39 protein-coding genes and 3 tRNA genes (1 of these 42 only partly in view) are annotated in these 54869 nt (G+C 64.7%); 11 read left to right on the forward strand and 31 right to left on the reverse strand.

The window, feature by feature from the left end; translation table 11 throughout:
- On the forward strand, nt 1-800 hold the end of the coding sequence (locus AB4Y67_RS14775) for a glycosyltransferase (protein WP_441406522.1). Its footprint begins 1210 nt before the window's first position; 800 of the gene's 2010 nt are visible here — the last part of the coding sequence; its start codon lies beyond the left edge, outside the window; its stop codon occupies nt 798-800.
- A gap of 1566 nt (nt 801-2366) precedes the next feature.
- On the opposite strand, the gene AB4Y67_RS14780 is transcribed toward AB4Y67_RS14775, so the two are convergent.
- The 6 genes from AB4Y67_RS14780 to AB4Y67_RS14805 all read right to left on the reverse strand — a co-directional run bounded on the left by AB4Y67_RS14780 (nt 2367) and on the right by AB4Y67_RS14805 (nt 11141).
- A complete protein-coding gene (locus AB4Y67_RS14780; RefSeq protein WP_441406523.1) occupies nt 2367-4370 on the reverse strand; it encodes a DUF6270 domain-containing protein in 2004 nt (667 codons plus the stop codon).
- Nucleotides 4371-4449: 79 nt separating this feature from the next.
- Complete coding sequence (wecC, locus tag AB4Y67_RS14785; protein WP_441406524.1) at nt 4450-5703, reverse strand: UDP-N-acetyl-D-mannosamine dehydrogenase; 1254 nt, start codon at nt 5701-5703, stop codon at nt 4450-4452.
- Nucleotides 5704-5712: 9 nt separating this feature from the next.
- Nucleotides 5713-7620 carry a glycosyltransferase family protein gene (locus AB4Y67_RS14790; protein WP_441406525.1) on the reverse strand — a complete coding sequence of 636 codons (1908 nt, stop codon included), beginning with the start codon at nt 7618-7620 and terminating at the stop codon, nt 5713-5715.
- Nucleotides 7617-8513, reverse strand: a complete 897-nt coding sequence (locus AB4Y67_RS14795; RefSeq protein ID WP_441406526.1) for an ABC transporter ATP-binding protein — start codon at nt 8511-8513, stop codon at nt 7617-7619. The genes AB4Y67_RS14790 and AB4Y67_RS14795 overlap by 4 nt, the downstream gene beginning before the upstream one ends.
- Nucleotides 8500-9387, reverse strand: a complete 888-nt coding sequence (locus AB4Y67_RS14800; protein WP_441406527.1) for an ABC transporter permease — start codon at nt 9385-9387, stop codon at nt 8500-8502. The genes AB4Y67_RS14795 and AB4Y67_RS14800 overlap by 14 nt, the downstream gene beginning before the upstream one ends.
- Nucleotides 9387-11141, reverse strand: a complete 1755-nt coding sequence (locus AB4Y67_RS14805) for a glycosyltransferase family 4 protein (RefSeq protein ID WP_441406528.1) — start codon at nt 11139-11141, stop codon at nt 9387-9389. Before AB4Y67_RS14805 ends, AB4Y67_RS14800 begins: the two co-directional genes overlap by 1 nt.
- A 952-nt stretch (nt 11142-12093) precedes the next feature.
- Here AB4Y67_RS14805 and AB4Y67_RS14810 point away from each other — a divergent pair.
- Complete coding sequence (locus tag AB4Y67_RS14810; RefSeq protein ID WP_441406529.1) at nt 12094-12597, forward strand: DUF3515 family protein; 504 nt, start codon at nt 12094-12096, stop codon at nt 12595-12597.
- A gap of 4 nt (nt 12598-12601) precedes the next feature.
- Here the strand turns inward: AB4Y67_RS14810 and AB4Y67_RS14815 are convergent, their stop codons facing one another.
- The 6 genes from AB4Y67_RS14815 to leuC form a co-directional block, all read right to left on the reverse strand.
- Nucleotides 12602-13741 (reverse strand): D-alanine--D-alanine ligase family protein, encoded by a 1140-nt coding sequence (locus tag AB4Y67_RS14815; RefSeq protein ID WP_441406530.1) that lies wholly within the window; start codon nt 13739-13741, stop codon nt 12602-12604.
- 2 nt (nt 13742-13743) lie between these two features.
- Nucleotides 13744-14796: an NAD(P)H-dependent glycerol-3-phosphate dehydrogenase gene (locus tag AB4Y67_RS14820; RefSeq protein ID WP_441406531.1), complete on the reverse strand. Its 1053-nt coding sequence runs from the start codon at nt 14794-14796 to the stop codon at nt 13744-13746.
- On the reverse strand, nt 14793-15614 hold the full coding sequence (locus AB4Y67_RS14825; protein WP_441406532.1) for a lysophospholipid acyltransferase family protein: 822 nt from the start codon (nt 15612-15614) through the stop codon (nt 14793-14795). Before AB4Y67_RS14825 ends, AB4Y67_RS14820 begins: the two co-directional genes overlap by 4 nt.
- A 10-nt stretch (nt 15615-15624) precedes the next feature.
- On the reverse strand, nt 15625-16950 hold the full coding sequence (murA, locus tag AB4Y67_RS14830) for a UDP-N-acetylglucosamine 1-carboxyvinyltransferase (protein ID WP_441406533.1): 1326 nt from the start codon (nt 16948-16950) through the stop codon (nt 15625-15627).
- Between the two features lie 218 nt (nt 16951-17168).
- Complete coding sequence (leuD, locus tag AB4Y67_RS14835; RefSeq protein WP_441406534.1) at nt 17169-17771, reverse strand: 3-isopropylmalate dehydratase small subunit; 603 nt, start codon at nt 17769-17771, stop codon at nt 17169-17171.
- A gap of 57 nt (nt 17772-17828) precedes the next feature.
- Nucleotides 17829-19283 carry a 3-isopropylmalate dehydratase large subunit gene (gene leuC, locus AB4Y67_RS14840; protein WP_441406535.1) on the reverse strand — a complete coding sequence of 485 codons (1455 nt, stop codon included), beginning with the start codon at nt 19281-19283 and terminating at the stop codon, nt 17829-17831.
- A 124-nt stretch (nt 19284-19407) separates the two neighbouring features.
- On the opposite strand from leuC, the gene AB4Y67_RS14845 reads away from it, so the two are divergent.
- From AB4Y67_RS14845 to AB4Y67_RS14860, 4 genes are all read left to right on the forward strand, one after another.
- Nucleotides 19408-20127: an IclR family transcriptional regulator gene (locus tag AB4Y67_RS14845; RefSeq protein ID WP_056426387.1), complete on the forward strand. Its 720-nt coding sequence runs from the start codon at nt 19408-19410 to the stop codon at nt 20125-20127.
- Between the two features lie 17 nt (nt 20128-20144).
- Complete coding sequence (locus tag AB4Y67_RS14850) at nt 20145-20681, forward strand: DUF1697 domain-containing protein (protein ID WP_441406536.1); 537 nt, start codon at nt 20145-20147, stop codon at nt 20679-20681.
- Nucleotides 20682-20840: 159 nt separating this feature from the next.
- A complete protein-coding gene (locus tag AB4Y67_RS14855) occupies nt 20841-21707 on the forward strand; it encodes an SGNH/GDSL hydrolase family protein (protein ID WP_441406537.1) in 867 nt (288 codons plus the stop codon).
- A gap of 701 nt (nt 21708-22408) precedes the next feature.
- Nucleotides 22409-23965, forward strand: a complete 1557-nt coding sequence (locus AB4Y67_RS14860; RefSeq protein ID WP_441406538.1) for a hypothetical protein — start codon at nt 22409-22411, stop codon at nt 23963-23965.
- An 88-nt stretch (nt 23966-24053) separates the two neighbouring features.
- On the opposite strand, the gene AB4Y67_RS14865 is transcribed toward AB4Y67_RS14860, so the two are convergent.
- The 4 genes from AB4Y67_RS14865 to AB4Y67_RS14880 form a co-directional block, all read right to left on the reverse strand.
- A complete protein-coding gene (locus tag AB4Y67_RS14865) occupies nt 24054-25667 on the reverse strand; it encodes a GTPase (RefSeq protein ID WP_441406539.1) in 1614 nt (537 codons plus the stop codon).
- Nucleotides 25664-27409, reverse strand: a complete 1746-nt coding sequence (locus AB4Y67_RS14870; RefSeq protein ID WP_441406540.1) for a dynamin family protein — start codon at nt 27407-27409, stop codon at nt 25664-25666. Before AB4Y67_RS14870 ends, AB4Y67_RS14865 begins: the two co-directional genes overlap by 4 nt.
- Before the next feature lie 99 nt (nt 27410-27508).
- Nucleotides 27509-27581 (reverse strand) — tRNA-Glu (locus tag AB4Y67_RS14875).
- Between the two features lie 130 nt (nt 27582-27711).
- Nucleotides 27712-27783 (reverse strand) — tRNA-Gln (locus tag AB4Y67_RS14880).
- 332 nt (nt 27784-28115) lie between these two features.
- On the opposite strand from AB4Y67_RS14880, the gene AB4Y67_RS14885 reads away from it, so the two are divergent.
- Nucleotides 28116-29522 carry a hypothetical protein gene (locus tag AB4Y67_RS14885; protein WP_441406541.1) on the forward strand — a complete coding sequence of 469 codons (1407 nt, stop codon included), beginning with the start codon at nt 28116-28118 and terminating at the stop codon, nt 29520-29522.
- Here the strand turns inward: AB4Y67_RS14885 and AB4Y67_RS14890 are convergent.
- From AB4Y67_RS14890 to AB4Y67_RS14960, 15 genes are all read right to left on the reverse strand, one after another.
- Complete coding sequence (locus AB4Y67_RS14890) at nt 29519-30265, reverse strand: HAD family hydrolase (RefSeq protein WP_441406559.1); 747 nt, start codon at nt 30263-30265, stop codon at nt 29519-29521. The genes AB4Y67_RS14885 and AB4Y67_RS14890 overlap by 4 nt on opposite strands.
- Before the next feature lie 2 nt (nt 30266-30267).
- Nucleotides 30268-31800 carry a glutamate--tRNA ligase gene (gene gltX, locus AB4Y67_RS14895; RefSeq protein ID WP_441406542.1) on the reverse strand — a complete coding sequence of 511 codons (1533 nt, stop codon included), beginning with the start codon at nt 31798-31800 and terminating at the stop codon, nt 30268-30270.
- A 117-nt stretch (nt 31801-31917) separates the two neighbouring features.
- Nucleotides 31918-32694 (reverse strand): fumarylacetoacetate hydrolase family protein, encoded by a 777-nt coding sequence (locus AB4Y67_RS14900; RefSeq protein WP_441406543.1) that lies wholly within the window; start codon nt 32692-32694, stop codon nt 31918-31920.
- 127 nt (nt 32695-32821) lie between these two features.
- Nucleotides 32822-33589: an MBL fold metallo-hydrolase gene (locus AB4Y67_RS14905; RefSeq protein ID WP_441406560.1), complete on the reverse strand. Its 768-nt coding sequence runs from the start codon at nt 33587-33589 to the stop codon at nt 32822-32824.
- 168 nt (nt 33590-33757) lie between these two features.
- Nucleotides 33758-34870 (reverse strand): branched-chain amino acid aminotransferase, encoded by a 1113-nt coding sequence (locus AB4Y67_RS14910; RefSeq protein ID WP_441406544.1) that lies wholly within the window; start codon nt 34868-34870, stop codon nt 33758-33760.
- 135 nt (nt 34871-35005) lie between these two features.
- Nucleotides 35006-36058, reverse strand: a complete 1053-nt coding sequence (locus AB4Y67_RS14915) for a 3-isopropylmalate dehydrogenase (RefSeq protein ID WP_441406545.1) — start codon at nt 36056-36058, stop codon at nt 35006-35008.
- Nucleotides 36059-36211: 153 nt separating this feature from the next.
- Nucleotides 36212-37771, reverse strand: a complete 1560-nt coding sequence (metG, locus tag AB4Y67_RS14920; RefSeq protein WP_441406546.1) for a methionine--tRNA ligase — start codon at nt 37769-37771, stop codon at nt 36212-36214.
- Nucleotides 37772-37780: 9 nt separating this feature from the next.
- Nucleotides 37781-38548, reverse strand: a complete 768-nt coding sequence (locus AB4Y67_RS14925) for an ABC transporter ATP-binding protein (RefSeq protein WP_441406547.1) — start codon at nt 38546-38548, stop codon at nt 37781-37783.
- Nucleotides 38545-41334 carry an FtsX-like permease family protein gene (locus AB4Y67_RS14930; protein WP_441406548.1) on the reverse strand — a complete coding sequence of 930 codons (2790 nt, stop codon included), beginning with the start codon at nt 41332-41334 and terminating at the stop codon, nt 38545-38547. Before AB4Y67_RS14930 ends, AB4Y67_RS14925 begins: the two co-directional genes overlap by 4 nt.
- 205 nt (nt 41335-41539) lie before the next feature.
- Entirely contained in the window at nt 41540-43135 is a 1596-nt protein-coding gene (serA, locus tag AB4Y67_RS14935) for a phosphoglycerate dehydrogenase (RefSeq protein ID WP_441406549.1), read from the reverse strand.
- Nucleotides 43136-43256: 121 nt separating this feature from the next.
- Nucleotides 43257-44282: a ketol-acid reductoisomerase gene (gene ilvC / locus AB4Y67_RS14940; protein ID WP_441406550.1), complete on the reverse strand. Its 1026-nt coding sequence runs from the start codon at nt 44280-44282 to the stop codon at nt 43257-43259.
- Nucleotides 44283-44404: 122 nt separating this feature from the next.
- Nucleotides 44405-44917 carry an acetolactate synthase small subunit gene (gene ilvN, locus AB4Y67_RS14945; RefSeq protein ID WP_069952167.1) on the reverse strand — a complete coding sequence of 171 codons (513 nt, stop codon included), beginning with the start codon at nt 44915-44917 and terminating at the stop codon, nt 44405-44407.
- 2 nt (nt 44918-44919) lie between these two features.
- Nucleotides 44920-46818, reverse strand: coding sequence for an acetolactate synthase large subunit (locus AB4Y67_RS14950; protein WP_441406551.1), 1899 nt, complete (start codon nt 46816-46818; stop codon nt 44920-44922).
- 354 nt (nt 46819-47172) lie between these two features.
- On the reverse strand, nt 47173-48894 hold the full coding sequence (gene ilvD, locus AB4Y67_RS14955) for a dihydroxy-acid dehydratase (protein WP_441406552.1): 1722 nt from the start codon (nt 48892-48894) through the stop codon (nt 47173-47175).
- A 128-nt stretch (nt 48895-49022) separates the two neighbouring features.
- Nucleotides 49023-49961 (reverse strand): LysR family transcriptional regulator, encoded by a 939-nt coding sequence (locus AB4Y67_RS14960; protein ID WP_441406553.1) that lies wholly within the window; start codon nt 49959-49961, stop codon nt 49023-49025.
- 104 nt (nt 49962-50065) lie between these two features.
- Between AB4Y67_RS14960 and AB4Y67_RS14965 the strand changes: the two genes are divergently transcribed.
- The 4 genes from AB4Y67_RS14965 (at nt 50066) to AB4Y67_RS14980 (ending at nt 54492) form a co-directional block, all read left to right on the forward strand.
- On the forward strand, nt 50066-51208 hold the full coding sequence (locus AB4Y67_RS14965) for a sunset domain-containing protein (RefSeq protein WP_441406554.1): 1143 nt from the start codon (nt 50066-50068) through the stop codon (nt 51206-51208).
- A gap of 96 nt (nt 51209-51304) precedes the next feature.
- Complete coding sequence (locus tag AB4Y67_RS14970) at nt 51305-52480, forward strand: PQQ-dependent sugar dehydrogenase (protein ID WP_441406561.1); 1176 nt, start codon at nt 51305-51307, stop codon at nt 52478-52480.
- A 117-nt stretch (nt 52481-52597) separates the two neighbouring features.
- Nucleotides 52598-52673: transfer RNA gene (locus AB4Y67_RS14975), tRNA-Lys, on the forward strand.
- Nucleotides 52674-52806: 133 nt separating this feature from the next.
- Nucleotides 52807-54492, forward strand: a complete 1686-nt coding sequence (locus AB4Y67_RS14980) for a family 16 glycosylhydrolase (RefSeq protein WP_441406555.1) — start codon at nt 52807-52809, stop codon at nt 54490-54492.
- Nucleotides 54493-54869 lie beyond the last annotated feature (377 nt).

The following is a 54869-nucleotide window of genomic DNA, read 5'->3' on the forward strand; positions in this document are numbered from 1 at the left end:
GCAACGCCGTCTGGTATGCCGCGCATAAGAAACCACACCAGAAGCTCATTGTGCGGTTGCACCTCTTTGAGTTGACCCGCGATTTTGGTCTCAGGATCAATCAGTCTGCTGTTGATTGCTTCTTTTCGGTAAGTGCGCACACCGCTGAGGACATGATTCGAACTTTCGATGTGGACCGCACCAAGGTACGCGTCATCCCCAATTTCATAGTAGAAGAAAACTATGCTGCCGGTGCCGGTGAAGAACGACTCTTTCGACTGGGTCTAGTGGGCCCAGTTCCCAAGCGCAAGGGATTACTGAAGTCACTCCAATTGCTCCATAGCCTACGTCTTCAGGACCTCCGGTACTCGCTCACAATCTACGGTAAGCGTCCGGAGGAGCTGCCCTGGGTAATCAAGGACGATGACGAGCGACGCTACTACGAAGAGTGCGACAGGTTCATCGTCGACAACCATTTGGCCGATGCTGTCTCCTACGCCGGGTGGGTTGACACCACCGTCGAACTAGCGAACCTCGGTTTTGTTCTTTCAATGAGCGATTTTGAGAGTTTCCACGTGGCTCCAGCCGAAGCCTTTGCGGCTGGGAATCAAGCACTGTTCCTGCCCTGGCGCGGTGTTGAGTTCCTCTATCCTCAGAAATACATCCACTCTGATATCTACAGCATGAGAGATTACATTCTGGCTAATCGCGACGAAATCGCATTCAGCGCCAGCGGCGCTCACGGCCAGGAATACGTTCGACGGAACTATTCCTTGGGTGCATTCACGAAAAATATGACCGATCTGATCGGTTCGATCTAGGGAATCCGAAGAAGCGGACCTGAGCAGCGGGTGCCTGGGTTCGGGCGATCGTTGAAAAAAAGTAAGAGATCTGGGAATTGCAACGACCGTGTCGTCTTTGGCGAAGAAGTGTCCGACAGGAGCAACTACCTGCCCTAGCAGAAAGGTAGTTCTTGGAAGTTCTCCACCCCCTTGCCTCCTCCAGGACGGTCTCGGTGCCCCGATGCGCGCCGTGACCCCGTTCCGCGGCGCCGGTGGTCGAAGGCGAACTCCTCCGGCAACTTGACGGACGGAACTACCCCGAATTTCGTTCATTCTCGGGGTTTAGCGTCGCTAACCGGCTTTGAGGCCGCTATAGATCTTCTCAAACTCGACCGGCCCTAGCCGTCCGACGAGCCGCTGACGGAGTTCCGATGCTATGTTTTCTCGGTCCACGTCACAATGGCCACGCGCAGTTCCGCCCTGGCGGACCATCTGGCCACGTTGTACTACAGGAGCGAGAAGAACGGTTCCATGGCGGCATTGTCGACACATGCGCCGCCCCGGCTCATCGATCCCGCGAGCCCGTTGCCTTTCAAGGCCCCCACTAAGGCATTCCGAACGGAACTGGGAACCGAGGTCACTGTGCACCACCGTTCCTTCCAGACTGCGAAGCCATATCGCGTCATGGAGGGTCGAGACGGCCAAGGGCCCCGATGTCCGGGAATGGCTGGGGTGGCCCTCGATCCGGTTGGAGTAGACGACTTTGATGGCGCACAGGTAGAGGTTGCCCTCGTCGTCAGTCCAGTGCCGTCGCGGTGAAGTCCCTCCTGTCATGGTCAACGTGTTCCGGCGAGCCGGCCTTGAGCGTCGGACCCCGCCTCTTGGCGAAATCCGACCAGACCCGCTGGGTGCTGCACAGCCGCGCCACGAGGTTCCTTGGCGCTGAAACCCTTGGTCTGCAGGCTCGTTCGTGATGAACCAACCCAAACGCCGGGTCGTCTCGATGGACTCCACGACCGCGTTGTCGGCTGAGCTTCGGACCGGTCACGCTCCATAACTGGCGCGGCCAGATATGCACGGTAGCTCCGGGGTTATCCCGAAGTCCATGGCGATCCGTGAAATCGTCGCTTCGTGTTGCGTGCCAAAGCGACCACGTCACGGCGGAACTCAGCGGGGAGGGGCTTCGGCATATGAATATGCCTTGCTGCAAAGAACGAATCCTCACAACTCAGGAGTCAAGCAAAACCGGGGCAGTCCCGGCTCGTCGAGCAGCGACCACATCCCGACTGAAGGATCAAAGGTCTTGCGTGTCGGCTGCCTTCTGGTATAAGTCAATCCATCATCGAAGACTTGCTCGCCTTCCTATGCGCCGGCGGCAGCGTCTCATGCGGGAACCACAAATCGCCCTGCCGCGCCTGGCCTGGTTGATGGACCAGCTGGTATACCGGGTCCTCTGATAAATACTCAAGGGTGCCCCGGACCTTTTTCGTGGAGCAACAACTTGTAGCTCGTCAACATTGGTCAGCTCAGTAGGGGCCGCCTCACGCCTCTAAAAGCCGCTCTGCCATCGCCGGGCAAAGATTCTCTCGTAAATGTGTGCGGATTTTAGTTCCTCTCGAGAGTCAGTTTCAGTTCTCGAAGGAAATGAGCATTAAAAGCTGGCACATAGTGGTACGGCTGCCGTCCCCAACGATGTTCTGGATCGGCTAGGAGCAATCGCTCCGGATAATCGATGAAGCGAACTCCTGGCACCGCTTCGAAAACGGCATAAAGCTCGCGAAGGAAGGCATTGTTCTTTGCAATCCACGCAGCCTGGGCAAATTCCAGCCCCGCATTATCCTTTGTCGCCCAGTATGCCCGGTTCACAATAATGCGTGAAGGGGCGACAACCTCTAGGAGTGCAGCAATACCGGCCTTACGCAAACGCCAGCCGTCATCTGTCCACGGTTCACGCTTCCGATCAGGATCAGCTACGAATCCCGTGGCCTCCAATTCCGGCGAGTCGGTCACCACAGAGCCGCCAACTTCAACCGTACTCATCCGCTCGTCAATGAAATCCAGAACAAGCGCGTCGAAGTCTGCTTCCCGGAGGTCCTCCGCCAGGGTTTTCGCGACATCCGCAGCGACCATCCTTCGCTGAAAAGGACTCGTGACTGAGGCGATGTTGATCTGGGCCTCCCAGTCCGCGGGGCGGGCCGCGAACGCGCTTCCCAACGATGACCGCGATCTGTAGTCAACGAGTTGCATCTCCGTTTCCAGTTCGAACGGGTCTCGCGAGATGCAGCTTCCATACACGAACACCCGCGCTCCCGTGGCTGACTTTGAGCTCGTTCCGGAGGCGCCGAACACGTCCAAACGTAGGCTATCAATGCTCAGCGCAGGATTGTTCCAACGTCTCAGTAGAATAGAAACACAACGTACGCCGGGGGGTAGGTTGATGGACACGGAGTAATCCAGGGTTCCCGCGCGGGTGTTCAAGTATCGAAAATGACCTATTCCTGGAACGCTTGAAAATGTCAGTCCTTGCGCCCTTAGTTCCTGCGCCATGGTGTCGCCTGTAATCGGTGTACCCGCGAGGTCCACTAGTTCAAGCCCTAGAAGTGCGTTGCCAGGGACAGTGCCCACAGCGCTGTCGAGCGCCAGTTCAACCTGGAGGAGTCCGGCCACAGAACCAGTGGCTACTCTGAAACCCTTCTCGTCCAGCGCGGTTTTCGATGGTGCGCTTCCAAGGAGGCACATGCCTGGGCTGGGAGAGACATTGAACTTCCCAGCAAGGACGGGAAAGGCCGTCTCCACGGCCTCCAAGGAATCCACACGCGGGAATCGTGCCATGTCCTGCAAAGTACGGGCTACAACGGCATCACGATCTGATTCTTCACCTGCAAGGGTCGTATCTTGGCCCACATGCCGCAGCCATAGGTAGCTAATACGACGCGAGTCCAATATCACGGGATTGAAACGGTCAGAACGGTTGTGGGAGGCTTCCACCGGACGCTGCAGTGCCCCGTTTCCGTCATACCGGCAGATATTCAAGAGTCCAATAGCCAAGAGAGGGTGGTGAGCTGACCGCGGGTTGTATATGTCACCGTCTTCAAAGAGGGCTGTCACCCCAGTCCCAAAACTAACCTGCATCCCGACGTTCGCGTCAGAGATGTAACCATCCATCTGTCGAAAAAAGTCGACAGACAACAAATCGTCGTCATCCAATCGAAACCAGCCGAACGGCTTTGCCGCGAGATCCGGATGACCACCCGGCCCGAACATTTCATTGGCAACATGGAATAGCGGGCGACTTCCACCCTTCGAAGAGTGACAATCGAGAATCAGAAATTCGTAGTCCCTGGCTGCCTGCTCCAGCTTACTTTGATATGCCAGCGGTAAATCCGCAGAGTATGACACGACGTGCTTATAGTCATACCCCTCCGACGCCTGCTTCAATTGCGGTAAAGAAGCCTCGAGAAAGATCTGGCACCGGACATCTAATCTTTCTGATGAATAGAGATGCTCGCGGTAGTCTTCCGCCGTCTTAAATCTGCTGCCGTTCGAGGCCAGCCAGGCGGGTGAGTCCGGATTCAAGAGGCTGAACCGTGTGTGTCCAATAAATCCCATGCTAAAAGTCCCTAAGAGTTTTCGTCACCACGGAGCAGGCAAGTGGTGTAGTTGCCTCGGCGGAGTGCCTCGGCGCTGATCAGACAGAGATAATTCCACGCGTATCAATGACTTGTTTGCCGTATAATTCGGCCATGTCGATCGTTTTGAAGTCATCATGATCCACCAGAACCAGAACTATTCCCGAAGTTCTCACCGCCTCAGAAAGACCCATCAGTCTTACGTTCTCCACGAACTGGAGTTGCTGTGGAAGCTCTCGAACATGAGGTTCAACGACGTTCAGTCTAGTCCCGGCCGCGGCCGAAGAAATCAATCTCGTGATTTCGATCGCGGGCGACTCCCGCAGATCATCGATGTTCGCTTTGAAGGCAAGGCCTAATACAGCCACCTCGGTGTCGGCCGGTGCCGCCTTCAGTGCGTCCAACACCTTGTCGACGACCCACAAGGGCTTTGCGTCGTTCACCATGCGGGCTGTCCTGATCAGCTTGGCATCCTCGGGCGCTTCGGCAACGATGAACCATGGATCGACCGCGATGCAATGCCCGCCGACTCCAGGACCAGGCTGAAGGATGTTGACGCGAGGGTGGTGGTTGGCCAGACTAATCAGTTCCCAAACGTCGATGCCCAGACCATCACTGATGACAGAGAGCTCATTGGCAAAGGCGATATTCACGTCGCGGTACGAGTTCTCAACAAGCTTCGCCATCTCGGCCGTTACGTCGTCGGTCAGGTGGATGTTACCTTGGCAAAAGGTCGCGTAGAGGCCCTTTGCAAGCTCCGCCGCCTCAGGTGTTACGCCGCCAACAATTCTGTCGTTGGTGACCAGCTCGATCATTACTCGCCCCGGTAAGACACGCTCGGGGCAGTGTGCTAGCAGAATACTTGGCTTCCCATCCGCGCCATCGAGTGAGAGGTCCGGACGGAGACCAAGGATATATTCGCCGAGGTGCCGTGTCGCTCGGGGCGGAGACGTCGACTCAAGAATGATTAGCTCCCCACCTTCGAGTTGGGGTGCTATACCCCGCGCAGCTGCTTCGATGTAGCTCAGATCGGCCGATCGATCCTGCTTGAAGGGGGTCGGTACTGCCACAATGAAGGCATCAGCCTTGGGCGTCGTGATGGTGGCGCGCAACTTGCCTTGGCTGACTGCACCGGCCACGTGGATGCCGAGATCCGGCTCTACAAATGGAACTTCACCGCGATTAACAGAGTCGACAGTCTGTTGGTTGACGTCCACTCCGATAACTTGCAGGCCGTTTGTGGCCAGGATTGCTGCTGTGGGTAGGCCAATATAGCCCAAACCCACTACGGCCACAGTCTTGATGTTATTCACTAAAGTCCCCTAGACGATGATGTTTTCAGTTGGATTGCCAAAAAACTTAATTGGTCCGGATGCAAGAAGTTCTTCGTCGGCTACGTCCCAGGTATGACCCGCGCCCCGTCGCATCTGGCAGTAATTGAAACGATCTGTCGAATAGATCGCGCCTCCACTTTGGGCTACAGATTCCAAAAACCGAGTATCTTCTCCTCGGTTCCTTGCCTCAAATGGATGAGCCTCGAACACAGAACGCGCTGCCGTAATGGTGGGACCGGCAACCAGGCGACTGTGGCGATGTTCCTTGTGCGCGGAGCGTAGGATTGTTGCCTCATTAGCTTGAAAATGCATGTAATGAGCCTGCTTGCCAACCACTGCAGCCTTCGAATAACCAAGCGCGTTGAGCATATCGACCATGTAATCCGGACCGTAGAAGTCGTCGTCGTCGACCTTCGACAATATCGCCCCTGTTGATGCTGCCACGCAGAGGTTGAGGCACTCGCCAAGCGTCACATCCCGTGTGGCCGAGAGGTATCTGTACTTTTCCACGCCGTAGCGCAGGGCGAGTTCAGTTAGCTCGTCCTCATCGACGACGAATCCGTGCGTCAGCAAGACCAGTTCAAGGTCCACCCCTCGTTGGGAACCAGCCGTCTCAAAGACATGCCCCAACTGTTGTGGTCTAAAGGTGCTGACTAGCGCGCTGACTGTGGGAATGGAGGGCCGATTCACTCGGCCCGGAAGGACTGACCCAACAACTTCTTCGGCTCTGTGGGCATACATGTGCTCAGCCCAAATTCTGCGCTGGGCCAGGTGCACGACCCTTTCCCTGTAGTCAGGGTTTGCTACCAAGGCTCGAATTTGGGCAGCTGATTCAACTCGTGACGTCGCAACAAGAACTTCAGTCGGCGGGAAAAAACTCGCAATGGCGTCGGACGCCGAGCTCACAACAGGGGTGCCGCTCGCGGTAATTTCAAAAATCCTTCGTGCGCACATGCTGGGTGAATCGACAACCGAATTGACGTTGAGAAAAACCTTGTATGCACGGTATGCGGTAAGCATCTGTGGGTAGCTCAAGCTCCCGACGACACTTTTGCTGAAGGGCTCCGGGAACTGGTAGTTGAGGTCGCCGCCCAACTGCCTCGAAAAGATCTCAAGTTCGAATCCTTCTTTGTCAGCAGCATCGGCGGCGCCGTTGAGGAGCATTTCCAACTGTTCCCTACGCTCCGGATACTTGTGGGAAAAGTACATGCCCGCGAAGGCTACGCCGCGGGAGTGGACGCCATGTCCGAATCGAATCGGGTTGTGCAGTGCGGGCTGCGCGGCGAAAGGCAAGACAGCAACTCGGTCATGGCCCAACTCTGCCAGGTAATCAGGAATCCTATTCGCGTCACTCGTAAAGACTGCGTCGAACATCCGGGCGGCCGGCAAGAAATCGTCGTAATGGGGCGGATCTTCCTTGTTCCAGAAGACTGTCGGAATGTCGTTCTCCCTGCACCATTCCATCAGCGCGAGAAAGTCGGACTTGGGGCCAGACGTCCCGGTCAACTGATGCTGCCATTCGCCTCCGTTGCCGTTCCAGGCAGACTCGATGAAAACGAAGTCGACTGGTGACGACGCGAGTTGTTCCCTCCACCCGGCCCTTAGCAACGGCACCGTGTTCCATTCGAAGCCAAACGCGGCCCGGGAAAAATCGTCCAATATGACGCCGACTCGTAAGTCCTCACGGCGGGGGATCGTGGTAGGCGACTCGAAGGGAACGAAGCTGAGCCGCCGCCGGTTGCCCCGACCTCTCCATCCGCCCTCAGCACCCTTGATATTTGCTGGAATATGATGACCTGCCTCGGCCAAGTGCCGGAGATACCACTGGTGCAACTGCCTGAGGCCACCCTGGCGAAAGTGCCACAAGGCTGATCTGGCCTGGCTCAGCGAAATCACGAAGCCGTCCCTACTCGCCGGCCTTGCACTCGAGGGCGAATTTCAGTGATCGTGAGATTTGAGCGCGCCTCATCCTTGATTTTTGCAGCCGATGTGTTGTTGCCCTTCGCCAGGTGATCCGTGAAGTCTTTGTATGCCCCGGTCGTTTCCTTTGGCTTCCCGTCCATGATCAGATCGCCCTGATCAAGCCAAAGGACCCTAGTGCACATGTCGTCAATGGTGGAAAGGCTGTGGCTCACCAGAAATACGCAACCGGCGTTTCGTCGAAGCTCGTCCATTCGTTTTCGACTCCTGTCCACGAACTGCGCGTCCCCGGTATTCAGAGCCTCATCCACGAGCAATACCTCGGGATCAACGGCGGCCGCGATCGCGAATCTGAGTCGGGAGCCCATGCCGGAGGAGTACGATTTCATGGGCAAATGTATGGATTTCTCCAATCCCGAAAGTTCGACAATACTGTCAAACTTCTCATCAATAACGGATCGTTCCATTCCCATAGCCAAACATCCAAGAATTACATTCTGATCCCCAGACAAATCAGGCACCAGGGCAGCATTAACGCCCAGCATTATCGGCGTACTCGATGCATAAACCGACCCGGCGGTTGCCCGTTCTTGGCCGCTAATCAATCTCATCATCGTGCTCTTGCCGGAACCATTTCGGCCAATAATGCCAACAGATTCTCCTCGCTCGACGACGAGGGATATTTCATTGAGAGCATCGACGCGCACGTTGCTCTGGCGAGACACAATCGTGTTAAGAATCCTCCGTCGCAGCGGTACGTCAACTGACATCCCGGCTGCAGACGAGGGAACCGTATAAGTCATCCGAACGGAGTCGAGGACCACGCAAGGGTTCCCTTCGACAAAAACTGTGTCCTCAGTCGCGGCCATAGTTTTCTTCCCCCTTCCAGAAGAATACTAGTCCGACCATTAGCGAACCCAAGGCAAAGACAGCAAGGCTTGCCCAGGACTGCCACTCAGGAAGCCTGTTGTACAAAACGCAGTCCCTGACGATATTGATAACATTGTAGAGCGGGTTCAGTTTTACGAGTTCGACCAATACCGGATCCTTGATGAAACGGTCGTAAGAGTAGAAGATTGCTGACCCATACATCCAAAGACGAATAGCGAACGGCAAGAGATGCGACACATCGTGCACTCGAGAAATGACTCGTGCAAGAATTAGTCCAATTCCAAGGTTGAAGATCGAAGTCAGAATTAGCGCAGGAATGATTAGTAACCACAGGGGACCAATAAGCTCCACGGGGGGCAATACCACGACGATGAGAAGCATGGCCAGAATGAGCGGCACCCCAGACAGTTCTTCTCGGAGATTCGCTCCGATCGGAAGAGCGGCGCGTGGAAAATTAAACGCCTGGATCACTGTTTTGTTGCTTCGGATGGATCGAGCGACTGATGTTATTGCGCCAGCGGAGAACTGAAAAACAAAAATTCCCGTGACAAGGTAGCCAATGTAGTTGTCAATGCCACCACTGGTCTGCAGTAGGATTCCAAAAATGAAGTAGTAGGTCAGTCCGTTGAATACGGGATTGAGCAGCAGCCAAGCGCTTCCCAACCGATCCCGCCGGGTGCCACTGCGTACCCTGGCTCGTGCATCATAAAAGATGAATTGCCGAAAACTCCAGAGCTGCACCAAGTAGTCGAGGAAGGTTGGCCTTGACCCCACTCGGGTCAACCTTCGCAGGTCAACTGACAGTGGCTTCACCGCCGCGGGAGCGGGCATCGATGCCGTTTCTGCAGACACTACTTAGTTCTCCTTCTTGTCTCGTGGCGCAGTAAAGCGTAGCTAGCCGCGAGGGCCTGTGCGTTCGCCGCCCACGTTCTGCTGGCCAGAACCGCGGCGCGGCCTGCCCGGCCCATTTCGGCCCGGCCGCTCGCATCGGAAAGCAGCGCAGAGATTCCCTTGGCCAGTTCAGCGGGCGATCCTGCGGGGACAACCAGCCCGTTGACGCCGTCGAGGACGATCTCCCGGAGCGCCGGCAAATCGCTGGAGATTACAGGCCGGGCGCACGCCAACGCCTCCACCGGTTTAAGCGGCGTCACCGAACGTGTGACCTCAAAGTCCTTGCGCGGAACAACAAAGATGTCCAGCGCCTGATGGTAGCGGACTGCTTCGTTCCTCGACACGCGCCCTGTGAATATGACGCGGTCCCCACAACCGCACTGCTTGGCCTGCTCCCTCAACGCCGGGAGGGAGACGCCGTCGCCCACGATCAGCAACCGCAGGTCCGGGTGGAGACCGGCCAACTGCGCGAATGCGGCTATGAGGTCATCAATGCCCTCATAGGCTACCAAGCTACTGACGGTTCCGATGTATTGCCCGTCCTCGTCGAGACCAAGCTCACGGCGGGCCATGGAAGGTTCTAACGGCTCTAGCAAGAAAGGCCCACCGACGGCGTTTGGCGCAATCAGAATCTTCTCGGCAGGGATTCCGGCGGCAACTATGGTGGCCTTCATGGCCTGCCCCAGCGTCACCACCAGGTCCGCCGCTGCCATGATCTCCGCCTCGCGCTGCTGGAACAGCTGATACTTTTCGCTGCTACGGGCTACCGGTCCTCGGGTGGACGCCCAGGTATCGGCCAGTTGGCCCCGGACCTCGTAGACCCAAGGGATGTCCAGTGCCTCCGCCACCGCCCGGACCACCATGCCGTTCACGAAGTGTGTGGTGGTATGGAGCACACTTGGCCTGAACTCCAGAGCTACGCGCAGCAATTCCTCGGCCTGCTGCTGAAGACGCGCATCTTGGGTCGCCTCCAGCCGAGCGGGGAGGAGCCGCCGGTAGCGGATCCCGTCAACAACGTCGCTGGAGTGTGCGCTCAGTTTTCCTACTTGCACGGGATAGCCAAGCCGTGTCACTGCGAGGACGTCCCAGCCCTCCTGCTGCTGGGCGAGCATGATGGAGTGGGACCGCTGGGCGTAGCCACTGGCCGTGTGAGGCAGGGAATTTGTCAGCAGATGGAGGACCCTGCCGGGAACCGGGATGTATTCGCGTCGGACCAGCGCTGGCGCCGCCCCCTGGAGTACACCCAGTTCACCTGCCAGGCGTGCCTGCTGGCGCCGTCCGGAGGCACCGGAACCCTCGAGGACAGACACGGCATCGCTCACGGCCCCGGCATGCCAGAGGCTGCGCGCTTGTGCAGACTTGAGCCCCCGGGAATTCCGCGCACCGGCCAGGAGAACGTCCGACACCTCCGGCAGGTTGGCGGCGGTCGCGATGTCAGCGAGCTTCCTGGCGTGTTCCCCCGAAACGCGCCGGTCTGCGGCCTGCTGGAGACGGCGGCTGACGTCGGCGTCGTCGCCCCGTGTAAGCGATGCGAGTACCACGGGAACGGCTAGCGAGTCCTTCGGTGCGATTGCGCACACGAGGCTTGCCACCGGGTGGACGACTGACACGGGAAGACGCCGGGTCACCTGAAGGAACAGCAACATCGGATCGTCTGTGAGGTGCTGCAATGCGGTGTGGGCGGCGAGCCGCACGTTCGACATGAACTGCATCATCGAGTGGCTCCAGAACTCAGACGGTCAGGACCCAACCGGCTGGCCCGTGCCGCGCATCTGGATACTCCATGCACCGCGATCAGTTACTTCCCCGCCTTGGCGGCCACGCCGTGGCTTCTTCCGCCAAGAAACCGGAAGTACGCAAGGCCAAGTCCCAGCAAGATGAGTACTGTGACGATCTGAATCGACAGCGGACTTCCGGTCGCGGTAGCCACTGCCGCCTGGATTTCAGCCGTGACGATCGTAGGAGGCCCGGCCGGGGCGGCCACGGCGGCAGGTGCCGTGGTAGCGGTGGTTTCCGGCGTCGGGGATGGTGACGCCTCGGCTGTGGCACTAGCCTCTTGGGAGGGCACCACTGCCGGTGGAACGAACACGGGAGCAATCTTGGCTGGCGGTACAACCAAGGCGGGTGCCTCGGCCGGAGTGGGCGCGGGCGCCGGGACGGCCCCCGGGTCGTTCCCAGTGCCGGCCCCGGGAGCAATTCCAGGATCAGTGCCCACGCCAGGATCAGTCGCGGGATCAGTGGCCGCCCCAGGATCAGTGCCCACCCCGGGATCAATGCTGTCACTAGGAGCGGGACTTGCCGAAGAACTCGGAGCCGGAGGCGTGGGAGTAATAACAACCGTCAAGGGGTCCGGAAGAACAGCGTCGTCAGCGTAAGCCGTGGGCGCAGCTGCACCCAGGCTGAGGGCCAGCAGAAGTGCCCCCAAGCCAACGCGCGCCGTTCTTGTTTTCTGGCTGCGCGACTTCATCGACAGGCCCTCCCCCACGTGCGAGATTGAATAAAAAATGTGCGCGGTTCTGGCCATAACTAACGTCATTGTCGGCAGCGCCCCAGAGTGCACGGACCGACCCAGTCTACTCGACGGTACATCGCGGGGTGGCCACATCAGCATCTGCCGGGGTGGCGTCCGTGGCGGCAGCGGCTGTCCGGCAGCGATAGGCTTGAACAATGCTGCCCTTCCGCTTCCAAGCTTCCGCACGTCCGTTCCGTATTCTGGCCACGGCGGCAGCTGCCGGGATCGTGCTGAGCGCCTGCGCTCCGGTTGTCGACGTCGCGCCGGCAAAGGACGCTGCGAACGCGGCCTGTGCCCCGATGATGGTGGCGCTCCCGGATGCGATCGGCGAGGCCAAGCTGCGCAAGACGAACAGCCAGGCCACCGCTGCCTGGGGTGATCCGTCCCTCGTGGTACTGCGCTGCGGCGTGAATGTTCCGGGCCCGACCACGGACCGTTGCATGAGCGTGAACGGCGTCGACTGGGTCATCAAGGAAGGCGACCCGGTGTGGACGCTGACCACCTTCGGACGCGAACCGGCCACCGAGATCCTGCTGGATCCGGACAAGATCAGTGCCGCCACCGTGACGGCAGACCTGGCCGCCGCCGCCGCGAAGGTCCCGGCTTCACGCAACTGCGTGGGCCAGGCGGACCTGCAGAACCTGCCGACGAGCCGGTAGCGCCCTACCGCAGGCCGGTCTTGCGGTGCAGCGCCAGGTGGATCAGTTCGTCGATCAGCTCGGCGTAGCCCAGGCCGGAGGCCTTCCACATCTGCGGGTACATGCTTTTCGGCGTAAACCCGGGCATGGTGTTGATCTCGTTGATGATGAGTTCGCCCTCAGGCGTGTAGAAGAAGTCCACCCGGCTCAGTCCCTCGGCCCCGACGGCGTCGAACGCCACGGCGGCCAGCTCGCGGACCCGGGCGGTGGCCTCGTCCGGGAGATCGGCCGGGCAGCTGAGGTCCGCGGCGTCGTCCACGTATTTGGCGTTGAAGTCGTAGAACTCGTGCCCGCCGCCGGCGACGGAAATCTCGCCCGGCATGGACGTCCGGGGAGCGTCGGTCCCCCGGCCTTCCAGCACGGCGCACTCAATTTCGCGGCCCACGATGCCCGCCTCGATGACAAGCTTCGGATCATGCTCGCGGGCGGCCTCGATCGCGGCGTCCAAGCCCTCGAGGGAGTCCACCTTGGAGATGCCCATGGAGGAGCCTGCCCGTGCGGGCTTCACGAAGACCGGGAAGCCGAGCTGGTCCACGCGCTTGCGGACACTCTCAGGGTCATTGCGCCACTGCCGGTCCGTGACGGCGATGTACGGGCCAACCCGGAGCCCGGCGGATTCAAACACCACTTTCATGAAGTGCTTGTCCATGCCGACGGCGGACGCCAGCACACCGGCGCCCACGTAGCGGGTGTCGGACAGTTCCAGGAAGCCCTGGATAGTCCCGTCCTCGCCGAACGGGCCGTGCAGCAGCGGAAACACGACGTCGACGGCGCCGAGTTCCTGCGGGACCTCGTTCGGGGAGGCCACGATCAGCTGGTGTTCGCCGCCGATTTCGGTCAGCGCCACGGTCCGTGCCGAGGACACTACCTCGGGCAGGGACGACGCCGAGAGCGACCAGTCGCGGGTGTCGCCGGACGCCAGCACCCACTGGCCGGTCTTGGCGATCCCGATCGGGATGACCTCATACTTCGTCTGGTCGATGGCGCTGAGGACCCCGGCCGCCGTCACGCAGCTGACGGCGTGTTCGCTGGAACGGCCGCCAAACAGCACCGCCACGCGGGGCCGGGCGGTTTGGCCTTCAGTGTTCACGTTTTCTTCAGACACGCTCAGTAATCGCCTTCAGGTTTCAGGTCCCGGGACAGCAGCAGCGGCCCCAGTTCGTCGACGGACAGCTTTCCGGCCAGCACGGCAACCACGGCCGCGGTGATGGGCATTTCGACGCCAAGCTTGCCGGCCAGCTCATGGACCGCCTGGGCGGACTTGATCCCCTCGGCCGTCTGCGTCATTTCCGCCGTGACTTCGTCCAGGGTCAGCCCCTTGCCGAGCAGCCGTCCGGCGGTGTGGTTCCGGGACAGCGGCGAGGAACAGGTCGCCACGAGGTCGCCAAGGCCGGCCAGCCCGGCCATCGTCTGCACTTCGCCGCCCAGGGCGAGCGAGAGCCGCGAGGTCTCGGCGAGGCCCCGCGTGATGACTGAGGCCTTGGTGTTGTCGCCCATCCGCTTGCCCTCGCAGATGCCTACGGCCAGCGCGATGATGTTCTTGACGATCCCGCCGATCTCGACGCCGACGACGTCGCCCGTTGTGTACGGGCGGAAGTACGGGGCCGTGCAGCTGCGCGCGATCCAGCCGGCCGCGGCCGGGTCGGAGCAGGCCACGACGGACGCGGTGGGCTCCTCGCGGGCGATTTCCATGGCCAGGTTGGGTCCGGAGACCACAGCGATCCGGCTGGCGGGAATACCGAGCTCCTCGGAGATGACCTCGCTCATCCGGGCATCGGAGTGCAGCTCGAGCCCCTTCATCAGGGAAACCACCAGGGACCCGGGCTCCACGAGGTGCTTCCATTCGCGCAGCTGAGGCCTCAGGGTCTGGGCCGGAACGGCCAGGACCACCAGGTGGGCGCCCGCGAGGACTTCGGCGACGTCGGTGGACGCGGTGATGCTGGGCGGAAGGGCAATGTCCTTGAGGTACTGCTCGTTCCGGTGCTTCAGGTTGATCTGGTCGACCACTTCGCCCCGCCGGCCCCAGAGCCGGATATCGCGCTCGACGCCGAAGGCCGTGGCCGCGTCAGCGAGGATCTTCGCGAACGTGGTCCCCCACGATCCCGCCCCGAGGACGGCAACCGTGGTGGCGGAGCCCGTCCCGCCGAAGTCCGCCGTCATTGGGCGCCGTCCGTGCCGGTGGCTGTGCCGGCGTCGGGAGTGTTCCCCACGCGGCCGCCGGTTGAACCCCCGGCCTTGCCGTCCTGGCTAATGAAGCGGCCGTGCACGGACTGGTTGTGGGCCGAGGGGTCCCAGCGGACCAGCGGAGGCTGACCGCCGCGGAGGGTGGCCAGGAGCTCGGTGATGGCCTCCATAATCACGTTGGTGGCCTCGGTGAGAGTGGCCTTGTCCAGTGGACGTCCGGCGAACGCGCTGAGGTCCACTGGATCGCCCACCACCAGGCGCGAGGTCTTCCGGGGAAAGACGTACATCCGTTTGGCATAGCGGGGCAGCACTTCGTGGGCACCCCAGTGGGCAATCGGCACCACGGGGATTCCGCTCTCAAGCGCCATCCGCGCGGCACCGGTGTGGCCCTTCATCGGCCACAGCTCGGGGTCCCGCGTCAGCGTGCCCTCGGGGTAGATGATGATGGCTCCGCCTTCGTCCACCACTTCCTTGGCGATCTGCAGCGAGCGGTTGGCGCCCGACGTCGAGCGTTCCACGGGGATCTGTTTGGTGGCGCGCAGCACGAACCCCAGCACGGGCACCTTGAACAGCCCGGCCTTCGCCAGGAAATGCGGCATCCGCTTCTGGTTGTAGAGCATGTGCCCCACCACCAGGGGGTCGATTTCGGTGCAGTGGTTGGGTGCTGCGATGAAGCCACCGGCGGGAAGCTTCTCCAGGCCGAGCCATTTCTTCCGCATCAGGAGGTTCATGACCGGCCGGACAATCCCGGCAACAACGACAAAAGTGATGTGGCTCTTGGCCGTTTCCTTCACGTGGTCCCCGCTACTCGGCTGCGGTGATGTCGAAATCGGCGCCCAGGCCCGCGAGCTTCTCGGTGAAGCGCTCGTAGCCGCGGTTGATGATGTCGATTCCGGTGACCCTCGAGGTGCCGTTGGCGGCCAGCGCGGCGATCAGGTGGCTGAACCCGCCGCGCAGGTCCGGTACGTCAATATCCGTGCCGGTCAGCTGGGCGGGACCGGAAATCACGGCTGAATGCAGGAAGTTGCGCTGGCCGAAACGGCACGGCACGCTGCCCAGGCATTCGCGGTGGACCTGGATGTTGGCGCCCATCCGGATGAGGGCGTCGGTGAAGCCGAAGCGGTTCTCGTACACGGTTTCGTGGACGATCGACACACCCTCAGCCTGCGTCAGCGCAACGATGAGGGGCTGCTGCCAGTCGGTCATGAAGCCGGGGTGCACGTCCGTCTCGAGGACCAGAGGGTTGAGCTTGCCGCCCTTGTGATAGAAGCGGATGCCGTCGTCGCCGATGTCCATCCCGCCGCCGACTTTCCGGTAGGTGTTGAGGAAGGTCATCATGTCGCGCTGCGTGGCGCCCTCGACGAAGATGTCGCCGCGCGTGACCAGTGCTGCGGAGGCCCAGGAAGCGGACTCGTTGCGGTCCGAGAGGGCGCGGTGGTTGTAGCCGCCGAGGTCTGGGACGCCCTCGATCCGAATGGTGCGGTCCGTCTGGACGCTGATGATCGCGCCCATCTTCTGCAGCACCGCGATGAGGTCGACGATTTCCGGCTCGGTGGCCGCGCCGGAGAGCTCGGTGATGCCCTCGGCCCGCGTGGCGCTGAGCAGGACCTGCTCGGTGGCGCCGACAGAGGGGTACGGCAGGGAGATCTTGGCGCCCTTGAGGCCGCCGGGCGCGGAGATGTGGATGCCTCCGGGGCGCTTCTCGACGACAGCGCCGAACTGCCGCAGCACGTTCAGGTGGTAGTCGATGGGACGGTCGCCGATCTTGCAGCCGCCCAGGTCGGGGATGAAGGCCTCGCCGATCGCGTGGATCAAGGGTCCGCACAGCAGGATCGGGATGCGGGAATCGCCGGCGTGCGCGTCGATGGCCGTGTGGGACGCCGTCTTCGCGTTGGTCGGATCGAGGGTCAGGTCCCCCGTGACGGGGTCCTTCTCGACGGTGACACCGTGGAGCTGGAGCAGGCTGGTGACAACCTCGACGTCCTTGATTTCAGGGACGTTGCGCAGCACGGACGGCTCGTTGCCCAGCAGGGCAGCCACCATGGCCTTGGGGACCAGATTCTTGGCCCCGCGCACGGTGACGCGGCCTGTCAGCGGGACGCCTCCGCGGATTGTCAAAACACTACTCATATACCGGTTTCCTCACGACTACTCGCCCCCAAATCCTTACAAAGGCACCTGCTAAGCATAGGAGCTAGCGTTACCGATCTGAAATACGGCACGGTCCGGGCCGTCGATTTCGCCGCGGTTCCCGCCGTCGAAAGCAAAACAACGCAGGGTCACTTCCGGCCTATCCCAGGGCCCGGGATGGGCGATCAGCGACCCCGCGTGGCTACGGGAGACGGCTTTCAGGACAGCTTGGCTGGAAGCGTCTTCGGCTTGAAGCTGGGCCGGGTGGCCTCGAACGCGGTGATGTCTTCCTCATGCTGGAGTGTCAGGCCGATGTCATCCAGGCCTTCGAGGAGGCGCCAGCGGGTGTAGTCGTCGATTTCGAAGGGCGCCACGATGTTGCCGCACTGAACGGTCTTGGAGACGAGGTCCACGGTGACCGCGGTGCCCGGGGCGTTCTCCAGCTCCTTCCAGATGAGCTCGATGTCGTCCTGTGCCAGTTCAGCGGCGAGCAGGCCCTGCTTGCCGGAGTTGCCGCGGAAGATGTCAGCGAAGCGTGAGGACAGCACGGTCTTGAAGCCGTAATCCTTGAGCGCCCAGACGGCGTGCTCCCGGGAGGAGCCGGTGCCGAAGTCGGGCCCGGCAACCAGCACGGAGCCGGCGTTGAAGGGTTCCTGGTTCAGGATGAACGCCGGGTCCTTCCGCCAGGCCGCGAACAGGGCGTCCTCGAAACCGGTGCGGGTGATGCGCTTGAGGTAGACGGCCGGGATGATCTGGTCCGTGTCGACGTTGCTCTGGCGCAGCGGGACGCCGATGCCGGTGTGGGTGGTGAACTTTTCCATGGCGGATCCTTCTGGACTGTATGGATCTGGGCTGTGTGGATCAGGGACTGCTGGACGCTACGCCGCGCCGGCGCTGACCGTGGCGGACTCGGGAGCGGGGTCCAGATCCGAGGGCGAGCTCAGGGTGCCGCGGACCGCGGTGGCGGCTGCGACCACCGGGGAGACCAGGTGGGTGCGCCCGCCCTTCCCCTGGCGGCCCTCGAAGTTGCGGTTCGAGGTGGAGGCGCAGCGCTCCCCCGGTTCCAGCTGGTCCGGGTTCATGCCGAGGCACATGGAACAGCCGGCGAAGCGCCACTCGGCGCCGAAGTCCTTGAAGACCTTGTCCAGGCCCTCGGCCTCGGCCTCGAGGCGGACGCGGGCGGAGCCGGGGACCACGAGCATCCGGATGTTGGGGTCCTTGGTGCGGCCGCGGATGATGTCTGCCGCGGCGCGGAGGTCCTCCATCCGGGAGTTGGTGCAGGAGCCCAGGAAGACGGTGTCCACCCGGATGTCCTTCATCGGCGTGCCGGCCTCCAGCCCCATGTACTGCAGCGCGCGTTCCGCTGCGGCCTTGGCGTTCTCGTCGCCGAAGTCCCCGGGCGAGGGCACCTTGGCGGACAGGGACACGCCCTGGCCGGGGTTGGTCCCCCAGGTGACGAACGGTTCCAGGGTGTCGGCGTCGAGGTCCACCTCGACGTCGAACGTGGCGTCGTCCTCGGAGCGCAGGGTGTTCCAGTATTCGACGGCGGCGTCCCAGTCGGCGCCTTGCGGTGCGTGCGGGCGGCCGAACATGTAGTCGTACGTGGTCTGGTCCGGGGCGACGAGTCCGGCGCGGGCGCCGGCTTCGATGGACATGTTGCAGATGGTCATCCGGGCTTCCATGGACAGCGCCCGGATCGCGGAGCCGCGGTACTCAAGCACGTAGCCCTGGCCTCCGCCGGTGCCGATCTTGGCGATGACGGCCAGGATGATGTCCTTGGCGGAGACGCCAGCCTTCAGGGTGCCCTCTACGTTGATGGCCATGGTCTTGAAAGGCTTCAGGGACAGTGTCTGGGTGGCCATGACGTGCTCCACCTCGGACGTGCCGATGCCCATCGCGAGGGCGCCGAAGGCTCCGTGGGTGGACGTGTGCGAGTCGCCGCAGACGACGGTCATGCCCGGCTGGGTGAGGCCAAGCTGCGGGCCGACGACGTGGACGATCCCCTGTTCGGCGTCGCCGAGGGAGTGCAGCCGGACACCGAACTCCTGGCAGTTGTTGCGCAGGGTCTGGATCTGCGTGCGGCTGGTGAGATCGGCAATTGGCTTGTCGATGTCCAGCGTGGGAGTGTTGTGGTCCTCGGTGGCGATGGTGAGGTCGGGCCGGCGCAGCGGGCGCCCGGCCAGCCGGAGGCCCTCAAAGGCCTGCGGCGACGTCACCTCGTGCACCAGGTGGAGGTCGATGAAGAGAAGGTCGGGCTGGGCGTTGGCTCCTTCGCCGTCGCCCTTTCGCACCACGTGCGCGTCCCAGACTTTCTCGGCCAGTGTCTTTGCCACGGCCTGCTCCCTTCACTGCGGTGTACGTGCTTGCCAGTTTGCTGTCTCCACTGAATCAGCACTCTCGCGTCATGCGCCAGCGCACTGACTTGCATCTCAGATAATGAGACGGCAATATCATTACATGGACAATTCTAGTGGAGTCGGTGTCATCGATAAAGCGGCCCATGTGCTTGACGCACTTGAGGCAGGCCCTACCACCCTGGCGCAGCTTGTTGCGGCCACGGGACTGGCGAGGCCGACCGTGCACCGGCTGGCACTGGCGCTGGTCCACCACCGGCTGGTCAGCCGCGACATCCAGGGCCGTTTTGTGCTCGGCAGCCGCCTGGTGGAGCTCGCCTCGGCCGCCGGCGAGGACCGCTTGATCGCCTCCGCCGGGCCGGTTCTGATGCAGCTCCGCGATGCGACGGGCGAGAGCGCCCAGATCTTCCGCCGGCAGGGCGACTGGCGCGTCTGCGTGGCCTCCGCCGAGCGGCCCATCGGTCTTCGCGACACCATTCCCGTCGGCACCCAGTTGTCCATGAAGGCCGGCTCGGCCGCCCAGGTGCTGCTCGCGTGGGAGGACCACGACCGCCTTTTGGAAGGCCTGCAGGCCGCACGCTTCACCCCCACCGTCCTGGCCGGAGTACGACGCCGGGGCTGGGGTCAGAGCCTCGGCGAACGCGAGCCTGGGGTTGCCTCTGTCTCTGCCCCCGTGCGCGGCCCGTCCGGCCGCGTCATCGCTGCGGTGTCGATCTCCGGGCCGATCGAGCGCCTCACCCGACAGCCCGGCCGGCTGCACGCCGAAGTGGTCTGCAACGCGGCCCGCGTGCTGACCGAGGCCTTGCGCAAGACCAACGACTGAAGGCATAGGCTGTCCGCATGAACAGCTATGCGGTCTTCCTGCGCGGCGTCAACGTCGGCGGCATCACCATCAAGATGGCCGAGCTGAAGGAAGAACTGAAGTCCCGCCCGTTTTCGGACGTGAAGACCCTATTGGCCAGCGGCAATGTCGTGCTCTCCAGCGAGCTGCCTCAGGCCGCCGTCAAGAAGGAGTTCGAGGCGTGCCTCAGGGAGGCCTTCGGCTACGACGCCTGGGTGGTGGTCCTGGCGGCGGACCGTGTGGGTGAACTCGTAGCTGCGTGCCCCTACCCCGCGGACGACACCTCTACGCACACCTATCTCACGCTCGGCTCGGACGCCGAAGTTCTTACGGAGCTCTACGAGGCCGGCCGCGCGATGGACGGGGCAGAAATGACCCTGCTGGGACCGGAAGCCCTGGCGTGGCTGGCGCCCGCCGGCGGCACGCTGGACAGCCCGTTCAGCAAGCTGTCCTCGAAGCCGAAGTACAAGGCCTCCACCACCACGCGCAATCTGCGCACCATGATCAAGGTCCGGGACGCCGCTGTACTTATCTGAGCTAGTTTCAATACCGGCCAATTGTGCGATCCGAAACGATGTAGGGAAACGCACAGTCCGCGTTCCCACGCGAAGAGTGAATCACATGGCACGCGCTCACCTGTCGCGGTAAGGCGATATCCTCAGTGGGACTTTCCCTTCAAAATTCATCGGAGCATCATGGCTACAGGACGCTACATCCGTCTTAAAGAGGTCGAGCCCTCGACCGACAAGCAGCAAAGTCCGTCAGCTTCGTATCTGGAGGGGACGGATGGTTCACTCACTAAGGGACCCTTCACTTGCCGGACTGATCACAACGGATTTATCGAGACTGGCAACCCAAATAGGCAGAACCACCCTGCGATGGTTTTTCTCGGTGATTCCTTCGTGGAATCGATGTTCAACGCCGAAGCGAGTCGGTTCGTCTCCCGTGCGGAGAATTTGCTCGACAAAGCCGGCATCCACTTCTCGTGCCGGAACGGGGGGTATTCCGGAGCCACTACCCTACAACTGCTGAACGTTCTGATTAACAAGATCTATCCACTCGTGGGAACCGGCGGCACAGTGATCTTGTTTGCACCACAGAGTGACGTTCACATCTTTGGCGCCCCGGCCACGTACTGGCACCCGACTGACCGATATGCGCCTATCATGCCGCCGCTGACCCCAGAAGCTACACAAATGTTGCGCGGATTCAACTCAACCGCCCAGATCTTGGAGATTATTGTTGGGGCATCTCGTAGTCTGGGAATCAACCTTGTGTTGGCAACTTCCCCTTACCGTTCCGCTGCCCGCGGGGAGGATTCGTGGCTCGACAATCACCTTGAGGGAGACGTATTCAACACAGTCCTCGCGCGCCGGGCGCTCCTCGCCGAGAAGGTTCGAGAAATCGCTGCACGCACGGGTGTACCGCTGATTGATGCCGCTAAACATCTGGATGGCAAGTTTCATCTGTTCTTCGACGAACTCCACTTGAACGACGCCGGACAATCAGCATTCGCCGACTGGCTTTCCCAAGAAATTGTCCAACTTGATTTCGTTCACTAGGTGCGATTCCTACCCGAGTTGTGTGCAGCCAAGAGTGCTGTGAACGGCTAGGCTTCCGGATTCGGAGGCCTGGGACTTAGCCCACACGCCAGCTGACTTTACCTCTGAACTGCGGCTGAAAGTCGTCCGCCGGATCGTTTCGGAGTGCCAGAACCAGCTCCAGCAGCTGAAGGCTTCGAGCAGAAATCGCCGGCATTTGTGAGACAGTGCACGGACCCGTACCCCAATTACTGCGACGACGGTATGGCGCGCACGTCTTAGCAACCGCGCCCGAACCGCGCGGTGGATCGTGGTGCTGCGCTTCAGCGCGGCTGTGAATCCCCTGCCTCGCAGCCGGCTTGCATCTGCAAGGCTCCACATGTCGGCAGGTCCTGGCGCCAACCACCAGAGGGCCCGCCCTCCTGTCTGACCGTCCGGCTCGGGCTACCATTTCGTCCGCTTCGCAAACAGTTCCGCAAATTTGGAACTCGGCCATCCCCGGAGACCTGATCCACATGTGCTGGGCGACAGCGTCCTGGACGCCATCAAGGCAACATTCGTGGGCCAAACGCGAGCAGGCCGAACCCTAGGTTTTCCCAACCTCGCAGGTCCATTATGGCCGTGGGTTGTCGGTATCCGGGGAAAGGCTGATCATCATGTCAGTGACACGGAGAAGGGCCATTATTTTCGGAGGTCTCGGGCTAGCTGCCGCCCCTAACGGCATGCAGGCCCTTCTCCCCGCCGCTGTAGTGGATACCGGCAACGGAATCTCGGCCGATGACTACGCCGGCGCCGGTGACGGAACTGCGCTGGGAACAGCCGCGCTGCAGAGCGCATTTACGGCTGCGCAAGGCAAGACACTCGTATTGGGCAAGGAAAAGACGTACGTCATCTCGTCCTCCATCAGCGCGCCGAAGAACATGACGTTGGTGTCCAATGGCTCAAGGATAGTTAAGAACACCATCGGCGCTTGGGCAATTATCACGAACGATGGGTTCAAGGCAGCCGTCTTGGATGTCGAGACCCCAGGACACGCCACGGTAAAGGATCAAGGCGTCTATGTCGCCGGCAGCAATGTGCACATCGGCCACCTCCGCGTCCTATCCTCACAAGGAGACACCCCGGGCCTGAATGGCGTTGTGATCGGCAATGCCCAAGCCGTGACCGCGACGGCCCGCACCAACGTCTGTATCGACAGGCTGGAGGTTACGGGGTTTCAGCGCTCGGTTCGGATACTGAACCTCGCGGACTCGTGCATCGCGAACATCGACATCCGCAACTTCATTGTCGGCGTGTACTTGCAAAACAACGTCTCCAACGTCAGCTTCCCGCGCGCCACTGTCTCTGGCACATCGGCTGCGTCCGCTGCCGGACCGTATAACGGCATGAACGGATTGCTCATTGAGTCCGCAGCCGACTACAACACCTATGGTCTGCGGTTCCACGATTGGACTGTTGACGGCGCCCCGGAACATTCCTACCGTATCGGTGGTGGATTTTCGGTTACTGATATCACATACAACAACTGCATCAGCCGCAATCCCGGAAACGCGCCCGGAAACGCCTCCACGGGCGGCGGCGCATTCAAAGCCTTGGGAGTGGTGGGTCACTGGCACTCCAACATTCGCTACATCAACTGCTTGGCGGAAGACTCGAACACAAGCGCAGCCGGAATCAATGCCTTCAGCCAGTTCAGTTACGGCTTTTGCGAAAATGTCGCGCTCGTTGCTCCAGTGGTCCGCAAGCGGAATAAGACGTACTCGGCCCACATCGCCCTCTACCTGTCCGGCGTAAGGCAATTCGATATCGCCAATCCCAACTTCAGGGACACCAAATCTTGCACCATGTTCATCGGCAAGGACGGCACCGACAATTCCTTGACCGGAGTAAGCGACATTCGTGTGACCGGCGGCTTCCTCGACTCGGCATCTTCCACGAATCAGTGCATTCAGTTCGACACGAGGCAGACCGTTACCAGGAACATCTATATCAGCAATGTCACATGTTCACGCGGGCAGGCAGCCTGGCGAACTAACCCGGCAACCACGGTTGGGGCCGACGTCGGCGCCTACACAAATGTCAACATCGATATCTATTACCAAGACGCTCCAGTCGGAAGCGCAAACCCACCTGTACAAACAGGCAACACGGAAGTCACACACCAATATAGGGGTCCGGTCTACGGGGCTTCCATCGGTGGCCGGGATGGATCATCGTGCATCGACCAGACAACCGGCCAAACGCGAATTCGCAAGGCCGCTTCTTGGGTCGTGTTGTAGAACGTCAAGGGCTTGGCCACCGCATGCTCCCCGCGGTGGCGTTACCGTCGAGTGTAAAAGCAACTCGCGACTGTTCCTGGAACTCAGGTTAGCGCGCCGCCCGCAGAGCCTTGTTGAAAGACCCCAGCCGGCTGACCTCAAGCTCCACCGGCTCCACCACAAGATCCTCCGCCACGGCCGCGACAGACGCCTTGAGCCGTTTCCGCGCCCCAGCGCCCCGCCCCCTGGCAGCGGCGCCCGCGATGAACTTCGCCAGCACCGCCAGGACGATTCCCAACAGCACCCCGCCCGCGATCATCACGGTCGGCACCGGCCAGCCCTGGACCAGCGGCACCTCCGGCACGGGCAGCTGCAAATAGCCCAAAGCCGCCAGGACACCGAGCCAGGCGAACCCGCCCAGGGCCGTCAGCAAGGCAAGCCACTGGACCACGTTGAACGCCGTCCACCACCAGGATGTGCCACCGGCCTTCAGCTCCGTGGAGGCGATGGCCAGGTCCAGGGCATCCGGAAGCTGGTCCCTGCCCTCGCGGGCGGCGCCGCGGATGACAGCCCGCCAGGGGCCGGGGGCGCCGGCGGAGGCCGCGTCGGCAAATTCCCGGACGGCGGCATCCGTGCGGGCCCGCTCCGGGGCGCCGGCCGGCGGCAGGGACGTGCGGTTCACTTCGGGTTTGGCGCCCTCCCGGCGCAGGTTCAGCCGCCGCAACGGATCAGGCCGGAACCGGACCAGCCAGCGCGTCACCGGCCACCCGGTGCGGCGGGTCGCCTCGAGTCGGTAGGACCGGACGACGGCCTCCACCACGAGCGGAACATTCGCGGCCCCGGCCAGTTCTTCTGCCAGCAGGGCCTTCGACGCTGCCGTGACCCCCGCCGCCTCGCCGTCGCCCGACGCTTCAGCGAGCCCGGCCGAGGCCCGTGTGACGTCCGCGCCGAGTCGCTGGGACTGGGCCTGGCGCTGCCTGGCCACCTCGCGGATGGCGGCCCGGACCTTGTCCACGCCGCTGCCCACGACGGCGGAGGCGCCAATGACCTGCACCTTGCCCAGCCCGTCCCGCGCCAAGATGGCCTTGAGCGACTCCAGCACCGGCGGAACGTCCCGCTCCGGGAGCCGGTCGATCTGGTTCAGCACCACCAGGGTGACGGCTCCGTGCGAGGCCAGCGGGGTGAGGAAATCGTTGTGCACCGCGGCGTCGGCATATTTCTGCGGATCGAGCACCCAGACGAGGACGTCGACGAGTCCCACCATCCGCACCACGATCTCGCGGTTTGCGGCGCGCGTGGAGTCGAAGTCGGGAAGGTCCAGGAGGATGAGGCCCGTGCCTTCGTCGGCGAAGCCGGGGACCGGGGTGGCGTGGTGCCGGTTGCGGACCTCCAACCAGTCCAGCAGCTCCTCGCTGCCCTCGGCGCCCCAGACGCCGGCCAGCGGCTCGGACGTCGTGGGCCGCCGGACAGCCGCCGTCGCGATTTCCTCGCCGCTGACTGCGTTGAAGAGGGAGGACTTTCCGCTGCCGGTGGCCCCGAAGAACCCGACGACGGTGTGGTCCGCCGACAGGGAACGCCGCGAACTCGCCCGGTCCAGCACCTGGAGGACCCCCTCCAGGACATCTTCCGGGAGCGCCCCCGCGGCCAGTTCACGTGCCTCGTTCAGGGCGTGAAGCCGGCGGTCCAGCCGGGAAGCCTCTGCGGCGGCGCCATGGCGGCTCATGCGGAGGCCGCCAGGCGTCGGAGCGCCGCGGCGTGGCCGGCGAGCACCGCCGGGGCGACCCCGCCGGGGATCTCAAGCCGGGCCAGGAAGCGCTGCTGTTCAACCTGGAGCAGCTGCTGGCAGCGGGCGTGGAGATCCTCGCGGGCTGTCCGGGCGAGCCGGCGGACGGCATCCTCACCGAACACCGCCTCCAGCAACCGCTGTCCAACGACGGCGGTGCCGCCTGCGACCCCGATTTCCAGCCCGGTGAGTCCGGCGGTCATGGAGAACACCACAATCATGAGGGCGGCGCCGAGGCCATTGATCCCGAAGGACAGCCAGCGCGCCTGCGTGCGCTTGCCCTGGCCCTCGGTCCGGATCAGTTCCATGAGGCCCCCCTGCCAGGCCCGGATCTCGGCAGCGGCCTTCTCGGCGAAGCCCTCGGAGGTTCCGGAGAGGTCGTCGGAGCCCAGCAGCTGGCGGCCGGCCGGATCCGAGCGCCAGCGCCGGTCCGTGTCCTCGGCCGCGTTGGCGGCCTCATCGATGATGACGGCCTGCAGCTCGGTTTCGATCGCCGTCTCCACCCGCACTGCCGGTGCCGGTTCGCCCCGGAAAAAAGCACCGACCCGGTCCCGGAACTGGCCAATGTTCTGCTCCATCGCCCGGAAGAACTCGCCGGTGCCCACAAAGTCCTGCCAGCGTGCCAGGACCTCGCCCCGGAGGAGCGCACCGTCACGGGTGGCCTCAAGGATCCTTGCCACGGCGTCCCGGTACGCGTCCCGGGCATCCCCCGCGAGGGCCCCGGCAGCGTGTTCCTGGGCGCCGGCGGCCTGCGCCACGGCGTCGACGCGGCTACCCAGGGCCTTCACGGTCCCGTTAAGAGTCCGCCGGGCGATGTCGGAGCGACCAGCAGCGTCCGCGGCGAGTTCCCGCAGCCAGAGCTGCAGCGGCTGAACAGCGCCGGACGGAAGCAGGCCCATCCCGTCCAGGGCCGTCTCGGGCACGATGAAGAGCCGTGCACTGCCCAGCCCTTCCCTGTTGAGCATGGACTGGAGGTCTGCGCTTACCTCTGCTTCGGCACCCGGCGGCACCCGGTCCAACACCACAGCCACCATGATGTCCCGGGAGGCCGCGTCCAGCAGCAGGCGCCAGGGGACGGCGTCGGCGTAGCGGTTGGCGGTGGTGACGAAGACCCACAAATCGGCGGCAGCCAGCAGTTGGCCGGCGAGCTTGCGGTTGTCAGTGGAGATCGAGTCGACGTCGGGGGCGTCCAATACGGCAATCCCCTGCGGAACCGCCGTATCAGCGACCAGCACCAGCGAGGAGATCGCGGCGGCATCCGGGGCGGGTCCGGCCTGGCTGGCGGGCAGCGGCTCTTGGCTCACCGTGCCGCGGATCCGGCTCAGGCTCGGCAGGACCCGCTGCCCCTCGAACCAGTGCCCGTCCGCGGGGTGGTGCAGCAGGATGGGCTGCCGCGTGGTGGGCCGGATGGCACCGGCGCGGGTGACGGCGTGCCCCACGAGTCCGTTGACGAGGGTTGATTTCCCGGCGCCGGTGGATCCGCCCACGACGGCGAGGAGGGGCGCGTCCAGGCTCCGGTAGCGGGGCAGGATGTAGTCCTCGAGCTGGGCCAGGGCATCGCCGATATCCAGCCGGGCGGCATCCGCACCGGGGAGGGCAAGCGGCAGGGCCGTCGCGGCAAGGTCGCGGTGGACGGCTTCCAGCAGTTCAGCGGCCTGGCCGGGGGTTTCGTCGGAGCTCACCGCATCATCATGCCAGTTCCAGGCCGCGCCGGTTCCGGAACGCGGGGTTCAGGACAACGAAAAACGGCCCCGGGCTGATGCCCGGGACCGTCTTATCTGTGACCCCAGCGGGATTCGAACCCGCGTTACCGCCGTGAGAGGGCAGCGTACTAGGCCGCTATACGATGGGGCCGCGTACTCTCCAGAACAACATTTCTGCCGTTCGCGCTAAGCGATTATTTCATACACTCAGCAAGTGTTTCAAATCGGCGAACCGACTCAAAACCCCTGATCAGCCGCGGAAATCCGCGGATTTTTCAGAGCTGGGATACCAGGACTCGAACCTAGAATGACGGTACCAGAAACCGTAGTGTTGCCAATTACACCATATCCCAATGGAACTTTCGGGCCGGATCCGTGGGTCTAAACCCGCGCTCCCGGCGCCTCAGCACGAGTAATTACTTTACCCGAGAGTTTTCCTGCGCACAAATCGGCCGCCCGGCCGCCTGCGGAATCAGCCATCGGCGGCCCGGCCGCACCTTCGACGCCTACTAACCCTTGCCAATCCGGGGTCAACAAGTTTACGCTCGGTAAGTTACCAACGAGTAACTAACCCTCCCCCACTCCGCTGCGGGCAGCTGCATGGGCATTTTCGAATGTTAGCTGCGTCACAGCCGGGGGCTGGCAGCAGAGCCGCTGCCGGCAACACCGTCGAGAGGAACCATCTGTGACACAGAGCCGTGCCGCCGCCATCAGCCCGACCCGCCCCCGCGCCCAACAGATCGCCATCGCCGTCCTCGCACTCTTGCTGGTTGCCCTTCTGGGGTTCTACACGCTCGTTACCGGCCGGATAGCGGATGGTTCCGCCCGGCTCGAGGACGGCGCCGGGCAGGCCTCAGCCGGAGCCACGCAGCTGAAGGACGGGGCCGGCAAACTCGCGGCGGGCGCCGGCCAGGCGGACACCGGCGCCGGCAAGCTCTCGGCCGGTGCCGAAAAAATACATGCGGGGATCAGCGAAAAGCTTGCTCCCGGGGCTGAGAAGCTCCAGGCCGGAGCGGACCAGGTGGCGACTGGCGCCGTCAAGATCGAAACGGACGTCAACAACAAACTCGCCCCCGGCGTCTACAAGGTCGACGACGGCGCGCAGAAGCTTGCCGCCGGAGCCGTGCGGCTCTCGGCCGCCCTGACCCCCACGGCCGCCGGCAACGCCGAGAACAACCTGGCCGACGGCGCCACACAGCTTGATGCGGGTGCGGCCCGGCTGGCAGCGGGCACCGGTGAACTCTCCGCTGGCACGGTCCAGCTCAAGGGCTACCGGGGCGCCGGCAACGACCCGGCAGCCGGCACCGGAACGGCGGCCCTCGCGCAGGCCCTCGAACTGCTGCAGGCCGCGGCCTCGGATCCCGTGCAGGGCCTGGTGCCTTTGTCCGTGGTCAAGGACAAGATCGCCAAAATCACCGCCGGTGCGCAGAAGCTTGACGCGGGAGCCTCGCAGCTGCAGGCCGGTGCGGGGCGCCTGCAGGCAGGAGCCGGCCAACTGCACGCGGGGACGGGAAAGCTGACAGCTGGTTTCGGGACGCTGGCCGGAAAGCTCAACAGCCAGGACCCCCAGAACCCTGGTGTGGTACTTGGCACCCACCTGCTGGCCGATGGAACATCCAAGATCCGGACGGGCATGGACGGCGTTCCGGGCGACCCCGCACGCCCCGGGCTCATCAAAGCCGCCGCGCGGATGACCGAAGGCAGTTCCCGGCTCGCGGACGGGACCGTGGCGCTCAACGCCGGCATCAAGGGCGACCCCGCGGATCCGGTCAACCCCGGGCTGCTCAACGGATCCCTGGCTCTCGCCTCGGGCGCCACCGAGCTCTCGGCGGGCAACACGAAACTGGCGTCCGGTTCCTCGCAGCTTTCCATCGGAGCAGACAAGCTCGCGGACGGGAACGCCCGGATTGCCGAGGGCACGGGCACGTTGCACTCGAGCGCCGCGGCCGTCTCGCCGTCGACGATGGCCGGCCAGGCTGACGCGGCCATGGCCCTCGGGATCGTCGGTGTCCTGGGCCTGGGTTCGGTCGGCGCGTTCCTGGGGCTGCGGAACCGGCGGGCCCGTGCCGGGACGGCCCCGGCGGAAGGTTAGGCCAGCAGATCCAGCAGGGAACCGACCTCGCGGCCCGCAAAGCCCGGGGCCGGTTCCCCGCCGCGGTTCAGCCAGACGCCCAGCAGGCCCGCCGCCGTCGAGCCGTCGGCATCGAGGAGGCGGTTGTCCCCCACATACAGCGTTTCGCCGACGCCGGTGCCGAGGCGGCGCACGCCCTCCAGGTAGATGGCCGGATCCGGCTTCGCCGCACCCACGGTGTCCGTCCCCACCAGCACACTGATGCGCTCCAGGCCCGCAGCGTCCAGCTTGACCCGCTGGTAATCGTGGACGTTGTTGCTCACTGCCCCGTAAGGGATGCCGGCTGCATCCAGCGCGTCCAGCATCGGCGTAACGTCTTCGAAGGCGCGGATGTAGCCGTGCTGCCGGCAGGCGTAGGAGCTGACCCAGTGGTGGGCCTGCTCGCCCTCCTCCAGTTCCACGCCGAAGTGCCCCAGGGCGGCCCGGCCGCGGAGGAGCCGCTGCTCGTTGAAGCTCAGCTCTCCGGCCAGGTAGCGGTCGTAAAAGTGGGTGGTCTCGCGGGTGAAGATCCGCCCAAACTTCTCCCACCCGGCCTGGTCCAGGCCGGGCAGGAGGTGTTCGCTGACGTCGCGCAGGGCCGCCGTCATGGCAAATTCCAGATCCACCAGGGTGTCGTCGATGTCAAACAGCACACCGCGGATGCCGCCCAGGCCGGCGGCCAGCGCATTCGTCCCGGCGCTGGTGATGACCTCGGGTGTGCTCATCATCAGCCGCGGAAAGCGCGCAGCCGGGCCAGGGACGAATCCTTGCCCAGGATCACCATGGATTCGAACAACGGCGGGGAAATCCGGCGGCCGGAGATCGCCGTGCGGACCGGGCCGAAGGCCAGGCGCGGCTTGACGCCGAGACCTTCCACCAGCGCTTCCTTCAGGACGGTCTGGATGTTCTCGGCGGTCCAGTCTGCGAGGGGCTCCAGGACGGCCAGGGCGGCGTCGAGGACCTCGGTGAGGTTCTCCGGAAGCCCCTTGCGGGCGTCGTCCGCGACGTCGACCGCGTCGTCGTTCTTGAACAGGAAGGCGAGCATCTCGGGGGCCTCGCCCAGCAGCGAGATGCGCTCCTGGATCAGCGGGGCCGCCTCGGCGAGGATCTCCTCCTGGCGGGCAGTGAGCGTGTCGCCGACGAACCCGGCGGCGCGCAGGTACGGGACCAGCCGCCCGCGGAAGTCCTCGGCGTCGAGCATCCGGATGTGCGTGCCGTTGATGGCCTCGGCCTTCTTGATGTCGAAGCGGGCCGGGTTGGCCAGCACGTCGTTGACGTCGAAGTTTTCGATCAGCTGTTCGACGGTGAAGATGTCCTCGTCGGCGGAGAGGCTCCAGCCCAGCAGGGAGAGGTAGTTCAGCAGCCCCTCCGGGATGAAGCCGCGGTCCCGGAGCAGGAACAGGTTGGACTGCGGATCGCGCTTGGAGAGCTTCTTGTTGCCCTCGCCCATGACGTACGGCAGGTGGCCGAAGACCGGCAGGTAGCTGGCCACACCGATTTCCATGAGCGCGCGGATCAGCACCACCTGGCGGGGCGTGGAAGAGAGCAGGTCCTCGCCGCGGAGCACGTGGGTGATGCCCATCAGAGCGTCGTCGACGGGGTTGACCAGGGTGTAGAGCGGGGAGCCGTCGGCGCGGACGATCACGTAGTCCGGGATGCTGCCGGCTTTGAAGGTGATCTCGCCGCGGACCATGTCGGTGAAGGTGACATCGGTGTCGGGCATGCGGACGCGGAGCACCGGCTGGCGGCCCTCGGCCTTGAACGCGGCGAGCTGCTCGTCGGAGAGTTCGCGGTCGAAGTTGTCGTAGCCCAGCTTGGGGTCGCGGCCGGCGGCCCGGTGGCGGGCCTCGACCTCGTCCGGCGAGGAGTAGCACTCGTAGGCGTAGCCGGCGTCGATCAGCTTGGCGACGACGTCCTTGTACAGGTCCAGGCGCTGCGACTGGCGGTAGGGCTCGTGCGGCCCGCCCACTTCCACGCCTTCCTCCCAGGTGATGCCGAGCCATTTCAGGGCCTCGAGCAGCTGCTGGTAGCTCTCCTCCGAGTCGCGCGCCGCGTCCGTGTCCTCGATGCGGAACACAAAGGTGCCATTGGTGTGGCGGGCGTGGGCCCAGTTGAACAGGGCCGTGCGGATCAGGCCGACGTGCGGGGTGCCGGTGGGCGACGGGCAGAACCGGACACGGACCGGGGTGTCAGCGGTGACTTCGCTGGTCACGCTGGTAGCGGAGCTGGAGACGGCGTCGGGCGCAGAGGGAGTAGTCATAGTGGTACCAACATTACCAACCCTCATCGGTGCCGGGCGCCCGCGGTTTCCGCTGCGAAAACGGACAGCCGCCCCGTGGATCCACGGGGCGGCTGTCCGATACCGGCGCGAAAATCGCTAGCGGCGGACCACCGGGTTGGAGAGGCGGCCGATGCCCTCGATTTCGACCTCGAAGCGGTCGCCGGCCGTAACGAGTCCGACGCCGGCGGGGGTGCCGGTCATGATGACGTCGCCGGGCAGCAGGGTGAAGGCCTGCGAGACGATGGAGACGAGTTCGCGGACGCCGCGGATCATCTGGCTGGTGCTGCCGTCCTGGCGCAGTTCGCCGTTGAGGCGGCCCTGGATCTGCAGGTCCTCGGTGTTCAGCTCGGTCTCGATCCACGGCCCCAGCGGCGCGGAGGTGTCGAAGCCCTTGGCCCGGGCCCACTGCAGGTCGGTCTTCTGGACGTCGCGGGCGGTGAGGTCGTTGCCGCAGGTGTAGCCGAAGATGACGTCGTCGACGCGTTCCTCCGGGACGTCCTTGCAGATCCGGCCGATTACGACGCAGAGCTCGGCTTCGAAGGACACTTCGTCGGAGAACTCCGGCAGGATGATCGGGTCGTTGGGTCCGACCACGGAGGTGTTGGGCTTCAGGAAGAGCAGCGGCTGCGCCGGGACCTCGTTGCCGAGTTCCCGGGCGTGCTCCACGAAGTTGCGGCCGACGCCGATCACTTTGCTGCGCGGGATGATCGGGGCGAGGAGCCGCACGTCCTCCAGCTTGTGCCGGACGGCGGTTCGTTCCACGCCGTGAAAGAAGGGGTCGCCGTTGATGACAGTGACTTCCTCACTGCCGGGCTCACCTTCAACAATGCCGTAGAGGGGATCAGAATCGACTACAAACCGGGCGATACGCATGGCTCCAAGCGTACCGTCTCCGGCAGGCGTCGCTGACGAGGCGGCGGACCGTGGCACGCACCCAGCCCTTCCCACCTAGCTGGCAGCAGGGGCCGTTATGAGCACTCAAAACGGCCCCTTCTGCCAGCTACAAGGGTGAGCTCCGCAGGTAGTGCAGCTGGGCGGCCACGGAGAGTTCCGCCGCGGGTCGTACCGCCGGGTCGACGGCGGCGTACACGGCGTCGGCCACCTCTGTCACTTCGGCGCCGGCGCCCAGGTTTTCGAGCGCGGAGCGGATCTGCGCTAGGCGGTCCTCGCGGTGGTCACGGTACGCGCGGACAATGGTGTCCAGCGCGGGCAGCATGGGACCGTGGGCCGGGAGGACGGTCGCGGCGCCGAGGCGTTCCAGCCGGTCCAGGGAGGCCAGGTAGTCCCCCAGGGTGCCGTCGGGGTAGTCCAGGACCGTGGTTCCGAGGCCCAGGATCGTGTCGCCGGTAAGGACCGAGCCCTGGCGGCCGTCGGCCGGCAGGTGGAAGCAGACCGAGTCCGAGGTGTGGCCCGGCGTTGCCACAACCCTGATCTCGGCCCCTGCGGCGTGGATGACCTCGCCGTCTACCAGGGGGCTCCCCCCGTGGCAGTGGGCCGGATCCATGGCGCGCACGGGCGCCCCGGTCAGTTCGGAGAACCTGGCGGCGGCGGCCGTGTGGTCGGCGTGCCGGTGCGTGATCAGGATGAGCTCGACGGGGCCGGCCTGGGCGAGTTCCTGCAGGTGCGGCTCATCCAGCGGGCCGGGATCCACCACGACGGCGCCCGCCCCTCCGGGCGCGGCAATCACGTAGGAGTTGGTCCCGTGCAGGCTCATCGGCCCCGGGTTGGGGGCCAGCCTGAATCGGGTCAGCTCAGTGCTGCGCACCATGGCGCGGGGGTCGTCCGGGATCACAGTTCCATCTTCGCACCGAACCGGCAGCCGCACGAGCCGTCCGTCACACGGCAGCAGCCCCGCAACCAACAACAACGTCGGCGGCCCCGCACTGGAAGGTGCGGAGCCGCCGTCGAACGCTGCGTGTAACTTGGGCGCCGGCGCTCAGGCCAGGCGGGTGAGCCAGCCGTGGGTGTCCTCGACGGCGCCGGTCTGGATGCCGAGGAGCTGCTCGCGGATGGCCATGGTGGTCTCCCCCGCCTTCGCGTCCTCGGAGCCGATGAACTCGGTGTCGTCCTTGAGCACACCGATCGGGGTGATCACGGCGGCGGTGCCGCAGGCGAAGACCTCGGCGATCTCGCCGGATGCCACGCCGTCGCGCCATTCATCCAGGGTGATCTTGCGTTCGGTGACCTCGCGGCCCATGTCCTTGGCAACCTGGATGACGGACATCCGGGTGATGCCTTCCAGGATGGTGCCGCTCAGCGCGGGCGTCACCAGGGAGCCGTCCTTCATCACGAAGAACACGTTCATGCCGCCGAGCTCTTCCACGGCGTTGTCATTGAACTGGTCCAGGAACAGCACCTGCTTGCAGCCGTGGGCCTCGGCTTCCTGCTGCGCGATCAGTGACGCGGCGTAGTTGCCGCCGCACTTCGCGGCGCCGGTTCCGCCGCGGCCGGCGCGGGCGTACTGGCGGGAGATCCAGATGGAGACGGGCTTGAGCTCGCCGCCGAAGTAGTTGCCTGCCGGGGACGCGATGACGCGGAAGGACACTTCGCGGGCGGCGCGGACACCGAGGAACGCCTCGGTGGCGATCATGAACGGCCGCAGATAGAGGGCTTCGCCGTCGCCGGAGGGAACCCATTCCTTGTCCGCGGAGACCAGCTCGCGGATGGCGCCGAGGAAGTACTCTTCCGGGAGCTCCGGGAGTGCCAGGCGGCGGGCCGACTTGTTCAGGCGGGCCGCATTGGCCTCGGGCCGGAACGTCCAGACGGAGCCGTCGGCGTGCCGGTAGGCCTTGAGGCCTTCAAAGATTTCCTGGCCGTAGTGGAGCACCGCGGCGGAGGGGTCCAGGGAAATGGGACCGTAGGCCTCAACGCGGGCATCGTGCCAGCCGCCCTTGCCCCCGGCGTCGACGCTGTAGTCGACGATCGCGGTGTGGTCGGTGAAATAGTTGCCGAATCCCGGGTTCGCCAGGATGGCAGCACGTTCTTCAGCGGACTTCGGGGTTGCCGAGGGCTGCTGGGTGAATTCGACGCCATGGGCAGTCTGGGTCATGGTTCCTCCACGGTCGGCTGCCTGGTGTGAACGTGGTTCATCGTCGGACCACGGCAGCATATTGGTGATTCGAAACAAGCTTACGCCCGTTGGCGGGGCCTACGGCCCCGTACCAAAGGGGGCTGCAGGGTGGGCCTACAGGGCGGCGGCGATCGCGTCACCGATCGCGCTGGTGCTGCGCGCTTCGCCACCGCGGCCCGCGACGTCCGCGACGACGGCCGCTTCGATCTTGCGGGCGGCGGAGCCGTAGCCAAGGTGGTCCAGCAGGAGCGCGGCGGAGAGGATGGCCGCCGTAGGATCCGCCTTCTGCTGGCCGGCGATGTCCGGCGCCGACCCGTGGACGGGTTCGAACATGGACGGGGCCGTGCGTTCCATGTTGATGTTGCCGGAGGCGGCGAGGCCGATGCCCCCGGTGACCGCGGCGGCCAGATCGGTGATGATGTCGCCGAAGAGGTTGTCGGTGACGATCACGTCGAAACGTGCCGGGTCGGTGACCATAAATATCGTGGCGGCGTCGATGTGCAGGTAGTCATGGGTGACCTCGGGGAACTCCTGGGCCACGGCCTCCACGGTGCGCTTCCAGAGGTGGCCGGCGAAGACCAGGACGTTGTGCTTGTGCACGAGGGTGAGCTTCTGGCGCGGGCGGTCGTTGGCCCGGCGGAAGGCGTCCCGGACCACACGCTCCACGCCGTGGGCGGTGTTCAGCGAGACCTCGGTGGCGACCTCGTGCGGGGTGCCGGCGCGCAGGGTGCCGCCGTTGCCCACATAGGGGCCCTCGGTGCCTTCGCGGACCACAATGAAATCGATGTCGCCGGGATGGGCGAGCGGGCTGGCCACTCCCGGGTACAGACGTGAGGGCCGCAGGTTGACGAAGTGGTCCAGGCTGAAGCGCAGCTTGAGCAGGAGCTCGCGTTCGATGATGCCGGACGGGATCCGGGTGTCGCCCGGGGCCGCCCCGACAGCGCCGAAGAGGATGGCGTCGCGGGTCCGGAGATCGGCGAGGGTTTTCTCCGGCAGGGTCTCCCCCGTTTCGAGCCAGTGCTGGGCGCCCAGCTTGTAGTGGGTCTGCTGCAGCACGATGCCCTCCGCCGCGGCAGCCTTCTCCAGGACCTTCACGGCTTCGGCCGTGACCTCCGGGCCGATGCCATCGCCGGGAATAACGGCCAGATCAATCGTGGATGCGCTCATGTTTTCAGCCTAGCCAAGACATCCACATGCTGGTCAAGTCGTCTCACTATTCGAACGCGGCGGCACGTGGTTAACGACGTAGAGGTGAGACTTCGCGCCGATGTCATCGAAGGACATGGGCGCGGAGTCTCACCTCGGCGGGCGTCGGGACTGTTACGCCTCGGCGGGCTCCTCGTACTTCGGGAAGACCGGGGCCGGGGCGGGCAGCGCAGTTCCGGCGACGATCGGGGTGCCCAGGGCGGCGAACTCGCGCGGCTCACCCTCCGGCTGGCCGAGTGTGTCCAGGATGGCCGCCGTCGCCGCCGGCATGACCGGCTGGGCGAGGATGGCGACGATCCGCAGCACCTCGAGGGTCACGTACAGGACGGTGTTCATGCGTTCGACGTCGGTCTTCCGCAGCACCCAGGGCGCCTGCTCGGCGAAGTACGCGTTGGTGTCACCCAGGACGTTCCAGATGGCCTCGAGGGCGCGGCTGAACTCCTGCTTTTCGAACGCGGCGCGGGAAATGTCCAGCAGGCCGTTGGCCTGGCCCAGCAGCGCGGCGTCCTCGACGGTGAATCCAGCCGGAACGGGGACGGCGCCGTCGCAGTTCTTGGCGACCATGGACAGCGAACGCTGGGCCAGGTTGCCGAAGTTGTTGGCGAGGTCCGCGTTCATCCGGCCCACGATCGCGTCGTGGCTGTAGGAGCCGTCAGCGCCGAAGGGGACTTCGCGGAGCAGGAAGAAACGCACCTGGTCCAGGCCGTACTGGGCAACCCAGTCCGCCGGTGCCACCACGTTGCCGAGCGACTTGGACATCTTGACGCCCTGGTTGTGCAGGAAGCCGTGGATCATGACGCGCCCGGGCAGTTCCAGCCCGGCGGACAGCAGGAAAGCGGGCCAGTAGACGGCGTGGAAGCGCGAGATGTCCTTGCCGATCACGTGGACGTCCGCGGGCCAGTACTTCCGGAACAGCTCGGATTCGGTGTTCGGGAACCCGACGCCGGTCAGGTAGTTGGTCAGCGCGTCCACCCAGACGTACATGACGTGGTCCGGGTTGCCCGGGACGGGGACGCCCCAGTCGAAGGAGGTGCGGCTGATCGACAGGTCCTCGAGGCCGCCCTTGACGAAGCTGACCACCTCGTTGAACCGGTTGTGCGGCGCGCCGAAGGACGGGTGGTCCGCGTAGAGGGCCAGCAGCCGGTCCTGGTAGGAGGAGAGCTTGAAGAAGTAGCTCTCTTCCTCGGTCCAGGTCACCTCGGTGCCGGTTTCTGACGCGTAGCGGAGGCCGTCGGCCTGCACTTCGGTCTCGTCCTCGACGAAATAGCGCTCGTCGCGGACCGAGTACCAGCCGGCGTACTTGGAGAGGTAGATGTCCCCGTTGGCTTCCATCCGCTGCCAGAGCGCCTTGGCCGCCTCGTAGTGGTCCGGGTCCGTGGTGCGGATGAAGCGGCTCAGCGAGATGCCGAGGTCATCGCTCATCTGGCGGAACGCGGCCGAGTTGCGGTCCGCGAGCTCCTTGACCGGGATGCCTTCCTTTTCCGCCGTCTGCTGCATCTTCAGGCCGTGCTCGTCCGTGCCGGTCATGAAGAAGACGTCGTAGCCGTCCAGGCGCTTGAAGCGCGCCATCGCATCAGTGGCGATCACCTCGTAGGCGTGGCCGATGTGCGGCACGCCGTTGGGGTAGCTGATGGCCGTGGTGATGTAGAACGGGGTTTTTTCGGAGGTGGTCACAGCTTTAACCTAGATCAGTTCGGTGAGGGTATCGCTCTGGCGGACAAGTTCGTGGTCATGTGAAGCCACCAGAACGGCGATCCCGTCCGACGTCGTGTCCTTGAGGATGCTGATGATGCGGTTGGCCGCGGACCGGTCCAGGCTCGCGGTCGGCTCATCGACCACCAGCACGCGGGTGCCCAGGATCAGGGCGCGGGCGATCGCCACGCGCTGGCGTTCACCGCCGGAGAGCTGGGCCGGGCGGTGGCGCATGCGCCGGCCCAGGCCCACGAGGTCCAGGAGGTCCTTGGCCATGTCGCGGCGCTTGTCCACCTCGCCGTCGGGCACTGCGGGCAGGAGCACGTTTTCGAGCGCGCTCATCCCGTCGATCAGGGCGCCGCCCTGGTCGACGTAGCCGATCAGGGCGCGACGGCGGTCGGCGATTTCGTCGTCACCCATGGTTTCGAGGGAGTCACCCTCCCAGAACACCCGGCCCGACGTCGGCAGGGTCAGGCCCGCGCCGACGGTGAGGATGCTGGTCTTGCCCGAGCCCGAGCGGCCGGCGACGCAGTGCATTTCTCCGGCGTGCAGCGTCATGTTGAAGTCGTCCACCACGTTGACGGCTTCGGCACCGCCCTTGCCGCCGCCGTAGTGGATCGTGATGTTGCTGAGCTCCAACGGCGTGGCGTGGTCAGCGGCCTTCACGATGGTGTTGGCGCGCGTCTGGTGGGCGCCGCGGCGGGTGCTTGCCGTCATCCGCTCGTGAGCCTCGCGGTCAAGGTTCAGGTCGTTGTTCATCGGACCACTTTCGTTGCAATCGGAATCCAGCAAAGTACAGCCACGAGCCCGGCGATAGCGGCCCAGAGCGCGGCATAGGGGGCGAGGAGAAGGCCGACGCCCAGGGCGCCGAGGATACCCAGCGGCAGCGCGACCGCCCCCACCATGGCATTTTCGAACACGCGGACCTGGCCCAGCATGTCCGGGTTCCAGCCCATGGCCTGGAGCGTGCCGAGGTACTGGCGTTTGGCCTGCAGCTCGAAGCGGCCGGTGACCATCGTCAGCAGCAGGCCGACGGCGACGCCGGACAGGCCGAGGACGATGCTGGGCAGCGCGATGGACGTGGCGGCTAGGCCGCTGAGGGCGCTCGCACCGGCGGCGCGGGGAATGTCGATCAGCAGGGCGACCATACCGCCGACCGCTGCCCCGAAGACACCAACGGCGACGGCCAGGGCGACGGTGTTGAATTTGTTGGTGCTCAACTGCCGGCTGGCGAACGTCAGCGGGGAGTCCACGGCGATGAGGCGTTCATCGTGCTGCGGCTCCTGGTCCACCACCTCGCGGTGGCGCAGCTGCTGGGCGGCGAAGAATGCCCCGCCGGCGTAGAGCACCAGCACGGAGGCCGAGACGATCGCCGTGGCAGGGTTCCAGCTGACCAGGCTCAGGACGATTCCGGCGATGGCCAGCAGGGCAGCCCCCACACCGAATTCGGCAAGCACCCAGGACCGGATCCGGCGCTGGGTCCAGCCCATGGCGCGCAGGGTTCCCGCCTCGGTGCGGCGTTTCCGGACATAGCTCACGGTTGAGGCGCCCGTCAGCAGGGCGGCACCGCAAAGGGTGAGGAAGAGCAGGGTCAGGTTGGTCGCGGTAAGGGAACCGGAGACGGCGTCCGCGGCGTCCTGGCGGACCCACGACTGCTGCACGGTGCCGAGCGGGGACTCCTTGCCGGCGTCGTCCTTGGAGTAGCCGGGGACAAAGATGCTGGCGTCCTCACGGGCCGAACCGGCCACAACGGTTGCCTGCAGCCCCATGTCGCGGATCTCGTTGGCGAGCTTCTCCACCTCGGGCTGGGCTTCCTTCCAGCTACCGGGCACCTTGGCGCGGATGCGGACGGCGTCGATCACGGAGGCGTTGGCCTCGTAGCCGCGGGCGGCGGCGAGGCCGTAGTAGTCGGTGATGGCGCCTGCGGACTGGCTGGCCAGACCCGTGGCGCTGAGTGAGGGCTTGAGCTCGGTGTTTTCGACGTCCTTGCCGGAGGCGTCCTTGGTGAGCGTGAAGGGTGTGGGGTCATAGCCGCCCAGCGGCAGGCGGTTGACGTCGCCGGCCGCCTCCTTGACCTGCTCGGCGTCGAACGTGCCGTAGACCATGGCGAGCGGCGTGGCGAGCTTCTTCCCGGTTTCGAGGTCCGAGCGGTAGGAGCGCTCGTCGACGGGCTTGCGCTGGGTCTGATCCACAGGGGCGCCGTTGGCGGATTTCTCTGGGAGGCGGTTCACGGTGACCCAGTCGCCGGGGGTGGCGCTCTTGTCCACGGCGCCGTTGCCGGCTGTCTCACCGTCCGTGTACTTCGGGGCGGACGCGAAGTCGGTGCTCCAGGTGGCGGGGTTGTAGAGGCCCTGGCTGAAGCTTCCGGTGTCGCCGAGCAGCTGCGTGAGATCTTTGGACCCGGGCCAGGCCAGGGCGAACGGGGACTTGGAAACGAAGGGCAGGTAGTCCTTGTCCAGCGAGCGGGTCACGGTCCCGACGTCCTTGGTGACGTTGCCGGATGCGTCGATTTCCTCGATTTTGACCGAGTACTTGAGGTCAAGGGAGGTGCCGGAACGGACAATCAGCGGAATCGCCTGTGAGTCCTCGGTCAGAAGGCCGTTGCGCTTGGCCTGCTGGTACTGGCTCATGAGAGGCGCCCAGTACTTGAGCTTGACGCCGAGGAAGTCGGGGCCTTCCTTCAGTTCGTCCATGCCGATGCCGGTGGTGAAGAGGCTTTCAAAGTGCCGGCCGATCGCGCCGGCGTTGCGGGCGTCGGCGGGCGGCGCCTTCTCCAGCGGGGCGAGGAAGTCACCGGCGCTGCCCAGCAGGGCACGCTCGGAGACGGGGTCGACGGCGACGACGGATTCCGTCACCTGCGGGGCGAGCGGGAGCGAGACGGCGAGGTTGAAGAGGTTGTGCTCGGAGCCGCCGGCCGGGGCGGGGAACTTGATGCCGGTCTCCCCCGCCGGGCCCTCGATGCGGACGTTCTTGCCGCCGGCAACCTGCTCCTCGACGAGCTGCGCCTTGCCGAGGGATCCTTCGGCCGTGGTCTTGAACAGGGTGTGATCGGACTTGCCGTCGGAGCTGACAGCGCTGGCGGTGAGGCGGTATGACTTGGGCTTGTCGGACAGGACCGACTCCGCGGCCGGCCATTTGCTCGGATCGGTGGCGCTGGGGTCCCCGGCGGTGCCGGCGAGTCCGGCCTGGTAGCCGAGGTAGTCTGTGGCCTCCAGGCGCGGTGACTCGAGGTTCTGGGTGACGCGCGAGACGAGGCTGATCGGGGCCGCCACGGACGTGCCGGAGAGCTTGCGGAGGGAGTCCAGCTGCTCGAAGCTGATGCCGCCCTGACCGGCCGCGATTTCCGGCTGCATGAGCCCGCCGTTGTCGTCGGCCTTGGCCTGGACGAGTACGTCGTAGAGCCCCCGCGAATTCTGGTCAACGGTCCGGTTCAGGGCAGCCTGAGACTGGCCCTGGACGAGGACCGAAAGGCACATGGCCACGATCAAAATGGACGCGGTCAGCAGAAGCACTCTGCTTCTGATGAACCTCTGGACGGCGTTCATTGGGCTCCTGAAAGCTGGATTGCGTGCGCACACCACAGTTCATTCCACGCGGAATTGAAGGCGTCCCCTGCCGGGTGTGCAAAAAGTAAAGGCCGGGCTGCCGGCCGGATCCGAAATTCGGACGTAGCCATTGTACGCAGACCAGCCATGCGTTCGCGGACACCGGCGGCGGTCAGTACCGACGCCGGTGTCCGCGGTGCAGACGTCAGTCCTCGAGATCGACCTCGCGCACCATGTCGGCGCCGATTCCGGCCTTGATGGCGTCCAGGACCTGCTGCGGAACGGAGCTGTCGATGGTCAGCAGGGCGAGCACCTGGCCGCCCTCGTCCTGACGTGCGACCTGCATGCCGGCGATGTTGATGTTGTTCATGCCGAGGATGTGCCCGATGGTGCCGATCACGCCGGGGCGGTCGGAGTAGGCGACCACCACAAGGTGTTCGCTGATCGGGATCTCCACCTCGAAGCCGTTGATTCCGACGAGCTTCTGGACCTGCTTGGGTCCGGTCAGGGTTCCGGCCACGGAGATCTGTGTGCCGTCGCTCAGGGCGCCGCGCAGGGTCAGGACGTTGCGGTACGACTCGGTGTCCGGCGTCGTGATCAGCCGGACGTTGATGCCGCGCTGCTCGGCGATCACGGGGGCGTTGACGTAGGAGACCTGCTCGGTCACGACGTCGGCGAAGATGCCCTTGAGCGCCGCGAGCTCGAGGACCTTGACGTCGAGCGAGGAGATTTCGCCGGCAACTTCGACGTCGAACTGGGTGAGCGAGGCGTGCGTCATCGCGGTGAAGATGCGGCCCAGCTTTTCCACCAGTGCAATGCCCGGGCGGACGTCCGGGGCGATCACGCCGCCGGCGACGTTGACGGCGTCCGGAACAAGTTCCCCGGCCAGGGCCAGGCGGACGGACCGGGCAACCGATACGCCGGCCTTTTCCTGCGCTTCGTCCGTGGACGCGCCCAGGTGCGGGGTGACCACAACGTTGTCCATCTTGAAGAACGGCAGGTCGGTGCTGGGTTCGTTGACGAAGACGTCGACGCCGGCTCCGGCGATTTCGCCGGCCTCCAGCGCGGCGTAGAGGGCTTCCTCGTCGACGAGGCCGCCGCGGGCGACGTTGATGACGTACGCGGTGCTCTTCATCTTCTTGAAGGACTCGGCACCGAGCATGCCCACGGTCTCCGGCGTCTTGGGCATGTGGATGCTGATGAAGTCGGACTGGGCCAGCAGCTCGTCGAAGGTCACCAGCTGCACGCCGAGCTGGGCGGCGCGGGCCGAGGTGATGTAGGGATCATAGGCGAGGATCTTGGTGTCGAAACCCTTCAGGCGGGCCGCCACGAGGGCGCCGATCCGGCCCAGGCCGATGATGCCGATCTTCTTCTCGAAGAGTTCGGTGCCGGTGTACTTGGAGCGCTTCCACTCGCCGTCCTTGAGCGCGGCGCTGGCCTGCGGGATGTGGCGGGCCAGGCTCAGGATGTGGCCGACCGTCAGTTCCGCGGCGGAAACGATGTTCGAGGTGGGTGCGTTCACCACCATGACGCCGGCCTGGGTGGCGGCTTTGATGTCGACGTTGTCGAGGCCGACGCCTGCGCGGGCGATCACCTTGAGGTTCTTCGCGGCGGCGATGGCCTCGGCGTCCACCTGGGTGGCGGAGCGGACCAGGATCGCGTCGACGTCGGCGATCGCAGAGAGCAGCTGGGAACGGTCCGCGCCGTCGGTCTGGCGGATTTCGAAGTCCGGGCCAAGGGCGTCGATCGTGGCGGGCGAAAGTTCCTCAGCGAGGAGTACTACAGGTTTGGTGCTTGTCACCGGTGACCTCTTTAGCTCTCTTGTATAACAGGCGTGGATTTTGGTGCGGATGGTGCGGGTGTTGCAGAAAAGCAGGGAAGCCGGACCCCAGTTGGTGTCCGGCTCCCCTGCCGGTCAGTGCCTAGCGGGCCACTGAGCCTTCGGTGTAGTCGTCTTCGTTCTTGATCCAGGAGAACAGCTTGCGCAGTTCGCGGCCGGTGGCCTCGATCGGGTGGTCCTCACCCTTCTTGCGGAGCGCCTTGAACTCGGGGGCGCCGGCGTCCTGGTCGTCGATGAAGCGCTTGGCGAAGGTGCCGTCCTGGATGTCCGCCAGGACAGCCTTCATGTTTTCCTTCACGTCCGGGGTGATGACGCGCGGGCCGGAGACGTAGTCGCCGTATTCCGCGGTGTCGGAGACGCTCCAGCGCTGCTTGGCGATGCCGCCTTCAACCATGAGGTCAACGATGAGCTTGAGCTCGTGCAGCACCTCGAAGTAGGCAACCTCGGGCTTGTAGCCGGCCTCGGTGAGGGTCTCGAAGCCGTACTGGATCAGCTGCGAGGCGCCGCCGCAGAGGACAGCCTGCTCGCCGAAGAGGTCCGTTTCGGTCTCTTCGGTGAAGGTGGTCTCGATGACGCCCGCGCGGGTGCCGCCGATGGCCTTGGCGTAGGACAGTGCGAGTTCCCGGGCCTTGCCGGACGGGTTCTGCTCCACGGCGATCAGGTCCGGCACGCCGCGGCCGGCCTCGAACTCGCGGCGGACGATGTGGCCCGGGCCCTTGGGGGCAACGAGGGCGACGTCGACGTCGGCCGGCGGCTGGATGTAGCCGTAGCGGATGTTGAAGCCGTGGCCGAAGAACAGGGCGTCGCCGGCCTGCAGGTTCGGGGCGATGTCCTCGGCGTAGACGTGGCGCTGGACCTGGTCCGGGGTGAGGACCATGATGAGGTCGGCTTCGGCGACCGCGGCGGCGACGTCGAGGACGCGCAGGCCCTCTGCCTCGGCCTTGGCGCGGGACTTCGAGTCGGCCTTCAGGCCGACGCGGACGTCAACACCGGAATCGCGCAGGCTGAGGGCGTGGGCGTGGCCCTGGGAGCCGTAACCGATGACGGCGACGGTGCGGCCCTGGATGATCGACAGGTCGGCGTCGTCGTCGTAGAACATTTCAGTCACTGGGGTGTCTCCTTTTGAGTGGATTCTTGGGTGGTGCTTGTCGGTGAAACGTGTTGAGTTGTGGTGCTGCGGCAGGGCCTGTTCGCGCCGGGGTCTCCCCTGGGCTAGTTCTTACCTGTTTCTTACGCGCTGCGTAACGCCCTGTCGCTCATGGAGCGGGATCCCCGCCCAACGGCCAAAGTGCCGGACTGCACGATTTCGCGGATGCCGAAAGGCTCCAGCACTGAGAGCAGCGCCGTGAGCTTTTCCGGGTGGCCCGTTGCCTCAATGACCACCGACTCTGTGGAGACGTCGACCACTGATGCGCGGAACAGGTCTGCAGCCTGGGTAACCTGCAGCCGTGTTGCGGCATCCGCACGTACCTTGACCAGGATGTGGTCACGCTGTACGGAAGATTCGGAGGTGAGCTCGACGATCTTGATCACGTTGACCAGCTTGTTCAGCTGCTTGGTGATCTGCTCGATGAGCTCGCCGTCGGCGTCGACGACGACGGTCATCCGGGACATGCCCGGAACTTCGGTCGGGCCGACGGCCAGGGAGTTGATGTTGAAGGCCCGGCGGGCGAAGAGGCTGGCGACGCGGGTCAGCACACCGGGCTTGTCTTCGACCAGAACGGACAGTGTGTGGCGGGTCATGATCAGTCCTCCTCTTCCCATTCGGGGGTCAAGTTGCGGGCAACCTGGATCTGGTCGTTGCTGACTCCGGCGGGGACCATCGGCCACACCATGGAGTTGGGGCTGACGACGAAGTCAATGACCACGGGGCGGTCGTTGATCTCCAGAGCCTTCTGGATAGTGGCGTCGATGTCCTCATCGCGGTCGCAGCGGAACGAGGCGCAGCCGTAGGCGTCCGCCAGCTTGACGAAGTCCGGGATCCGGACGGTGTCGTGGCCGGTGTTGAGGTCGGTGTTGGAGTAGCGGCCCTCGTAGAAGAGGGTCTGCCACTGCCGCACCATGCCGAGGGAGGAATTGTTGATGATGGCAACCTTGATCGGGATCTTGTTGATCGCGCAGGTGGCCAGTTCCTGGTTGGTCATCTGGAAGCAGCCGTCGCCGTCGATCGCCCACACCACGCGGTCCGGGTTGCCCACCTTGGCGCCCATGGCGGCCGGTACGGCGTAGCCCATGGTGCCGGCCCCGCCGGAGTTCAGCCAGGCGTGCGGGCGTTCGTACTTGATGAACTGCGAGGCCCACATCTGGTGCTGTCCCACGCCGGCCACGTACACGCCTTCGGGGCCGGTGAGCGCGCCGATGCGTTCGATCACGCGCTGCGGGGCGCTGAGCCCGTCGTCGGGTTCGGTCCAGCCCAGGGGGTAGGTCTCCTTGAGGTTGTTCAGGAAGGCCCACCAGTTGGTGTAGTCCGGAGTGCCGGAGACGGCGAACAGGGCGCGCAGGGCGTCGCTGAGTTCCGGGATGATTTCCTTGACCGAGCCCACGATCGGCACGTCGGCGGTGCGGTTCTTGGAGATCTCGGCCGGGTCGATGTCCGCGTGGATGACCTTGGCGTTCGGGGCGAAGGACTTCAGCACGCCCGTGACCCGGTCATCGAAGCGGGCCCCGAGGGTGATGAGCAGGTCGGACTGCTGCAGGGCGGTCACGGCCGAGACCGTGCCGTGCATGCCGGGCATGCCGACGTGCTGCGGGTGCGAGTCCGGGAAGACGCCGCGGGCCATCAGGGTGGTGACCACGGGGGCGCCGGAGAGTTCCGCGAGCTCCAGCAGTTCCGCCGAGGCGTGTGCCTTGACGACGCCGCCGCCCACGTACAGCACGGGCTTGCTGGCCGCCGCGATGAGCCGGGCGGCTTCGCGGACCTGCTTGTTGTGGCCACGGAGCACCGGGTGATAGCCGGGCAGGTCCACCTTCGGCGGCCAGGAGAAGGTCATCTGGCCCTGCTGGGCGTCCTTGGCGACGTCCACCAGGACGGGCCCCGGGCGGCCGGTCGAGGCGAGGTGGAAGGCCTCGGCCATGACGTGCGGGATGTCGTTGGGGTCGGTCACCAGGAAGGAGTGCTTCGTGATCGGCATGGTGATGCCGACGATGTCCGCTTCCTGGAAGGCGTCGGTGCCGATGACTCCGCTGGAGACCTGGCCGGTGATGGCCACCATCGGCACGGAATCCATGTGGGCGTCCATGATGGCGGTAACGAGGTTGGTGGCACCCGGACCCGAGGTGGCGATGCAGACGCCGACCCGTCCGGTAACCATGGCGTAGCCTTGCGCGGCGTGGCCGGCTCCCTGTTCGTGACGGACCAGAACGTGGTTCATTCGGGAAGCCATCAAGGGGTCATAGGTGGGCAGGATCGCGCCACCGGGCAAACCAAAAATATCCTCCACGCCGAGTTCTTCGAGCGCGCGGACAATTGCTTGTGAACCGGTCATCACCGTCGGGGGTACGACGTTGTTCGGTCCGAGGACAGGAGAGACGGCAGCAGTATCGACGCCGGCGTCGGCCGGGCGTTCGACGCGTTCAGGAGCCTTGGGGGCTCCTGCGGACTTTGTGGCCATCAGCGAGGGGCTGATCGGCGATCCTTTGCTCATCGGACTCTTCCTTAGTGGATCTACAGTGGGATCTTCGGTGATCGTGGAACTGCTGGTACTGCGTGATGCTGGTGATACCGGTGGTGCGAAAATAAAAAAACCCCTCAGCCTGACGGCTCTTCGAGGGGTTTGCGCGTGACGGTTCGTTACCAGTCGGGCTAATGTGCCACGCGCTTGGTAAGTACGACGACTGCTTCTGCGGCAGCGCGGCTGGTAACGAGCTCGATCATGCGTTCAGTTTTCCCTCTTAGTGAGACACGTGTCAACGAGCGCCGCTCGTGTCTCACTATTTGGACTCCGTCGTCCACCTGCTGGGACCCGGGAGGCGGCGCGGACCGCCTCCCGGGTCAGAAATCACCCGCAGTACGCGCCCGTGGAGGCGCTGTGAACGAGCTTGGCGTACTTGGCGAGCACACCCTTGGTGAACTTGGCCGGGAGCGGTTCCCAGCCCACCTTGCGGGCTTCGAGCTCGGACTCGTCGACCAGGAGGTCGAAGCTGCGGGCCGCGATGTCCACCCGGATCCGGTCGCCGTCCTTGACGAAGGCGATGGGGCCGCCGTCGACCGCTTCGGGTGCGACGTGGCCGATGCAGAGGCCCGTCGTCCCGCCGGAGAAGCGGCCGTCGGTCAGCAGCAGCACGTCCTTGCCGAGGCCCGCGCCCTTGATGGCACCGGTGATCGCCAGCATCTCGCGCATGCCCGGGCCGCCCTTGGGGCCTTCGTAACGGATAACGACGACGTCGCCGGCCTTGATCTGCCCCTTGTCGAGCGCATCCAGGGCACCCTGCTCACGTTCGAACACGCGCGCCGTGCCCTCGAAGACATCGGCGTCGAAGCCTGCGCTCTTCACGACGGCGCCCTCGGGAGCCATCGTGCCGTGCAGGATGGTGATGCCGCCGGTCTTGTGGATCGGGTTGTCCATGGCGCGGAGGATCTTGCCGTCCAGGTCCGGCGGGTTGATCGCCGCAAGGTTCTCCGCGACGGTCTTGCCGGTGACAGTGAGGCAGTCGCCGTGCAGCAGGCCGGCGTCGAGCAGTGCCCGCATGATGACCGGCACGCCGCCGATCTTGTCGACATCGGTCATGACGTAGCGGCCGAACGGCTTGAGGTCCCCCAGGTGCGGGATCTTGTCGCCGATGCGGTTGAAGTCGTCCAGCGTCAGCTCCACCTCCGCCTCGCGGGCAATGGCGAGCAGGTGCAGCACGGCGTTGGTGGAGCCGCCGAAGGCCATGGTCACGGCGATGGCATTTTCGAACGCCTTCTTGGTCATGATGTCGCGGGCGGTGATGCCCTTGCGCAGGAGGTTGACCACGGCCTCGCCGGACTTGCGGGCAAACTCGTCGCGGCGGCGGTCCGCGGAGGGCGGCGCCGCCGAGCCTGGAAGCGACATGCCGAGCGCCTCGCCGATGCAGGCCATCGTGTTTGCCGTGTACATGCCGCCGCAGGCGCCTTCGCCCGGGCAGATCGCCTTTTCGATCCGGGTGAGGTCCTCCATGCTCATCTTGCCGGCGGCGCAGGCGCCCACGGCCTCGAAGGCGTCGATGAGGGTGACTTCCTTTTCGGAGCCGTCCTCCAGCTTGACCCAGCCGGGCATGATGGAGCCGGCATAGAGGAAGACGCTCGCGAGGTCCAGGCGGGCGGCCGCCATGAGCATGCCCGGCAGCGACTTGTCGCAGCCGGCCAGCAGCACGGAGCCGTCGATGCGCTCCGCCTGCATGACCGTTTCAACAGAGTCCGCGATGACTTCGCGGGAGACCAGCGAGAAGTGCATGCCCTCGTGGCCCATGGAGATGCCGTCCGAGACGGAAATCGTGCCGAACTGCATCGGGAAGCCGCCGCCGGCGTGCACGCCTTCCTTGGCGCCCTGGGCCAGCCGGTTCAGGGAGAGGTTGCAGGGAGTGATTTCATTCCAGGAGCTCGCGACGCCGATCTGGGGCTTGGCAAAGTCATCGTCGCCCATGCCGACCGCCCGGAACATTCCGCGCGCGGGCGCGGCGTGGATCCCGTCGGTGACGACCCGGCTGCGGGGCTTGATGTCCGGTGTGGCGGCTGTCGCTGTTTTGGTGTCCTCACTCATGGGTGAAAGTCTAGGGCTCCGCCGCTGGGGGCAACGACCCCAATGCGAGCATTAAGCGGAAAACCGGGAATGTTTCGATCAAATAGTGGACTATCGTCTCACCTGATGGAACCAGGCCCTTCGGATGCTCAGTTCAGGTGAGCGGCGTCACGCAGCTCCGGAGCCTCGGCGACGGACTGCGCTTCGGCCTTGAGCAGGGTGAGTACCTGCTGGATGGTGGTCCTGGCCGCGACATCCGGACGCGCCAGCGCAACAATGCTGCGGCTGGCCTTGACCCCGGCCAGCGGGCGCAGCACGAAGCCCCTGCCCTGGTTTTTCAGGGCCGTATAGCGAGGCAGCAAGCTAAGTCCGTGCCCGGCGCTGACGAGGGCTTCAAGGACCCGCAGATCAGGGAACAGCTGGGCACGGACTGCCTGGGAATCGGCCTGCACCTCGATCTGGCGGAGCACCGTGTCAAACGGGAAACCCTCCGGCACGCCCATCCACGGGAATCCGATCACGTCGGCAGCGCGGAGCGTTTCCTTGCCAGCCAGCGCGTGGCCCTCGGGGATTGCGACATCGAGGGGCTCATCCAGGAGCGGCACCACCGTCAGTCCCAGCCGGGCGAAGACGTCCGGCCCGTCGACGCTGTGTGCCAGCACAATGTCGTAGTCGGCCGTCAAGCCGGCGAAGCCGGCCACGTTGGGATCCTCGAAGTGCGCCTGGAAGCGGAGACCGTCGATGGCTTTGACGCGGTGCAGGAGACCGGGGAGGAACATCTCGGCGGCGCTCGGGAAGAACGCGGCCTTGACGTGGGTCTGCCAGCCGCGCCGGTAGGTGTCGATGGTGGCCTCCGCGCGGGCCATGGCAGTGGAAACCTCGGCGGCCGCCCCTGCCATGGCGAGCCCGGCCTCGGTGAGGCGCACACCCCGGCCCGACTTCTCTACCAGGACTACTCCCAGCTCATCCTGCAGGGTCTTGAGCTGCTGCGAGACGGCGGAGGGTGTGACCCTCATTGCCTCGGCCGTGGCCCCGACCGTGCCACGGTCGGCCAGTTCCCGGAGAATCCGCAGTCTCTTGAAATCCATGATCAGAGGCTACAGGGCGGGCGGCCAGGAGGGTGGACAGCCCCCTCAGGCGGACGTACCGTCAAACAACGGCAACCTTGCCTTGTGGACAGAAGGGCACTGCTATGGATTGGATCATCTGGCTCGTCGTTATCGTGGCGATTGTCGCCGTCGTCTGGTGGCTCCTCAACCGCAACAGCTCCCGCGGCTCCGCCGGCAAGGGGACCGGGGCCGCTGGGTCCGAGGGTTCCACACCTCCTCACTTGCACGACGTCGACCACGACGCCAGCCACCGCGGAGCCATGTCCGGGGGCGGTTCGGCCGCGTCGGCGTCGGCCGCCGGCCTGGCGTGGATGCCCACGTCCGCCGGGTTCAACCAGGCCGAACCCGGAGTCGAGCCGGAGCCCGCCCCCGACCCCGTTGCCGCCGCCGAGGATGCAGCAGCCGTCGAGGCGCACATGAAGGCGCGTGCGGCGGCGGCAGCTGCGGCGGCCGCTGCAGCATCAGACACCGCCACGGCGGATGTCGAGGCCACGCCCGCCGCAGAATCTGCTCCGCCCGCTGAAGCGGCCTCCGCGGTGGAGAGCCCCGAGTGGGAGACCCAGTGGTCCGAGACGCCGCCGGCGGAACCGCACGCGGCTGTCCACCCGGAGCCGGGCAACGGCGTGGCCGGCGCGGCCGGGGCTGTGGCAGGGGTTGCCGCCGGGGCTGCAGCAGGTGCCCATGCCTTGGATGCCCCCGCGGCAGGCGCGGCGCCAGGAGTCCCCGTGCACCACGCTGAATACACGGAGCCCCACGCCCCGACCCTCCCCGGCGCCGAATCCGCTGCGGCCGAAGCCGAGGCGGAGGCTGCGGCGGCAACTGATGGCAGAGTCGCCGCGGGAGCCGGGGCAGGCGAGACCGGCGGGGCGGCAACGCCGGCGTCGCCGGCAATGTCCGAATCCCCCCTCGCCGAAGCCGAGACCCGGCAGACCGCCATGTCCTCGGCCGCGTCCGAAACGGCTGCCAGCCATGAGGCTGCACCCGCCGAGCCCGCCGAACCCACCGGCCACCTCGCGGCCGAGCAGCCGTATGGCGAGGGATCGGCGGCACCAGCCGCGGACGGCAGCGGACCTGACGGCTTCACCGTCAAGGGCAACGCCTCGTCGATGATCTACCACGACGAGACGAGCCCTGCCTTCGAGGAAACCCGCGCCGAGGTCTGGTTCCTGTCCGCGGCCCACGCCGAGGCCGCGGACTTCCGGCCGCCGCGCCGGACGCGGCAGTAGGACAGCGTGGGGGCTGCCAGGAACCGCAATACGGGACGGGAACACGGCTGGGTGAGACCAGCGGCAAGGCGTCGTGGGACAGCCGCTTTCCGCGCCCTGCCGCCGGTCCGCCCGCCCGCCGGCCCACGAGGCTGGGTCGGCCTGGCGGCCGCCGTCGCGATCCTGCTGGGCGGTTGTACGTCCGGCGGCAACTCCGCTCCTGTTGACACCGCGCCCGCCAGTACCGCTCCCCCGTCGGGCAGCGAATCCGCGATCCCCGGCGCGCCGGGATCCAGCCCCTCCGGGGGCGCGCCGGGCGTGGCTCAGCCGACGGTTGTCGAACAGATCGGGGCCGAACTGCAGGTGCCGTGGTCCACTGTCTTCCTGCCGGACGGCACGGCCGTCATTTCCGAGCGGGAGAGCGCCCAGCTCCGGACCATCGCGCCGGGCGCTGGCGGGGGCCGGGCCGGCACGCTCGGGAAGGTGCCCGACGTCGTTCCGGACGGCGAAGGCGGGCTGTTGGGGCTGGCAGTGTCCCCGGACTTCGCCGCGGACCGGTACCTCTACGCCTACTTCACCGCCGCCGGCGACAACCGGATTGCGCGGCTGCGCCTCGAGGAGAGGGAGGGAAAGCTGCAACCGGGTGCCCCGGAGGTCATCTTCAGCGGGATCCCCAAGGCCCGAACGCACAACGGAGGGCGGATCCGGTTCGGCCCGGACGGGTACCTGTACGTCGGCACCGGTGACTCGCAGCGCCGCGGCCAGCCCCAGGACCAGAATGCTCTCGGCGGCAAGATCCTGCGCATCACGCCTGAGGGCCGGCCCGCCCCGGGCAATCCCTTCGGCGACAACCCGGTGTACAGCCTGGGCCACCGCAATGTCCAGGGACTCGCCTGGGACAGCGCCGGCCGGCTGTGGGCGAGCGAATTCGGGCCCGACGTCGACGACGAGCTCAACCTGATCGTGCCCGGCGGCAACTACGGCTGGCCGGACGTCACGGGCGCACCCCACCGCGCTGGCTTCCTGGACGCGAAGGTGGTGTGGCCGTCGACGGCGGAATCCTCGCCCAGCGGCCTCGAAATCGTCGGTGACACGGCCTACCTTGGAGCACTTCGCGGCCAGAGGTTGTGGGAGGTTCCCTTGAACGGCGAATTCGCCGGCGAACCTGTGGGCTATTTCACAGGACTGTACGGGAGAATCAGGGACGTTTCCCTGGCTCCGGACGGCCGCCTGTGGGTGCTCAACAACAACAAAAACCCCGATTCTGTGCTGGTTTTGGTGCTCCCCGGGTAGTGGCGGTGAGTACGGCTCCGCCCGATTTCACACTCCGTCCAAACTCGTGTAGAGTTTCATGTCGTTGCGGAGAACAACGCGGGAACAAAAAGACCGCGAAGAACGAAAACAACAGATGCACCTCTAGCTCAACTGGCAGAGCAATTGACTCTTAATCAATGGGTTCCGGGTTCGAGTCCCGGGGGGTGCACCAACAACGAAACCCCGTCTTCACTGGCTGACAGCCACGAGGGCGGGGTTTTGTTTTGCCCGCAAATCCGGCGAGCCGAAACATCTGGCAGCGATACCATAGGCATCCTCGCCGGGGGACCCATATCATCTGACGTATGGGTAGACGAATTTTCGCTGTTGTGGTGGCGGCAATCCTACTGGCAGGCTGCACGGGGCCTCCGCCTCCGCCGCCAGTAGCGACGGCGCCGCAGTCCGTCACACCAGCACCAGTCACGCCGACGCCTACTACGCTAGCGTCACCGACAGGCTCGGCCGCGACAGACTTTAACTGGGGCGCACCGACCGCTGGTGACGAGTTCGACTACACCGGCGCACCGGACGCAGCGAAGTGGTCCGTGTACAACAGCGTCGGACACGCGGGAAACGGCATCCGGAGTCCCCAGCAAGTCACGGTCGACGGATCCCAACTGGTCATTACCGGAACACCGGACGGTACAACCGCAGGAATGAGCGCGAAGTTTGCAAACCAGAAGTACGGCCGGTGGGAGGTCCGTGCGGCGGGATCTGGTGACAATGAGTACCATATGGTGTCGTTGCTGTGGCCGGATAGTAGGAATTGGCCGTGTGACGGCGAGGTAAATTACGCGGAGACCATGGGTGACTGGAACGTCATCAAGTTCTTCCTCCACTATTCGTGCGATAACGTGCTGGCGTCCGAGGCCAAGGCTCTCGACGTTTCCCAGTTCCACAACTACGCGCTTGACTGGTCTCCGAATGGGATCGTCGGCTACGTCGATGGGGTGAAGTGGTTTGAAGACAACGACCCCGCGCACCAGCCCCCCGGCCCGATGCACCAGACGCTACAACTGGACTGGTTCCCGGACAGCACTCCTGACGGCCCCGGCGAGATGCGAGTGGATTGGGTTCGCGTCTATGAGGCAGCTCCCCCTCGCCCGGCGGCATCCGGTGAGTCGTTTGATTTCGCCGCCGCCGGGGATGTGAACCCTGCGGGTAACACATCGCCCACGTCGAACAGTGGAAAGAACGCGGCTAGCATCATCGCCGGTCTCAACGACGGTTCGCTGGATAACTTCCTTCTGCTGGGCGATTTCCAGTATGACAAGGGCACCTGTTCCACGCTCGAGGCTTTCAACCAGTTGTGGGGTCCGGCTAAGACCAAGACATACTGGACCGCTGGGCCGAATCATGATGTTGAACCTGGCCGGAGTGACGTTGACCGGTACATGGATGGGCAGTGCGTGTCCACGGAGAAGAGCGCGACGAACTCAGATCTGGGACGGTTCCAGGACGCTCTTGAATGGTATTCGTTCGACAAGGGCAACTGGCATGTTCTTGTAGCGCCGACGGCCACATGGCGTTATGACTCTAAGCGTGCCGAGGCGATGACCTCGGAGATGGATGCCGATCTGAAAGCGGCGAAGGCCGCTGGAAAGCATCTGGCGGTTATGCTGCATGATCCGTATTTCACCAGCAACACATCGAGCCATACCCGCTTCGATAAGGCGAAGCCATGGATTGATATGTTCTGGACAAACCGCGTTCGTATATTGCTGTCCGGCTCACAGCACAATTATGAGCGGACCTGCCCGATTAACAACGAGGACCAGTGCGTTGCGGACGGGATGCAGCAATTTCAGGTGTCCACAGGTGGAATCGACCTCCGGGAGTTCACCAGCAACCCTCCCTACGTGGAGCGGAGGTTCAGCGACACGTGGGGTCACCTACGGATGAGCCTCAAGGCTGACGGATCTTATACGTGGGAATTCCGTCCCGTTTCCGGCGGAATGCAGACTGACAGCGGGTCTCGAGGCCCAAGCTAAATCCTCGGCTCCGATCACCGCCGGGTCCTGCACTGACATTGGTACCGTCACCATGCCCGGCGGCGACCACAGTCCATGGGGAAATCCGGTCTCGTCGAGGGCAGGATCCCACCGGGACCGCCGACATGGATGTTGACACAGGCGAACAGGTCATCCCGCACAGCGTCCGGGTCCCAATCGGTCATGGAGGGCAGCTTTATGCCGCCTCGTTGAATGTGGGGAGTATGTTGCCGGGGTGGCGGGGGTCCTCGTCTGACACGCCGAGGTGGAGGTCGCTGAGGAGCCGCCACTGCGCCGTGAGGCTCATGCGAGCAGTCCCAGCACGCGGGGAACGAAGAGGAGCACGTACATCCCCCACATGACGGCAACGACCCCGC

Source organism: Arthrobacter sp. YAF17 (assembly GCF_052113365.1).
Taxonomy (GTDB): domain Bacteria; phylum Actinomycetota; class Actinomycetes; order Actinomycetales; family Micrococcaceae; genus Arthrobacter.

Excerpts from the sequence above, each read along its gene's own strand:
- AB4Y67_RS14965 (WP_441406554.1), top strand. The coding sequence starts at position 50,066 with ATGGATTGGATCATCTGGCTCGTCGTTATCGTGGCGATTGTCGCCGTC.
- murA (WP_441406533.1), bottom strand. The coding sequence starts at position 16,950 with ATGAGTAGTGTTTTGACAATCCGCGGAGGCGTCCCGCTGACAGGCCGC.
- AB4Y67_RS14780 (WP_441406523.1), bottom strand. The coding sequence starts at position 4,370 with ATGGGATTTATTGGACACACACGGTTCAGCCTCTTGAATCCGGACTCA.
- AB4Y67_RS14915 (WP_441406545.1), bottom strand. The coding sequence starts at position 36,058 with ATGAGCGCATCCACGATTGATCTGGCCGTTATTCCCGGCGATGGCATC.
- AB4Y67_RS14960 (WP_441406553.1), bottom strand. The coding sequence starts at position 49,961 with ATGGATTTCAAGAGACTGCGGATTCTCCGGGAACTGGCCGACCGTGGC.
- AB4Y67_RS14850 (WP_441406536.1), top strand. The coding sequence starts at position 20,145 with ATGAACAGCTATGCGGTCTTCCTGCGCGGCGTCAACGTCGGCGGCATC.
- AB4Y67_RS14950 (WP_441406551.1), bottom strand. The coding sequence starts at position 46,818 with ATGAGCAAAGGATCGCCGATCAGCCCCTCGCTGATGGCCACAAAGTCC.
- AB4Y67_RS14925 (WP_441406547.1), bottom strand. The coding sequence starts at position 38,548 with ATGAACAACGACCTGAACCTTGACCGCGAGGCTCACGAGCGGATGACG.
- leuD (WP_441406534.1), bottom strand. The coding sequence starts at position 17,771 with ATGGAAAAGTTCACCACCCACACCGGCATCGGCGTCCCGCTGCGCCAG.
- AB4Y67_RS14810 (WP_441406529.1), top strand. The coding sequence starts at position 12,094 with ATGCTGCCCTTCCGCTTCCAAGCTTCCGCACGTCCGTTCCGTATTCTG.
- gltX (WP_441406542.1), bottom strand. The coding sequence starts at position 31,800 with ATGACTACTCCCTCTGCGCCCGACGCCGTCTCCAGCTCCGCTACCAGC.
- AB4Y67_RS14910 (WP_441406544.1), bottom strand. The coding sequence starts at position 34,870 with ATGACCCAGACTGCCCATGGCGTCGAATTCACCCAGCAGCCCTCGGCA.
- AB4Y67_RS14890 (WP_441406559.1), bottom strand. The coding sequence starts at position 30,265 with ATGAGCACACCCGAGGTCATCACCAGCGCCGGGACGAATGCGCTGGCC.
- AB4Y67_RS14860 (WP_441406538.1), top strand. The coding sequence starts at position 22,409 with ATGCAGGCCCTTCTCCCCGCCGCTGTAGTGGATACCGGCAACGGAATC.
- AB4Y67_RS14980 (WP_441406555.1), top strand. The coding sequence starts at position 52,807 with ATGGGTAGACGAATTTTCGCTGTTGTGGTGGCGGCAATCCTACTGGCA.
- ilvD (WP_441406552.1), bottom strand. The coding sequence starts at position 48,894 with ATGAGTGAGGACACCAAAACAGCGACAGCCGCCACACCGGACATCAAG.
- AB4Y67_RS14855 (WP_441406537.1), top strand. The coding sequence starts at position 20,841 with ATGGCTACAGGACGCTACATCCGTCTTAAAGAGGTCGAGCCCTCGACC.
- AB4Y67_RS14865 (WP_441406539.1), bottom strand. The coding sequence starts at position 25,667 with ATGAGCCGCCATGGCGCCGCCGCAGAGGCTTCCCGGCTGGACCGCCGG.
- AB4Y67_RS14845 (WP_056426387.1), top strand. The coding sequence starts at position 19,408 with ATGGACAATTCTAGTGGAGTCGGTGTCATCGATAAAGCGGCCCATGTG.
- AB4Y67_RS14820 (WP_441406531.1), bottom strand. The coding sequence starts at position 14,796 with ATGACGGCGGACTTCGGCGGGACGGGCTCCGCCACCACGGTTGCCGTC.
- AB4Y67_RS14795 (WP_441406526.1), bottom strand. The coding sequence starts at position 8,513 with ATGGCCGCGACTGAGGACACAGTTTTTGTCGAAGGGAACCCTTGCGTG.
- AB4Y67_RS14900 (WP_441406543.1), bottom strand. The coding sequence starts at position 32,694 with ATGCGTATCGCCCGGTTTGTAGTCGATTCTGATCCCCTCTACGGCATT.
- ilvN (WP_069952167.1), bottom strand. The coding sequence starts at position 44,917 with ATGACCCGCCACACACTGTCCGTTCTGGTCGAAGACAAGCCCGGTGTG.
- AB4Y67_RS14805 (WP_441406528.1), bottom strand. The coding sequence starts at position 11,141 with ATGATGCAGTTCATGTCGAACGTGCGGCTCGCCGCCCACACCGCATTG.
- AB4Y67_RS14930 (WP_441406548.1), bottom strand. The coding sequence starts at position 41,334 with ATGAACGCCGTCCAGAGGTTCATCAGAAGCAGAGTGCTTCTGCTGACC.
- AB4Y67_RS14905 (WP_441406560.1), bottom strand. The coding sequence starts at position 33,589 with ATGGTGCGCAGCACTGAGCTGACCCGATTCAGGCTGGCCCCCAACCCG.